The organism is Pedobacter sp. AW31-3R, from assembly GCF_052180285.1.
Lineage (GTDB): Bacteria > Bacteroidota > Bacteroidia > Sphingobacteriales > Sphingobacteriaceae > Pedobacter.
On record NZ_CP197475.1, the window covers coordinates 3,114,263 to 3,171,933 of the forward strand.

Sequence of the window (57,671 nt, forward strand, 5' to 3'; positions counted from 1 at the left end):
ATCAGGCCACATCAATCTCACCTGATCAACTTCCGAAAAATCTCTTCCTATGTAAAGACCGATGGCGGATACATCGTTATGGATGATGGTAGTCAGGCTCCAATATCCAGACAAAAAAGAGAAGAGATGTTACTCAGGATCTTGAAAGGTAAATTTTAATTTAACTTTACGACGGGGAAGCAACAACTTAACTTTGTTGATGTGCTAACCAATTGCAAAAAAACTTGAAACAACCTAATACTGAAAGTAGGCTCTATGGGATAAAAGGTTAAGCAGTCAAATGATGGCTGCTTTCTCACCTGATTTTTAAAAGATTAAATCAAGTTTATTCAAGACCAGTCTCAAATATCCATTTTCTAATTTTTTATCTTCATTCCCTTTTTTGAAAACCGTTGCATTAAATTCCGCTTCTAAAATGTAATTGCCTGATTTTAATTTTTTTAAACTTGTAATTTCAAATTTTGAATCTTTTTGAGCATCTGGACTTAATTGTGGTGGTGTGATAAGTGATTCCGAATCATAGGTTTTATAACCATCATACATACTTAAAGCAATGCCATTTTGTATTCTATCACGCTCATAATCTATAGGGTAATTTCTTAACCCGACTGCAAATAGCTCTTTGTAATCTATTGGTCTCAAAGTGAAAATTTGTAGCATTGAGTTTTTGTGGTATGTTTTAATAAATATTACGTCAACGCCAATCTGATCGTTATAATTTGATATACCATATTTCCTTGAATATAAAACAGAATCTTTAATGCCAGATATATAGTAGGTACTTTTTGTTATTGAATCTATTTTAGAATATGGCTGATAATTAACAGTGCTGTAAAAACTTGAATATTTAGAGGCGCTATAAGTAGTTCCATTGATTCTATAAGAAATGCTATCCATTGCGTATTCCAATGGATCTTCTTTTTCTAGAGTTGGAGGTTGTTCATCTATCAATTTCTCTTTTTTACAGGCACTAAAAAAAAGTAGAGCTATTGCCACGTGTAGTAAGAATTTCATTTTCATGTTAATTGTTTTTTTTACTGTTTGCATTTGTGTGTCTTCAAAAGTAAAAAAATCGTTTAAATAAATGACGGAGGGGGGAATTTCTTATATTTATCATTCATGTCACCAATGTCATGCCAATAAAATCCCAGGCTAAAAAAACCGAATTTTTCAAACCAGAAACCAATGTATGATTTTAACCACTAGTCATGATTTAGCCGGAAATCTAGATAGGAGTAATGTCGAAATGATTGACCCTCAATCCAATTTGACCCAAAGTATATAGAATAAATGGGTGTTCCTCTTTAAACAGCTTTACCCAGTTTGGATCATAACCAGATAGTACCATAGGAAATAAATGTGCTCTCTCATCTTTGGTAAGGTCATTTACTTTTCCTTCATGATGTGGTAACCTATTTATTTACAAAATTCAGAACTGACAAAATACAATTAATCCTTAAAAAATCTACCTAAGAAGATGTAGAAGAATGGCTCCAGGTAACAGGAATGATTAAAATTCCTGTCCCAGCATCCTGGCTATGCAATTCACCTCTTCCAAAAAATATTGGTAAATATCACAAGTAAAATAATTAGCTTCGAAGGATTTTCCTGCTGGATTCCAACACACAGAGAAAGACCAAATATACCTGATAGCAGGCGAAGAAGTAATGGCTGGATATAGATCTCTTACCGATAGTGAATTGACTGTGCTGCTCAGTTCAGGAGATGATATGGCCTATACGGAAATCTATAACCGATACCATGGGCCATTGTATATTCATGTATTCCATAAATTACACGATAGGGAAGAAAGTAAAGACCTGGTTCATGATTTCTTTATCAGCCTCTGGAAGAACCGAAATTCTCTGGAGATTAAAAGTTCACTCTCCGTCTATTTGTATACTGCTGTGCGATACCGGGTTTTTGATGCCATCTCCCGGAAAAAAGTAGCTTCAAAATACATCCTTTCTATCCAGCAATTTGCGGAAAGGGAAGAGGCCATTACAGATCACCGGCTGAGGGAAAATGAATTACTCCTTTCTATCAATAAAGAAATTGCTGCTCTTCCGGCTAAAATGCGTGCTGTTTTTGAACTCAGCCGAAAAGAAAACCTCAGCCACAGGCAGATCGCTGAAAAGCTGGACCTGTCAGAATCTACCGTGAAAAAACAGGTGAATAATGCCCTGAAAATCTTGCGGGTAAAACTCAGCACACTTTTTTTTATTTTTTTTTAAATAAATCTACGCCCTAAGCATACGTTGGCCGACTATACCTTTTAATACAGGCAGAATAAACCAGATATGCTCAAATGAATACTGAAGAAGTAGAAAAATTACTGAAAAAATATCTGGACAATACTTGTTCAGAGGAGGAAAGGGCTTTGCTGGAAACCTGGTACCTGAAGGAACAACTGCAACCTACAGGATTGCTCAGCAGGGAAGAATTACAGGCAGATTTATCCGCAATAAGTGAAGGACTGCCCTTAAATAGGTCCCTGCCGGAACGCCCTTCTTATCACCTGCGTCGTTTATATCCTGTTGCTGCTGCGGCAGCAGTACTTATTGTCTGTTCACTAGGATTGTATAACTATATGAAACCAAAACCTGTCGTTACCGCAACCACGACAGCTGCCATCAGGCCAGGGAGTAATAAGGCTTTCCTTACCCTGAGTGATGGAAGCAGGATTGCACTTACAGCCGCAAATAACGGAACGATTGCCAATCAGGCAGGAGTGAGTGTCACCAAAACTGCCAATGGACAGCTGGTTTATACGATTTCTGAAGCTGATCTTTCTACAGGTAGGGATATGTATAATACCATTGAAACGCCAAAAGGTGGCCAATTCCAGGTGAACCTGCCAGATGGTACGAAAGTATGGCTGAATGCTGCTTCCTCATTGCGTTATCCGGTGAGTTTTTCGGGTCAGCAAAGAAAAGTGGAGCTTACTGGGGAGGGCTATTTCGAAGTCGCAAAGAATAAATCAAAGCCTTTTACGGTCAGTGCAGAAAATCAGGAAGTGAAAGTCCTGGGTACCCATTTTAATATCAATGCCTATAAAGATGAAAAAGGAATAAGAACAACTTTACTGGAAGGTCGTGTGAGCGTGAATACAACTTCCGCACAGCGTATTTTGACACCAGGCCAGCAATCTCTTTTTGCCGGCAATAGTCTGAGCATCAAAAATGTAGATACAGATATCTCTGTGGCATGGAAAAACGGACAGTTTATGTTTAACTATGAGAACCTCCAGGGGATCATGCGACAGGTATCCAGGTGGTACAATGTGGAAATTGTGTACAAAAAAATGCCTTCCGAGACCAAATTATTCTGGGGCAGTATTTCAAGGTTTGAAAATGTTTCTGAAGTGCTCCATGTACTTGAGCTTACAAAAACCGTGAAGTTTAAAATTGAAGGAAGGAGGATTATCGTGATGTAGGCATATTTACCACAAAGCGGTATCCGATGAAGCCAGGAGTGTTACCAGCACCCCCGGCAAAATTTGGTCCCGTAAATTAATCGTTGAGACAAATTATAAACACTAACCAAATTAACCAAATGTATGAAATTTTATCGTGTATTTAAGCGCGCTCTATCTGCGGCTGCGCTTAAACAACTGTTGCTAATTATGAAATGTATTGTAATCATAATGACGACTTTTCTAATCCAGGTCAGCGCAAATTCTTTCGCCCAAAATATTACTTATCACAAGAAAGATGCGAGCCTTACCGACGTGTTTAAGGAAATCATTAGACAAACCGGGTATAATGTATTGTTTGAATCTGAAAATCCTGGCAACCTTAAGCCAATTCATGCCGCATTTAACCGACAGCCACTGGAATCTGTACTTAAACAGATTTTAACAGGTCAGAATCTGGAATATACGATCCAGAATCAGATCATTATTATCAGGACAAAAAATGCAGAAGTTCCTGTGGCCTCTCCATCGGTAGCCATTGCGGTGAAAGGCAGGGTGACCGATACCAAAGGAGAGCCGTTGCCGGGTGCCACCATACAGATTAAAGGAACCAGCAGGGTAAGCATTGCCGATGAAAATGGAAATTATACCATCAGCGTCCCTGACAATTCTGCAATTCTGGTTTTTTCTTATATTGGTTACCAGAGCCGGGAAATGAAAGTGGATGCCCAGACCGTGATCAACGTAAGTCTGACGGAAGAAATGAGTACCCTGGGTGAGCTTGTCGTGGTAGGTTATGGTACACAGTCGAAAGCTAAAATTACTTCTGCAGTGTCGCAGGTGAATACAGATTTACTTAAAAAAGCACCGGCACCCAGTATCAGCAATGCCCTGGAAGGACTCTCACCAGGTCTCTTTGTCCGACAGGAAAGTGGTGAACCCGGATTTAGCAATTCAAGTTTTGAGATCCGTAATTTTGGTTCGGCACTGGTGATTGTTGACGGTAGTCCGGGCAGTATTGATAAGCTGGAACCGAATGAAATTGAGAGTATTACCGTATTAAAGGATGCAGCAGCGGCCTCTGTTTACGGAGTAAGAGGAGGTAACGGAGTAGTTCTGGTGAAAACAAGGAGAGGCAAAGCGGGTAAACCGGTGTTGAATTACAGCAATCAGTTTACGTTTAATACACAAACGAATTATCCGGAATATTTTAATTCTACAGATTTTGCGGTGATGACCAACCAGATGCTGTTGAATGCCGGTCAGCAACCAAAATATACAGCAGATGAAATCCGGAAGTTCGGCGATGGATCTGATCCCTTAAAATATGCCAATACCAACTGGAGAGAACTTACGCTGAAAGACTGGAGCCCGCAACAACGCCATAACCTGAATGTTTCCGGAGGGAATGATGATGCCAAATATTTTGTTTCTGCCGGATTTATCAACCAGGGATCATTGTATAAAGCGGATGTCCTTAACTTTAACCAATACAATATCAGGGCGAATGTAGATGCCAGGATCCTTGACAATTTAAACCTCAATTTCAGTATTGCCGGAAGGAGGCAGGACAGGGAAGCACCAGGGTATTCAGCCTATGATATCTACCGTTCCCTGCACAGGAGTCTTCCGATAGACCTTGCCTATTATCCGGATGGTACACCAGCGAAACCAAGTAACAGCCCTATGCATCCTGTTGAAGGATTGAAGGACAATAATGCCGGTTATTACCTGGAGAAAAATAACAATGTGGATGCGAAGATTTCCCTGAAATGGGATATCAAACAAGTGAAAGGTTTAAGCATTACATCTTTTGCTTCGATTGTATATGATAACCTCTACCAGAAAAGATGGTCTAAAGCGTATACCATTTATACCCTGAACCCAAGGACCGGGAATTATGATCCTTATAGCGTTGTGCCTGAAGGATCAGCGAGTAAAACGATTTTGACGGAGACTTCTTCTACAAGGAATGATTATGTCTTGCAGCAATCATTGAACTATCAGAATAGTTTCGGCGATCATAACCTTACCGGATTACTCTTACTGGAGAAACAAAGTGTACAATACAATGATTTCTGGGGCCGTCGCCAGGATTTTCAATCGGATTTTATTGACCAGCTTTTTGCCGGATCCAACAAAAATAAAGATGCCTCAGGTACACAATGGAGAGATAGCCGCCTTGGACTTGTAGGGCGCGCAAGCTATGATTATAAAGCGAAGTATCTGGCAGAGTTTTCTTTCAGGAAAGATGGTTCTTCGAAGTTTGCACCAGGGCATAACTGGGGTTTCTTTCCTTCGGGATCATTGGGATGGCGGATTTCGGATGAGAAGTTTTTTGCTCCCCTGAAAAAATCTGTGCAGGACCTGAAAATCAGGGCATCAGTCGGTACCGCAGGAAATGACGGGGATGCTGCATACCAATGGTTGTCCGGATTCAGTTATAACGGATTTTTTGTTATTGGCGATGAAGCTATTCCTACGATTGATAATTCCAAATTGCCGAATATCAACTTGACCTGGTCTAATATTGTGACTTATGATGCCGGGCTTGATTTCGCACTGTTCAGGAAATCTACCACTTTCTCCTTCGATTATTTCCACCGTGTACAGTCAGATGTGCTGGCAGCCGGATCTTCAACTATACCCAGTACCTTAGGGGTGGAGCTGGCACCAAAGAACCTCTATAAATATTCCAATACAGGATTTGAATTCAGTGTGAACCACAGTAGTAAAATTAGTGAAAGCCTGAGTTTTAACCTGGGAGCCAGTTTCTCACAGTCGCGTGAAAAGGCCGTTTATATAGATGAAGCACTGATTCCGGATGAATTTATGCGGGCTAACCTGATGAGGACAGGGAATTTTGTCAACCGCCGTACCGGTTATGTAGCTGACGGGATTTTTCAGAATGTGGAAGAAATCGCAACCCACGCGATCCAGGATGGAAATGGCAATAGCTCTTTGCAGCCCGGAGATATCAGGTTTAAAGATTTAAACGGGGATAACATCATTGATGAAAAGGATACCAGGGTAACTGGACGCGGTGATAAGCCAGATATCAACTACTCCTTTAACCTGGGGATTAACTACAAAAATTTCTCTTTATCGGCCTTGCTCACCGGAGCTGCGGGATATACGGTATACCTGGATGGTGAGGCACAGTCGGCCTTGAAAAATGGATTCAATGGGTATAAATACCAAATGGATTTCTGGACACCGGAGAATACAGGTGCCGCCTATCCGCGACCATCATTGAGTGGCTCTAATGCGAATAACGACAGGACATCGGATTTCTGGCAAAGGAGCGGGACCCATCTTCGGGTGAAGAATATTACGCTGGGGTATGAACTTCCGAAAGCATTCCGGGAAAAGATCAGGTTTGGCGCCGCGAGGCTGTTTGTCACCGGACAGAACCTCTTTGTGCTATCAGGCATTAAGGAAGGTTTCGACCCGCAATATAAAGGTGGAAACGGATATTATTATCCGCAAACCAAGTCAATAACTTTTGGATTGGATATTACACTTTAATATAAAAAGTAGTAAAAAATGAAGTCATCATGGGTGCTTACAACGAGTAATGAATCGCTTCATGACCTTCAAAAACAAATAATTTACTGATGAAACGATTATACACCTACCGCTTACAAACAGCTAGGAATAGGTGCCTGATAGCTTCATCACCTTTAAAAACAGATAATTTACAGATGAAAAGACTAACTATATTTCTATTGGCCATCCTACTTTTCTCGTCTTGCAAAAAATTCCTTAATCAGCCTCCGTTAGACCGGATCACGGAAGATGCCGTATGGCAGGACAGGGCATTAATGGATACCTATATCTATAAAATTTATGACAATATGCCCTGGTCGCCCTTGTCAGATTTTAGTGGGGTAGGTGATGGTGCGTATCGCCACACCTTAAGCGATGAAGCCAGAAGTTCGTACGACTGGACCTCCGTGACCAATACCTTCAGACCGGGAAACTGGGGTACCAGTACCAACTGGTGGCCCATGGATTGGTGGGGATACTGGAACGTATATAAAGCAAATTACTCCTTACAAAAGATAGAGGCTGCAGGTTCAGCGGTGCTGACTGCCGAGGAAAAAAATAACCGCCTCGGTGAGTTATTCTTTATCAGGGCCTATACGTATTTTGAACTGGTTAAAAGATATGGCGGAGTGCCGATTATCCTTAGCCCACAGGATCCGGAAACCACACCCGCTGAAGAGTATTTTCCGGAAAGGAATACCGAAAAAGAAGTTTATGACCAGATTATTGCCGACGTACAAAAAGCCTATACTTTATTGCCGGCCAGCTGGACACTGAAGGGAAGGGCAACAAAATGGGCAGCAAAAGCGCTGGAGTCAAGAGCAGCATTGTATGCCGCAAGCATCGCCAAATATGGAACCGTAGAATTAAATGGGGTAGTAGGGATCCCTGCCGCTTCAGCCGCCGCGTATTATACGATCTCTTTAAATGCGTCTAAACTTATCATCAATACCGGCCCCTTTACCTTATTCAGGAAATATCCTGACGCCAGCCAGAATTATTACCAGCTGTTTGTCGATGAAACAATGGAGGAGACCATTTTTAAAAAGATTTATATTCCTTATGAAAAAGGCCATGAATGGGATATCAAAAATGTGCCGTTCAGCTACCGTGTGGACTGGGGCTCCAGTTTATCACCTACGAAACAAATGGTGGATAGTTATGAGGTCCTGAGTACCGGACTGCTTCCTTCCGAGCCGGATTCAGGTTTCGATCCTGCCAATCCCTATGTGGACCGCGATCCGCGACTTGCAGGAACGATCATTACCAATAATGCGCTTTTCCAGGGCTTACAGGTGGAGTCCTGGTATGCCACAGAAAGAAATGGCGTGATTGATACCAAATCGGGTACAGGAGTAGGTAAAGACGGGATGGGATTGAATCAGGATGTGACCAAGACCGGTTACTATATTCGTAAATATTTGTATGACAGTGGATCTCCGCTGTTTACCCAGAAGTATTATTCAGGTCAGGATGATATTATTTCCAGATTGGGAGAAATCTATTTGAATGCAGCAGAAGCGGCCGTGGAGACTGGAAATGATGCAGAAGCGAGGAGCTTTATTGAACCTGTAAGGACAAGGGCAGGACTATTGAAGAATCTTAACCTGGCGACTTATAGCGGAACCGCGTTGAGAGACAGGATCAGAAATGAAAGGAAGCTGGAACTTGCTTTTGAAGACCACAGGTACTGGGACCTAAGAAGATGGCGTGTGGCTACCACTGCTTTAAGTATCCAGGTACAGGGCGACCGTCCCTTGCGTCATATTGATGCCAATGGAAAGGTGACTTTCACTTATGAAACGATCAATGCAGAAACATTGAAAATGAATTTCTTTGCACGCCAGTATTACCTGCCAATAGGTCGCGATAGAAGAAGTAACAATAGCAAATTAGTTGAAAATCCGGGTTATTAGAAATCAATAGATGAAACAGATAAGTCAAATATTCATAAAAATATGCTGCCTGGGAATGATTTTTATCTTCGCCAGCTGCGACAAAGGAGAGGGGAAGCTGGCCGTAGCTCCTGCCGCATCGGATGCGATATTTAGTTATACTGCAGATGCAGCAAACCCCAATAGTGTTACTTTTACCTGCGACAGTAAGTTATCTCCATGGTATATCTACTGGGATTTGGGGAGCGGTAGTTTTGGGGATGGAAAAACCATTACAAAGTTTTTTCCGGAGAAAGGAAGCTATGTGGTGAGAATGAAAATTTTCACGGAAGGAGGGACTGCCGAATCTTCACAGACCATTACAGTGAATGAAGATTTCAAGGGACAGAACCTGCTGAAAGGTGGGGAGATGAAAACTGCAGATGCTTCAAACTGGACGGTGCTGAGTATCAGTAATGGGGTGAATTGGAATTTTGGTGCTACAGGGGCAACGGCAAGTGGAGGGAATGGTGGACACAAGGGTATTTACCAGGCAGTAACAGTGGAAGCAGGGAAGAAGTACAAGTTTGATGCACGTGTTTTTGGCAGTGGGGCTGCGGATACCTGGTTTGAGGTTTACATCAATGAAAAGGCACCTGTAGCTGGACAGGATTATTCCGGAGGTGCTTCTTTGACAGGCCTCAATACCTGGAATGGCTGCGGGAGTTCTCCCTTTGACGGGAAACTTTCTGCAATTTCCTGCGGAGGTGCAGGAAATGAAATACAATTTAATAAAAGTGGTACGGTCTACGTGGTGATCAAGACTGGTGGAAGTAATCTTGGCACTACAGGAATTACTTTAACAGATGTTGAGTTTTATGCGATAAACTAAGTTCCCTTAAAATATAAAAGGCACAAAAAGAGGATTTTCCTTTTTTTGTGCCTAATAACAGCGGACTAAAGCATATTCTTCCTTCCAAGTTAAAAAGATACTGTGTTTATGCTTCAACAGGAGTTCCCCTCAATTCGATCTCCTGAATTAAGGCCTTTTTAACTGTCGTGAATGCATAATCCCTGGCTTCAGCAAAGGAGATCCCGTATTTGCGCGGAATCTGCTGAATGTTTGCCGGGAACCTTGACAATAACTGGTCATAATAACCATCCAGCACATCCGGTGTTGGCATGGTAAAACCTATGCTCAGCTGGAAGCGGCGTAAAAGTGCGGGATCAATAAATGACTCATGGTTCGTTGCGCAAATAAGGAGTGCATCTTCCGGGTAATAGTCAATCAGCTGGATCATGGTATTCACCAATCTGCGCATTTCCCCAACATCCTTGTCATCAACACTTCTGGTCTTTCCGATCTGGTCGAACTCATCGAGGAAGAGTACCGCCTTTTCCTTCCTGGCTTTATCAAAAACCATTTTAATATTTTGGGAGGTTTCCCCAATACGGGAGCAGATGATATTACTCAGGTTCAGGATCATGATATTTTTACCCAGGGAAGTCGCTATCGCTTTAGCAGTAGTGGTTTTGCCACAGCCGGTGCTCCCATGCAGCATGATTTTATTATTGACTGGTAATCCATATTGATGGAGTTCCTCAATATAGCTGTGTTCCTTGATGAGCTGCACAAACTGCTGCTTGCTGGCTTCGTCCAGAAAAAGGTCGTTTAAGGATACCTGTTCTTTATCGTTTATGAGGAGATCAGAAATGTTCATCAGTATGTGTAATGGTTTCGCCTGAATTTACCCGCCAAAGATAGAAGAGAATAGACAATATTACATCTGATTCTTTTCTTTTATGTTCATGGGATGTCTGAAGAAGGACTAAGGGGATGCCCGAAACGGTTGCCCATCATCACCTGTCAATTCCTTTTTCTGCTGAAGCTGCTCTTTTTGTTCTAGTTTCCCTGTATTAACCGTGATGGAGCAATTCCAAAAGCCTTTTTGAAAGCGTAGGAAAAATGGGAGAGGTCTTCAAAACCGACTTCTAAATATACATGTGAAGGTTTCTGCCCTCTCTTTTGGATAAGGTAATAGGCTTCATCCAGTCTCTTTTGCAAGAGCCACCTTCCTGGTGCAGTCTTAAATATCTTTTGAAAATCCCGCTTAAATGTGGTCAGACTCCTGCCTGTCAGGTAACCAAAGCGCTTCAGGCTGATGTTGAACCGGAAGTTCTGCTGCATAAATGATTCCAGGTCAATTTTGCCGGGTTCGCTGAAGTCAAACAATACATTTTTCAATTCCGGATTGGTTTTTAACAGGATAAGTATAATTTCCTTGTGTTTTAAAGCGAGAAAGTGTTCGTTTTCAGGCTCATCAGTGTCGATATAAGGAGATAAGGAATGCAGATAGTCTTCAAGCAAAGAATTGGATTTCAAGTGCATGATCGCCTCATTCCCCGTTTTTCCATCTGCCTGGTAACCATATTCCTGACTCACACGTCTTAAAAAGTCCTGTTTGAACAGGATGGAAGTGGCTTTGAACTCCCCCTCCGCAGGCGACTTTTTCATGTATTTTGCGAGGTAGTTCCTTCTCGCAAAACAGTAATCCCCGGCCTTCAGGTGATATTCCTTGTTTCCGTCAAAAATAGTCATCGTCCCAGCAATAAGATAAACGAACAGGTGTTCAGGAATGAATTGCTCATGCGGAACGGATGCATTGATGTAACAGGGATAAGGATTGCCATTGTCACAACTGCTGTCTGTACGATGATTGCCAATTGACGTTATTGTCTCCATAAATTCATTTACGACAATTGCCTTGTCGGTTAAGGTTATTAGTGATTTGAGGTAAATATAATAGGTTCTACCGTTCCTGACTGACAAATTTCTGTAAAAATTTCAGGACTTTTTTTTCTGTGGAAGTCTACTGCTGATCGACAGAGAAGGCAAGCTTTTCATGAAAGAGATGTTCTGCCGTAAGGACGCTGAGTATACCCAAGGTGTAAGCCAGGATGTCCATCCAGGCAAAGTAATTCCCTAAAACCACAAGGGCAATTTTTGACTTGCTTAGTCCCAGGTATTCAACCAGATGGAAGTATTGTGCGGTTTCAATGAGGTAAGAAAACAACAGTACACCAAGGGCTGCCGGAAGGATGCGGATGTTTAGACAACCTTTCAATAAGGTATATAGAAATATAACAACCAGATAGTCACCCGCATAGGGGCGTATGAAGTCATCATGAGCAAAAAGTGCAATCAGGATTTCTGTGATGAACAGGACAAGGGCAATGCCTAAATAAGTTTTCTTAAATTGGAACATGTTTTTTGATGAGAATTTCAAAGTATGTGAGATAAGGGAGAATGAGTTAAATTCATGGATGCCTGGGATGTCCAGACATCCATGAAATGGCTGTTCCTGATACCGGTTATTAATTTATTTCCTCAGGTAAGGCTGCTTGTTTATTCCAGTCCATTTTTGCCGACAAATACATCATCGTTGCGACAATGACGAATAAGCCTACACTGCCAAATAACAAGGCAAGATCTTCCAGCTGAATAATCACATAAATAAAACTGTAAAAAACGCTAAGGATACAGCTGAAAACCGCTGCTGTTTTTTTATTATTTAACAACATGGCAATGAACGTTCCGACCAGGCCAACAGTGGCTATTGAAGCGATAAGGTAAGCGATATCAAACCCAAACTGTTCACTTAAGGAAAGGAGTAAGGTGTAATAAATACTCATGGCCACACCAATTAATACGTATTGTAGCAGGTGCACTTTCTTTTTGCCAATCATTTCGGTGAAGAAAAGTGATACAAAAGTCAATAGGATAATCAGTATCGCATATTTGGCTGAACGCGTGGTTTTCTGGTATTGATCTACCGGAAGGATAAACTTAACACCGAAGGCAGAATCTTTGCTCTCTGTATCTTTTATGGAGGTATTCGTGGCTATCCATTGTTGGGCAAAGGGACGGTTGAAATAGGGGAGTTTCCAGGAAGCATGAAATGATTTGTCTGTTATTTTACGCTCGTCGGGCAAATACCGGCCGGTAAACTTCGGGCTGTTCCAGTTTCCATCGATCTTCACTGTAGTTATTTTTCCGAGATGCATGAAGTTCAGTTCGCTGCTTCCCCTCAGATCAAGGTCAAAATTGAAATTCAGCGCTGTATTTTTGCCTGTACTTAAGTCGGGCATAATAATCAGGTTGTTTCTGAAAAGTGACAATGAACCAAAATCGGGCTCCACCGTATATGCGGTCTTTTCCAGATGAATCACCGGATTGTTTTTCAGTCCCTTTAAGTCACTGAGGCCAATATCTATTTTTGCTTTGTCCCATTGTACCATTGCCGGATCAATTCCTGATTTCTTAAGCTCAAGGGCAGAAAATTTTCCGTTTACACTCACCTTTGTGTTGTACACCACGACCTCAAATATTCCTCTTTTCAGTGTCATAGGTTCAGCCTGGCTATGAATGTTGAGTTCCTCTGGTAAAAGGTATATGTTGCTGTAGATCTCTCTTTGCACAGACTTGCCGGCACTGTTTTTTTCCAGTACCAGTGTTTTGTAGGGAATAACCATTACCGGCCCCTGAATCAGCTGGCTGCCTGACCAGTTATTTGATATTTCATTGTTTACCTCTTCCTGCCTGTTCTGCCTTTCCGAAATGAGATCCTGTATCCAGTTCGATGGAATAAGCAGGAGCAAGGTGAGAAATGCAATGAGGACTACCTTCACCAGGACTGACTCTGCAAACCAGCTCCTGATTCCTTCTTTGGTTGTTTGTAAATTTTCCATGTGTTTGTTTAATTTGAGGGTGACTGTTTTTTATGTATTGATAATAAGTTGTTTGTGCTTTCTTAAAGTACTTTGCTATTCAAAGTGTATGGTCAAAAAAAAAGTTAGCGTTTCTGCTGTTTAATTAAATTTTCAAGTGCTTCCAGGTGTTTGATAAAGGCAGACCTGCCCCTGTCAGATGCGGAATATTGGGTGTTCGGTTTACGTCCAATAAAACTTTTGTTCACAATAATATAATCTTCCTTCTCTAATGCTTTTAAATGCGAAGCCAGGTTCCCATCAGTAGCCTGCAGCAACTCTTTCAAAGAATTGAAATCGTATCGCTCATTTGCAACCAGTACGCTCATGATCTGTAAGCGAATCCGGTTTTCAAAGGCCTTATCGAATTGTTCTAATGAGATTTTCACTGGTTATATTTAAAATGCATAATTGTACCGTACAATAGGTGAAGTACCCCGAATCCCAATACCCAGAATATAAATCCATAGCCCGGAAATAAAGCGGCCAATAAACCTAAAACGATTTCAAAAACACCAAGCCATTTGACATCGGACAGGGTATAGTGACTGCCGGAAATGAGTGACAAACCATAAAATATCAGGCAGGAAGGAGCTATTACCGCATATTCGCCCCTGTACATCAGGATAAGGATAAAGATTCCCCCGCTGAGTAAGGGGATGGCCATATTGACCAGTAAACGTTTACTGATCGGATTCCATGGTTTTTCACCTTTTCTTTTCGCCTGGCGAATGGTGAGCCAGATTCCGGTGGAAAGTGACAGTACCAATACTGTTATGGCAATAAAAAACAATTGAGACAGAATTTCAGCTTCATTTATGTAATGCGCCCTGTAACTTAAGCCCCCACCCGTATAGACTAAACAATAGGCAGCAACAGCACCAAGAATGGCATAAAGACCAGCCATTACTCCAGATAGTCCGCTAAGGGAGATAAACTTGGTTGAACGTTCCATGAGGTTCCTGATGGAACTCAATTCTGAATAAATATCTTTTTCCTGCATTGCAAAAGAACTTTGAATTACAAAGTAAGATATATTATTTTTAGTAAGCAAGAATTATTTTGCTTTTTATGCGGGTATCTCAGGTATTTGTTTCAGATTTTTGGTAAGCAAGAATTATTCTGCTTTTCACTCCGGTATCCCTCGTGCTTGTTTCATAAAGATTGTAGGGGAGTGGGGAGGTAAAAATCAAAGCCCCTGAACCTTCGAGAGGATACAGGGGCTTTGAAAAACTATCCAGTTGGCCTGGATCGTATTGATCTATTTATTTTGAATGGTATTTTGCAGTTCTTGCATCGCTTATTTTACCTTTCCAGTTCAATCCAAATCCAAAATCATATACGTTTCCTTCGCTATCTGTATGGCATTCCATATCAAAAGGAACATCCTCATACTGCTTTTCTACAACAGACATGTTTTTGGGCATTTGCAGGGGCAATAAACCTGATGGTTCTGCTGCGCCAGAGATGATGTCCAGTGCCGCCTGTCCGGAAACCCCGAAGTGTAAAACAATTCCATCTACACTTTGCTCAAATTCATTAAAAATCATTGGTTTTGAAGCATTTACCACGACAATGACCGGTTTGTCTTTCATCTGGCCTTTTGTATCCTGGATTGTCCTTAAGTCCATCGTGTTGTTCGCAGTGACTGATTTATCTTTATAAGAACGGTTAGTGATGGTCGAATCAATAACCGGATCACCTGCCGCTATACTCTGGGCTCTTGCCTCAGTTGCTGTATAAGTGGAATATTGAAGTGTAATAGGTACATAACCATTTCCACCCGCTTTTCTGTCATTGATATCGTAACCGCCATCTGCGCTGTACGGACTGGATACAAAAACAATGGCAAAATCTGCTTTGGACGGATCTTCCGTTACGTTATAGTATTTTTTGATCACATTGATATCTACCGGATAATCGAACTTTGCGGCGGTATAGATTCCCCACCAGTCTTTAACAGCCGGAAAGTATACTTTAGGAACATATACAGTTTTTGTTTTGGCCATTGGCAAAACACCTGCTTTATTTTTAAGCATCACTACCGATTTCAGCTGGGCATTGTAACCGGCTTTCATGAATTCTGCATTGCCCACTACTTTTTTACTCTCCTGTGGATCCAGGTAGGCATTTTCGAATAAGCCGACACGGAAAATATTTTTTAATAACCTGACTGCTGAAGTTTCAAAACGTGCACGCATAAACTTTTCACCATGTTCTTTGACCCCCATTTCATAAGCTGCCAATACGGGTTTAACATCGTTATTCCCTCCAAACTGGTCAACTCCTGCCATAATGATTTTATAATGGCGCTCATTGATGGTCAGTGCCTCAGCTCCCCAGGGTTTGCCAGCAAAAATATTCGGTGTAGCTCCCTCTTCCCCGGTAATTAACCAGTCTGTGCAAACCACTCCATCATAGTTGTATTTTTTTCTCAACAGATCAGTAATCATGTACTTGCTATAACCATTTGCTACATTGTTTCCTGTCGGATCCTGTCCGTAAGTAATGGTATAATAAGGCATGACTGCAGCCGCTTCTTTAGTTTTTCCTTCCAGTTTAAAAGCCCCTTCGGTGAATGGGTACAAGTGTTGTTCCAGGTTTTTACCTGGATAAACAGCAAATTTACCATAAGCCCAGTGACCATCCCGGCCGCCTTCTTCAGCACCGCCACTCGGCCAGTGCTTCACCATGGCATTTACACTTTTGTATCCCCAGCCGTTTTTAATTTCATCTTTTCCATAGGAAGTCTGAAACCCATCGATATAGGCACGGGCCATATCTGCAGACATCAGGGGACTTTCACCAAAGGTCATGGAGATCCGGTACCATCGCGGTTCGGAACCCAGGTCTATCTGTGGTGACAAGGCCGTTGCAATACCTAGTGCCCGGTATTCTTTCGCTGCTATATTTCCAAATTGTTTGACCAGTGCGGGTTCAAATGTAGCAGCCATCCCTAGTCCGTCAGGCCACATCGATATGGTACCGCCTGCACCAGCATTAAATTCACTGTTGGAAGTTGCCGTATGGCGTGGATCTGTACTTGTATTTCCTGGAATCCCTAGACCAATACCTTCCACAAAGGCCTGCATGTTGTTATTCCAATTCGCTGCTACCTCCGGACTCTCCACTTTAGTGATCAGGATATGACGTAGATTGTCTTCTTTAAGGAATTTTTTTTGCATATCGTTTAACACGAAAGGCTTGGCATTACTTTTACTGTAAGGCTGTCCGTTATAGGTACCCGCGCCGAAACCTGCGTCTGCAGAGGGGATGGCCTGGTGCTGACTGTATAACATGAGGCCGGAAATCTGTGCCACAGACATTTTTTTCGCGAGATCTTTGGCACGTTCCTCCGCAGGAAGTCTCCAGTCTTCATATTTATCCAGTTTCCCATTCTGGTTAAGGTCCTTGAACTTGAATTTGCCAACGGTTAAAATTTGAACACCGGAAGCAGGCGAGTAACCGAGCGTAGCTCCACCAGGGTTCATAACGGTTTTAAAATTCCCGGTTTCCTGGGCATTTGCTGCTATAAACGAAGAAATCGCCCATGCAGTTAAAACTACCTTTTTCATATTGTTTTCTATTTGGTGAAAAAACCATTTTTAAATGGCGTAATTGTATTATTTATTTAACGCTTCATTAGGAAGCAATGGTAGAGTTTATTTTCTGTTTTTCCAAATTTCCTGTGTAATACGGCATCATGTAACGACATATTTATCTTTTGATCTATAATGGGACATAGCACCCAATAAAGGCCATATTTGCAGGAAGGTAAAATACAAGAATATGACAACAAATTATTGCTTTTATGTTTGCGGTTTCTTAATATTGCTCATCCTTATCCTAAATAAGGACGTAGATAAATATACAGCATATCAAACAAAGGATAAGGATATGCTGACTGAATTCAAAGGGCCTTATGTAATAATTGGAGACGTTATTTCAATAAGCAGGTATTTTTGTTAATGATCATGAAGATTCGAAATGAAGGAAAATAACTTCTGTCTTGATTACGACGGAAATAATATTTATATCACAGTGGGCAGTAATATTGCCTTAAGTTCGCGGTGTTTTTTAATCATCTGCAATTTTATTGTAGTTTGCGGTATTGTATTTTCTCTGCTGCAGGGGATGTATGTCTTCACTACAGGCGCATTCGTTTTCCTGTCCTTTTTAATGAGATATACCATATGGAACCTGTTTGGCAAAGAAATCATTACGATCAATGCCAAAGCGATCACTTACCGTAAGACGTATCTTTTTTTTTCCTCTCCCTTATTAACCAGGGGCGTAGGAAATAAGCTGACCGTGGTATCCTATGATATCCATGTCTACAGGCAAAGCCAGCAGGTTAAGGTTATCCTTGAAACCTGTTACAACGGATCTTCGCCGGAAAACCTTTATGAATTTTCATTTCCATTGACTACCGATCAGGCCGAGATGGTTAATTATGTGGTGAGCCTGCTTTACCTCAATAAAATAACTTTCAATTTTCAACAGGCCAAATATAGCCTCAACTAAAGACATTTGGTTCAGTTTAACGGTCGCCCGCATGCCCTCCAAAAACTTTTTAAGGTGCTGATTGTTTTTCTATTATCTGATTATCAATTAATACCTAATTAAACCGGAGATGATGAAGTTGAACCGTTTTTTTTTAGCGATGGCTACTGCAGGAATTGCAATGGCTTCGTGCAGTAATAATAAAAGTACTTCCGGAACCGATTCTTCTGGTAATGACGGTGCTGTTATGGATACAACGCTGACCGACACGACGACTGTGGGACAAGCGGACAGCACCCACTCTTTTAGGAATGACAGGGGAACAGATAGTGTCAGTGCAGGAAAAAGTATTCCTGCAAAACCCTGATCAACCGGCAATCCCACTACACAAAGCCTTTCAAACGTTTTCAAATGCTTTTAAACGAGTGATGCAAAGTGTTTGAAAGGCTTTGTGTTGGAACACAATTGAACATACACCTGGCTTTTCAGCGGGATTGTTTATCCTTTTTGTTTGAAACATTCACCCCACTGCGTTGTTATATGTCATATTTACTGCAATAAAAACGGCAGCTTCATCCATACCACATGCGAAAACTTCATCTTATTCTCTCTCTCTTATTTCCTTTCCCGCTGCTGGCGCAGAATTCCAACAATGTTATACCTCAGAATAATACAGTTAAAGATACCGCCCGGCAAACCGACCTGATCGATATAGGAAAAGCTCTTTTCCGTATCAGTCCGCAGAAGATGAGGGCAGAACGCGACAAGAAAATTTATTTTTCCATACTCCCCGTGAGCAGCAGTGCGCCGGGAGGAAGTGGTAACGTGCTGATCACAAGTACCACCGCAGGTGTATACCTGGGGCCTAAGCGCACCACGAACCTTTCCAGCGTTACCTTTGCCCCTTACTGGAATTTTAAGAGCCGGTTCGGATTGCCTTTGCGTTCCAATATATGGCTGAAGGACAATACCTGGAATATTCAGGGAGATACGCGGTTTTTATATTATCCACAATATACCTGGGGATTAGGAAGTAACCGGAAGTATGACGAAAGGACACTGGTGAACTATAAGTATATCAGGTTTTACCAGAGTGCATTGAAAAGGATAGAACCCTATTTATTTGCCGGGATGGGATATAACCTTGATTATCATTTCAATATCAACAATGACAATCCTGAAGTCAGCCTGAAAGATTATACCGGATATAATTATGGAACCGGAAAGAATTCATTTTCTTCCGGAATCAGCTTTAACCTGCTGTATGATACCCGTAACAATTCTATAAATCCTCTGCCAGGGGTCTATGCCAACCTGGTCTACCGGATCAATCCCGGTTTCCTTGGAAGTAATGACAGCTGGAGCTCTATCTATACAGATGTCCGGAAATACATCAACCTAAACCCGGTAGACCGCAACCAGCAGAATACCCTTGCCATCTGGTCTTATTTCTGGACAACACTGAACAGCAAAACTCCTTATCTTGATTTGCCCAGCACAGGATGGGATCCCTATAACCGCTCGGCACGGGGAATGGAACAAAACCGTTACCGGGGAAGAACCTTGTTTTACTTGGAGACCGAGTACAGGCGTGACATCACCAGAAATGGTTTATTGGGCTTTGTCGTTTTCACCAATGTGAATAGTGTAAGCGGTTCTGGCTCTTTATTTACTTCCTGGCACCCCGCAGCAGGAACAGGTTTACGCGTGAAGTTTAATAAGGGTTCCAATACCAATATTGGAATTGACTATGCGGCAAGTAAAGGATACAGTACTGTGGTGTTTAATCTTGGAGAGGCTTTTTAGAACTGAGTTGGGTCATATTTTTTTTCTTTTTCGTTGTCCCTGGTCAAAATAGGAGCTAAGTACCTCAATGTAACAGGTTTGTTTCTTAATTTGTTAAAGAAAATCTATTTGCTGACAATGGGAATTTTCAATTCTTCCCACCTGTATCGGCGTTTTTAGTAGAAAAAATGTATTTTGGAACAAATATTGTGTATTCCAATGAAACCATTATGAGCATGCTGCTTAAAAGGAGCAGTAAACTGCTTATGTGATGGCTTTATTACTTTAAAACCGTCACAGGCAGCTTGAAGACAATTAAAAAACAATAAGAACAACTGAAAACTCAATTATATTTTGATGAGACCATCATAAGCCTACCACTTACAAATAGCAATGAATTGGCATATGATAGCTTCATCACCTTTAAAAAACAATTATAATCCTTATGAAAAAAATCCATTTATTAAGTTCTCTCCTTCTTCTTTTCGCCGTAACCCTATTTTTTCCATCCTGCAAGTCGGAAGACGGCGACTACCAGATCAGCAATCAGGACTTTTTGAATGAAGCGGCTACTTTCAATGCTTTTCAGATCTCTGCCGGAGATCTTGCACAATCCAAAGGCTCCACTGAGTCCGTAAAACAATATGGTGCTAAAATGGTAACTGAATTTACTTCGTATAAAAATGAACTGGCAGTGCTCGTAGCTTCAAAAGGATGGACAACCCCAACAACTGTAACTGCAGCACAGGAGGCCGATCTAATTGTACTGCGTGCCCTCTCCGGAACGGCCTTTGACAGTAAATACAAAGAGATAATGGTGTCTGCTGGTCAGAACATCCTGGATTCTTATCAGACATCGTCAGGTAAAAATGGTGTTTTTGATGCGGACCTCAGAAATTATGCGAAGAACAAAATCGTTTATCTCGAATCACATTTAGCCACTGCCAAAACATTGTAGGGATAAAATCAAAGACCTATACCTCACAAAGCGGCAGCTGTACTGCCGCTTTTATTTTTTACTATGATTTTAAAATACCTGACCGACCACCACTTTAAAATTCTCTATTATAAAAAGGGGACGGTTATTTATGAACCGGAACAAAAACCCAGGTATGTCTACTTCGTGAAAAGCGGAGAGGTGAGGATGGTGACAGTTAATGAGCTTGGGAAGGAGTTTATCCAGGGAATCTACAAACCAAAACAATATTTCGGAGAACCCGCCCTGTTGCTCGACCGGCCTTACCTGGCTTATACCATCGCCTCCAAAGACACAGAACTCATCCTGATAGATAAAAACTCCTTCTTAAAAATGCTGGAGGAAAACAGGGATTTCAGTATGGATCTCATTTATGCCCTGAGCAACAGATTGTTCTATAAATCGATGATGCTGGAAGAACTGGGGAATGAACAGGCAGAGCATAGACTACTCACCTTAATCAGGTACCTCAGCAAGGATCTGCAATCAGGCGAGGTACTGGATATTACACGGCAGGGGTTAGCTGACAGAAGTGGACTGAGGGTGGAGACTGTTATCCGCACCATTAAAAAATTAAGCGATACCGGGGAAATTAAATTATTAAACGGAAAGATTATAAACTGTTAGAATTTACGGATGATATGACATAGGTCATAAGAATAAAGGATATACAATACGTATCTTTGTTGCACAATACATCAGTTTATGAACTATCTCAGGCATACAGCTCTTAATGACAATGGATATGCTGATGATAACTCATACGCATAAAAATTATATTCAGATGAAACCGATCTCAAAATTCGAAGCTGTTGTTCAATGTAAATGTCCCCGTTGCAGGGAGGGGAATATTTTCTCCGGGAGAATGTACTCCTTTTCTTTCAAAGGACAAATTACCAATGAATATTGCCCTGCCTGTGGTTTAAGATTTGAAAGGGAACCAGGATTTTTCTATGTATCCATGTTTATCAGCTATGCGATGAACGTAGCGGAAATGATTACCGCCAGCGTTGCCACCTATGTCCTGGGAATGCCTTTGGAATACGATAATTTATGGTATTATGTAGGAATTCTATTGCTTACTGTGCTGATCTGTTCCCCGTTCAATTACCGTTATTCACGTGTTTTCCTGTTGCACTGGCTCACCCCAGGCCTTGGATATATTCCGGGCAGTGCAGATAAAAAGGTTGACCTGACCCGATAAAGCTGACCAACAGCATTTACCATATATAAAAAAAGCCAAACTTAACAGTTGGCTTTTTTTATTTGTCACGCAAATAGCATAGATGAGCTATAGTCTATATAAATACTAGAATTTAACTATTATTCCTATTTTTGCAGCTATATTAATAGCGCTTTAAATTTTCATGATCGAACTAAAAAAAATTACAAAGCAGTTTCATCACAAAAGCCGTGAGATTACTGCCTTGTCCAAGGTGTCATTAACTGTTCCCAAAGGAAAGATTTTTGGCGTTATCGGGGCCTCAGGTGCCGGTAAAAGTACCCTGATCCGTTGTGTGAATTTGCTGGAAAGGCCTACTTCCGGTGAAGTTATCGTGGATGGGGTTGACCTCCTGAAATTGACGCCTGCACAGCTGGCAAAGGAAAGAAGACAGATTGGAATGATTTTTCAGCACTTTAACCTGCTGTCGTCCAGGACTGTGTTCGATAATATTGCTTTTCCTTTGGAGCTGGAAGGCCTGCCCAAAGAAGAAATCAGGCAAAGGGTGACGGCATTGTTATCGCTCGTGGGACTGGAGGAAAAACAGCACGATTATCCGGTGAGCTTATCTGGCGGACAAAAACAAAGGGTGGCCATTGCCCGTACCCTTGCGAGTAATCCCAAAGTTTTGTTATGTGATGAAGCCACGAGTGCCCTTGACCCGGCAACGACCAAATCTATCCTGGTCTTGTTAAAAGATATCAATAAACGGCTGGACATCACCATTCTGCTGATTACCCATGAAATGGATGTGGTCAAGAATATCTGTGATGAAGTGGCAGTGATCAGCGCCGGTCAGCTGATCGAACAGGGAACTGTAAGCGAGATTTTTGCCCATCCCAAGGAAGCGCTTACCGCTGAGTTTGTTGCCTCTTCATTAAAAGTAGACCTGCCTGCTGAATATACGGACCGTCTGGTAAAGGTAAAGAACGATAAGAATAAACCACTGCTGAAACTTGATTTCACCGGTTTATCTGCCGGAGACGCCGTAATTTCTGAAGTAAGCCGCTTATTCCAGCTGGATAACAATATCATTTATGCCCAGATAGAGAATGCCGGTGGTGTTCAATTCGGTACCATGGTGGTGGAAGTCTCCGGGACTGAGGAAAATAATCAAAAGGCAATTGCCCATTATCAAACCAAACAGATTAAAGTGGAGGTACTCGGATATGTCTGATTCAATGATTTTATTGTTACTTAAAGGAGCACTGGAAACGATCATCATGACCTTTACCGCTGGATTTTTCGGATTTGTGATCGGTCTTCCCACAGGGGTGATGTTGTACCTGACGCGTAAGGGGCAGGTACTGGAGAACAGGGTCCTCAACCTTACTGTTTCTGTTATCGTCAATATCTTCCGCTCTATTCCATTTATTATCCTCATTGTCTGGATGATTCCTTTTACGCGGATGCTGGTAGGCACATCTATCGGAGTGGAAGCTGCCCTGGTGCCTTTAAGCATTGGAGCCGCCCCATTTATTGCCAGAATGGTAGAGAACAGTCTCATTGAAGTACCTGCCGGTTTGGTTGAAGCGGCAAGGGCTATGGGCGCCACACCTTTTCAGATTGTCTATAAAGTATTGCTGCCGGAGGCCCTGCCATCCCTTATCAATACGGCATCAATTACGCTGATTACCCTTGTCGGTTACTCGGCCATGGGTGGTGCTGTTGGTGCCGGGGGACTGGGACAGATCGGTTACCAGTATGGTTATGTAGGCTACGATGTGGTGGTCATGAATACGGTATTGCTGGCATTGGTCGCGCTGGTCTTCTGTATACAGCTGGCAGGTGATTTTATCTCCAGACGTGTAGACCACAGGAAATAACTAATTTTATCAAAATAATATTTTTTACATGAGAATGAAGAATCAATTACTGGCCATCACGAGCCTGCTTATACTTACTTTTTTGATCAGCTGCGGAGGGGGAACGAAAAAGGACAATCCGAATGCAATTAAAGTGGGGGTGGAAGCTGGCCCGGAATACAATGTCGCCCTGGCTGCGCAAAAGGTAGCGAAGGAAAAGTTTGGGCTGGATGTTGAGCTGGTACAGTTCAACGATTATGTGATGCCAAATGAAGCCCTGCACCAGGGGGATATCGACCTGAATGTTTTCCAGAACAAACCTTACTTGGATGTACAGGCCAAACAGCGTGGGTATAAATTCGTTATTCAGGGCAATACCTTTGTGTATCCCCTGGCAGGTTATTCTAAAAAGATCAAGAAGACGGAAGAGCTGAAAGATGGCAGTACAATTATTATCCCTAATGATCCTACCAACGAAGGCCGGTCGCTATTGCTGTTGCAAAAAGCAGGATTGCTGAAATTAAAAGATAATGTAGGCCTGTTGCCTACACTCAATGATATTGTTGCCAATCCTAAAAACCTTAAAATCGTGGAATTGGAAGCACCACAGTTACCAAGGGCATTGGATGACCAAAATGTAGTCATTGCGGTAATCAATAATACTTTTGCCACTCCGGTTGGACTGATTGCGAATCGCGACGGACTATTTGTAGAAGATAAGGAGTCGCCTTATGTAAATATCATTGTATCCAGGGAGGACAACAAGGACGCTGAAAAAGTGAAAAAGTTTGTGCAGGCCTTTCAGTCACCTGAGGTCGCCAAAGCTGCAGAAACAGAATTTAAGGGCGGAGCTGTGAAAGGCTGGTAAAAATATCCCGAACAATTCATCCAAAAAAATACAAAAAAAGGGGCTTCCATATAAAAGCCCCTTTTTTAATACCTATTGAAATAGGTACTGATGTTCTGCCTAAAGCTTATTCCACTACGGCTTCCACCATATGGTAGCACTGGTTGGCAATTTCAAATTCCTCATTTGTTGGGATCACCAGGATCTTCACTTTAGATTCCGGAGTACTGATGTCCAGCGTTTTGCCTGCATACTGTGCATTTTTCTTCTCATCCATGATGATATTCAGGTAATCCATATCTTTACATACCGCTGCACGTGTGGCATTGTCATTTTCTCCTACACCTGCAGTAAACAGGATGGCATCCACACCATTCAGGATAGCTGAATAGGCACCTATAAACTTCTTGATCCTGTAAGCATATATATTTAAGGCCAGTTCTGCGGCATGACTGCCCTGGCTCAGCATTTTCCTGATATCACGCATATCACTCGAACCGCCTACACCCAATAAACCAGATTGTTTATTCAACAAGGCTTTCACCTGTTCGGTGGTATACCCTGAACTTTCCATCAAATGGAAGAGCACGGAAGGATCAATATCTCCTGAACGGGTACCCATCATCAGTCCGCTTAAAGGACCGAAGCCCATGCTCGTGTCGATAGATTTACCGTCTTTAATGGCGGTCATGCTGCATCCATTTCCAAGGTGGATACTGATCACCTTGGCATTCGGTTTATTCAACCAGGCTGTTGCCTGCTCACTCACGTACTTGTGGCTGGTACCATGGAAGCCATATACCCGTACTGCATGCTCTTTGTAGTAATACTCAGGAATCGCAAAGCGGTAAGCTTCTTCCGGTATCGTCTGGTGAAAAGCAGTATCAAATACGGCAATCTGTTTGGCATGAGGGAATGTCAGTTCCGCCACTTCAATACATTTATAGGATACCGGATTGTGTAACGGTGCCAGTGAAGACAGATCTTTGATCTTCTTCTTCACTTCTTTGGTAATTAGGGTAGCACTGGAGAAAAATTCACCTCCATGTACCACACGGTGGCCAACAGCAGTGATATCATCTACACTGCTGATTACTGCATGTTCACCTTCAGACATCATTTCGAACACATGTTTCAGTCCGTCGCCATGGTTTGCAATGAACGTATCTTTTTCCTTGGTGATTTTACCACCATCTGCTGCGAACAGCGTATGTTTAATGAAAGAGCCTTCAATACCAATTCTTTCCACCAATCCGGTACAAACAGGATGGTGGGCAGGCATTTTAAAAAGCTGATATTTTAGGGAACTGCTCCCTGAATTGATGACTAGAATATTCATATTAAAGTATATCGTCTAAATTTATGTATGCTTTTTTACTAAGGGATTAATTGTCCTGGCACTGGATGGCGGTAATCACTACCGTATTGAAAATATCATCCACAGTACATCCACGGCTTAAATCGTTGATCGGTTTGTTCAGTCCCTGAAGCATTGGCCCGATAGCCAGTGCACCGGTTTCACGTTGTACCGCTTTATAGGTATTGTTACCGGTATTTAAGTCAGGGAAGATCAACACGCTCGCCCGGCCTGCAACTTCAGACCCCGGCATTTTTTGTTTTCCTACCAGTGGATCAACTGCAGCATCGTATTGAATAGGGCCTTCAATTTTTAAATCCGGACGTCTTTCCTTAACAATCGCTGTGGCCTCACGTACACGTTCCACATCTTCACCTTCACCTGAACTTCCTGAGGAATAAGATAACATGGCAATACGTGGTTCAATACCAAAACGGGCACTGCTTTCGGCAGAAGAGATGGCAATTTCAGCCAGCTGCTGCGCAGTAGGGTTAGGGTTAACAGCACAGTCTCCAAAAATGGCTACACGTTCCGGCAGGCACATAAAGAAGATAGAGGAAACCACGGAAACTCCTTTTTTGGTTTTTACAAACTGAAGTGCCGGTCTGATTGTATGCTGGGTAGTATGTACTGCACCGGAAACCATTCCGTCTGCATGACCTTTGTACACCATCATGGTGCCATAATAAGATACATCCGTCATCATATCCCTTGCCATTTCCATGTTCACATTTTTGGTCTTGCGCAACTCGTATAAGGTCTCTACGTAATCATCATAATGATCGGAATCTGCAGGATTGTGGATGTGGATGGCATTGATGTCCAGCGTTAGGCCCAGTCTTTTAATGGTCGTGCCGATTTCCAGCGGATCGCCCAGTAAAGTGATCTCTACAATCTCCTGGCTAATCAGTTTCTCTACGGCCTTTAATACGCGCTCGTCATTTCCTTCCGGTAACACGATGTGTTTTTTCTGGCTTTTTGCCCATTTCATCAATTGATACTGGAACATATGCGGTGTGATCCCTTCGTATTTAAAGGTAATGATCTTATCATCCAGCACCTGTACATCTACGTATTTCTCGAATACATCAATCGCAAGTTCTATTTTCTTCCTGTTGTCAATGGTGATTTTGGAATGGATGGCACCAATGGCTTTAGTGGTTTCAAATGTTCCCATCTCTACAGAAATAATAGGGATAACCGTCTGAAGACCTTCAATTAGCCTGAGCATCGGCTCATCCGGTAAAGTTCCTGCGGACAGGACAATCCCAGCTACTTTAGGATAGTTTGCCGAAAGGTTGGCCTGCAGGGAACCTATAATAATATCACCACGGTCACCAGGCGTTACAATCAGCACATTTTCTTTGATGTGTCTCAGGAAATTAGGAAGCATCATCGCACCGGTAATGAAATGATCGACCTGATTGACCATCAGTTCTTCCCCGAATAATACTTTGGCATTTAAAGCATGGGTAATTTCTTTCATGGTCGGACTCTGCAATCCGCTCTCCAAAGGAATAATGGTAATCATCGTTCCTGCCGGAAGCTGTTTGCTCAGTGCCTCGCGGATTTTTTCTGTATCGTCCAGCGCTACCATGTTGGCAACCACACCCAATACCTGTACATCGCGCATCAGGAAATTCCGGTAAATCGTCGTTGCTGTATTCACCAGCTGTGAAGCTGTTTTATCCTTTCCGGAAACTACCATGATCACCGGGGCACCCAGGTTTTTGGCAATCTGCGCATTGGATTCAAATTCGAAGGCAATGCCTTCACCCAGGAAATCACTGCCTTCAATAACGGTAAAGTCGTAGTTTTCCTCCAGTTTTTTGTACTTGCTGATGATGGTATTGATCATCTCGCCGGTATTCTCCGCTTCAGACTGATGAAGAACCTGCTGCCGAGTGAAAGCATAGGTATCGGCGTAATTGATGGGAAGGGAAAAATAATCCAGGATAGCCTCAATATGCTGCTCCTTTTTTGCAGGGTCTTCCTGCGCGATAATGGGTTTAAAATAGCCCACTTTCTGGGTTTTGGCGAGTAACATATTCACCATTCCGAAAGCGATGACTGATTTGCCTGTGTAAGGTTCTGCAGAGGCTATAAAAATATTTTTAGTCATGGGAAATTAATTATATATACACTAATAACGAATCCTCAGCAAGGTAGGACGAAAAAAATTAATTACGGAACGTTGGGAATGAAAAGCTGCGAATAGGTGACGAAGATCAAATAAAAAGTCTAAATAGTGATCCTGGACACTAATTCCGGGTGGTTATTTGGCAGCTTATTCAGCACGGTAGAATTGACTGCAGGGGACACCCGAAAGCTCTCCATCAGCTCATCAGGATAGGCATCACAGAGGCCAAGCAGGTCCGGTACAGAAAGGTCTTTGCTGAGCCATAAACTTTCTTCCTTTTTGTCCAGGATCACCGGCATCCTGAATTTCGGATCATGTACTTTTCCGACAGTTTCGTTGGCAGTGGTGGTCATGATGGCAAAGGAGCGATACAGTTCTCCTGAAAAGGGATTTTTCCACTGGCTCCATAAGCCTGCAAAGGCGAATAATTCCCGGTCTTTGAGCACAAACCTGTAGGGGAGGGCAATCCCGCTTTTCTTGTCCCATTCATAAAAGCCATCAGCCAGAACCAGGCAGGTTTTATGGTGCTTCAGCAATGGTGAGTAGGTCTTTTTCAGATTGGCCTCTTCACTTCTTGCATTGAGGGTGGAAAAATCCAGTTTGGTGCTCTGTGCCCAATAAGGAACAAGTCCGAAATGCATTTCCTGTGCCTCCCCAGGCGCATCAGCGGTGATCACCAATCCCTTCTGTGTCGGTGCCAGGTTATAATTTGGAATAAACCCCGGCGGCAGCTTTACCTCATACGCTTTTTTTAATTCTTTCTGCTGTTTGGTCAGCGTATATCTCGTGCACATGCAGCGAAAATACATTTTTAAATCCTGTCCGGTAGTTTAACGCAGAAAAAATATCAATGCTTCTGACTCAGTGAATCCGGATTGGCATTGGAAAGGTCATCCCCATTGCCGGCATTGCTGATGTTGAGGTCCTTCCCGATTTTGGTGATCATTTTGCTGTGCTGCTGGATAACCGGCAGGGTATTCAGAATGAAATTTTTCAGGTTTTCATCTTTATAGGAAGTAGCATGCCCGAACAGCTCTTCCGCTGCCTGGTGATCAGTCACCATCATGTTGATATAATGGATATCAAAAGATCTTCCGGTGAGTTCCTGCATTTGTTTGATGTGTTTCAGCTGTGTTTCACTCAGGGTAGATGGGATAGTGATCCCTTTGCCTTTAGCCAGTTTGGCCAGGTCGGTATTCGCTTTTGTATGGTCTTTGACCATCATGCTGGCAAATTCCTTAATTTTTGCATTGGCAGTTTTGATCACAGCAATTTTTGCGGTTTCAATTTCTGTCATTCCTGTAGCATAGGCCTGGATGATAAATGCTTTTTCATCTCCTTTTAAATCTACATCCGCAGTATATACCTGTGCCCTGGAAGTGGTGTCACTAATGGTGTCTGTATTTGTTGTTGCAGCTTCATCACGGTTATTCCGGTCTGCATTTTGACAAGCACTTATGCCCAGTGCTGCTGCGATAAGAAAGGTTAAATGGTAGTTTTTCATAATGATATTTTTTGATACCTGTGAAATGAAATTATTTACAGGCTTAACAAATTTAAATGCCATTGGTTTGTGCTGGTTTCAAAATAGGTCTTGATGGAAAGGTAGTAGTCCATTACAACCATGTAGAAATGGGGATGAGGCGGCAACTGTTCGCGACGTGTTCGGGCAGCCTGCTGGTATATACTCATTTTATTGCCAGCTAACTCCTGATCACCACATAGGAAAAACAAGATTTGACTGCTTATGGACTGGGTATATACTGGGTGTTTTCCAAAGCAATGACCAACAACGCGCTGAATCATCAAAATATGGTTTTGTTGTCGATAGTCAAAGAAGCTCAGGCTATCTCTAAATATTTCAATTTTCATCGATTAAAATCTGACATATTCCAGGTATTCCAGTTCTGCCAGGTCTTTGATTAACCGTATTCTTCCGTCAACCAGTAAATAAAGATCATCCTGAACCGCAATAATTTCACGATACAGGTGATCCGTAACCAATATCCCTTTGTGCTGCTTTTCTGTTGTGAGAAGTTTCTGTATACTTTCAATCCATACAGGACTTAAATTGGAAAAGGGTTCATCCAGCAAAACAAACTGGGTGTCTGACTTTAAAATGGTATAGATTTCTATCAATCTGCGTTGTCCTCCGGACAAGGAGGAGAGCGGCGAAAGGTATTTGTTGTTAAATTCAGGAAAGAGCACTTCGAAGGGAGCATAATCAACATTGAAATCTGAAAATGCCCTTTTCAGACTGATGTTTTTAGGGATAAAATGGAACTGGGGCAAATACCGCAGCAGTTCGGGACGCAGATAAGGGGTGTTTATCATTTTGCCATCAAACCGAACTGACTTATGGCTGGCATTCAGATTCCCGTAAATGATATTCATCAGCGATGTTTTTCCATTTCCGTTTCTGCCCAGCAGGCCGGTGATTTTTCCTGTTTCACATTGTATATAGATGTCTGAAAGGATTTTCCTTGTTCCAAATTCCAGCTGTATGCTGTCGGCTTCCATTTTGTGGATCATCGGTACGTTTCGGTAACCAAAAGTGCGACAAAACAGATCAGGAAATCAAACGCCAGTGTGCTGCTCCATAGATGTAGCTTTGACAGGCCAAAATTCATATAATAATAAAAATCACTTTTTTTATAGTTGCTGATATAATAAATGATAGTGCCTGTGGTCAAGAGCTTGAACCAGAAAATAATGGTGTAAGAGGGTGGGCCGTAAAGAAAAAGGGTATAGGCAGATAACAGCGTAAAAATGCCGGAGAGGAAAATATAACTTTTATAAAAGCTGATCAGCAGATGCCAGGATTTCATTTTTATCATTCTTTTGGACAATATACCATTTAATTGCCTTTACTTCTTCTGGAATCTTTTGAGCTCAATGCTCCAGTCATTACCACTCTGAATACGATGAACCGCAGAAAAACTTCCCTGGTTGAGTGCAAGGGAAACCTGCATTAAACTATTGAGATAAATCAGGGGCGATGCCTTGGGGACACCCGCAAATGTTTCATGATAAGGGATATTCCCTTCGTACTTTGTTTTTCCCTGGTGGGTAATGGTAACATGCAGCTTATCGCCAATACCGATCCCCAGTTTTTTTAATAAATCATCCCCGATATTCGTCCATATGTTCCCATACTGAATATCCAGGACGGTGATGTTTCCTTTCAGGGTTGTTCCCTCCATGACTGCTTTTTGATAGGGGATATGCACAACTTCAGGAGCCAATAGTTTTCCAACCCCGCTAAAGCTGATCTTTCCGGAAGCAAGTCTCGCCGCAGTATAGGCATACACATCCCTGCCGTGAAAAGTATAGGATTGCTGCGAACCCTGTCTTCTGTTGACAGTCTCATCTATTTCCCTCAATTCAGCAATTCCCGCTTCATCAGCCAATAGGGCCAGTGTGCCGTTGTCCGGACTGACTATGTATTGTCCCCCAGAAGTTTTTAAGACGACAGATTTTCTGTCCGTGCCTACTCCCGGATCAACAACAGAGACAAAAACAGTCCCTGACGGATAATAGGGTACGGTTTGGAGTAACCTGTAGGAAGCCTCCCAAATATTGTATGCTGGAATTTCATGCGTCAGGTCGTACAGTTTGAGATTTGCCGAAACTCCCAGTGCCACACCTTTCATGGCAGCTACAGCCCCATCTTTTAATCCAAAATCCGACTGGAAGACAATAATGTTGTTTTGTGCCAGGCTGATGCTGCTCATCAACAGCAAAGCAGACAGCAAAAAAGAAAGGAATTTTATCTTCATCGTTTAAATAGTTTTTTCATGCCACCGTTGAATCCTGATTCCCGGCAGCTGCGCATTTCATCTTCAATTCTTTCCTCAGGTAGAGCAGAGCTGCAGGATGGTGTCAACAATATAACATTTGTTGTAATTTAATGAATAATTGTGGGCTTAATTTTAATAAATTAGTCATGAAAAATTATTAACTGTATCATTGGAACCATAATTGTGTATGTTTACCCGTATACAGAGTTGAATTAGCTAGATGAGTAAAGTATTTACGATTACTGAAGGCCTGGAAAATATGGGTGCACTGCGTACCGGTGGCCAGGGTTCAGTGTATAAAGGAAGACGTTTTGGCCCCATTATTTCTGCAGTAAAATTACTGCCAACACCGGTCCATACAGAAAGTGCAGATGATAAAAATTTCAAAAGCTTTCTGAATGAGGTGGATAAACTGAAAAAGGTAAATGAAGAGCCCAATCCGAATGTGGTTAAAATCCTGAATTCAGGAATTACCGAAAGCGGATCTTTTCCATTTATTGAAATGGAGTTTATTGACGGACCCGACCTGGAGGAGTTACTGAAAGAACCACATGATCAGATTTTCAGCATCAAGGAGGTGATCCGGGTTGCAGATCACCTGGCCAACGCTTTAGCCCATTGCCATAAAGTTGCTGTGAAACACGGGGATATCAAAAGTAACAATGTAAAATATAATGTGCATACCGGAAATTATGTCCTGCTCGATTTCGGACTCTCGGCCATGTCTGATGAGCAGCGGAGAACCAGTATCAGGCATGCCGGAGCTATCGAATTTATGGCGCCTGAGCAAAGCGAAGGACAGCTGTTGTTTGAAACGGATGTGTACAGTTATGGGGTGATCTTATATGAATTGCTGGCGGGACAGGTGCCTTTCCCGCTGACCGATAACGGCCAGAAATCACGAAATGAAGTATTGATCGGCCACCTGGAACTGGAAATCCCAGATGTATTGTCTGTCAGGGAGCAGCATATTCCGGGCGACTGGTCGGATGATAAAAAATGGCTGGAGATGCAGGTGCCGCAATGGTTGCTGAATGTGATCAACCGCTGCCTGGAAAAGGATCCCGAAAAACGCTATGCCGACGGAATGATCCTGCAGGAAGCAATTGTGAAAAGCAGCATTGCCGATACGGGAACAACAGCAGTGGCCGTCGCCGGTACTTCCCTGTTGCAAATGGAAAACGAACGCTTGCAGAACCTGATTTTGCATTATCAGGAACAACAGAGCCCGGTAGTGCAGGAAAGGGATACGAGTGTGGTGGTGATCGGTAAACCTGTTTTTTATGTCCTGGTGCTGAGTGTGGTGCTGATGGTTGCTCTCCTAAGTTATTTCCTTATTTTCAGGGAACCGCAGGAGCCGGTAAGAAGGGCAGTGGTACCAGAGGAAAAAAGTTCCGTTAGCCCGGCAGATACGACCAGTGATAAAGGCTACAGCTGGGATAAGGAAAGGGATACCCTGGTGGATACGGTAGTGCGGGAGGAAGCAAAGCCCGTACAGCTTAAACCTGTACCCGTTCCGGACAGCAGTGTGATGGATGTAGATACCCTACTGAATTTTTAGTGCATATTATTTGTATGTATAATGGATAACTGTGTTGGCGTACAGACACGTTTGATGATAAAATAGAATTTCATGGCAGAAAAGCCCACATTTTGGAAAAGGACCGGTCTGCAGGACTGGTTTCTCCCGGCAGAAAAACAACAGGCGAAACAAGTCGCCAAAAGTTTAACCCCCGATGAGGTATATAAATATATTATTGAAAAATTTAAGGAGTCGATAGGACAGCTCTCTTTTGCCAACAGGATCGTATTTTATCACGAATACATCATTTGCTTTAATGAAGAGGACTATAAGGAATTCTTGTCCCAGAAGCAGGGGCTGTTTGGCATTATTGTCCACGAATCGGTGAACCAGTTTTATCAGATTCTCGCTGCCTACAAAAAGGAAGGAAAAACTGTTGAGCCTTCAGGCTCTAAATGGGTGTTCCGACTGGCTTCCCATCCGGAGTATGAGAGAGGTGATAAAGGATTTATTGGTAAACTGTTGCCAGAGGCAACGCAGAAGGAGGAAAACCTGCGGGTGACTTTCATTCCGAGGCAGACGGGAATCGCAGAAACGCTGGATGTCAACCAGGAAATTCTCGGTGGATTTACCTATTATAGTGAAGGATATTATGAACTCCCTTACCAAAACGACCTGACGGAAGCGCTCAGCGCAGCAGGAGATACAAAACCGGCAGCCCAGCGTGCTGACAAGATTTATGCGCGGCTGGAAACCATTATGCCGGATCAGAATTTCAGGGGTAAAAAGCTGGAATACCTGATGAAAAATGAAGAAATTGTTGTTTCGGGAAATGAAGAACAGCGGAAGGAACCCCATGTGTTCACTATTCCATCCGATTGGGTGAATACCCCGCACCTGAGTATTCGTTACAATACCTCAGACAGTAAGTTCTACCTCGCTTCATATGGGGAAAAGACCATTGTAAATGAAAAGGAAGTGACAAGGAGTGAAATCAATGCACCACAATGGGTGGAATTGCCTTTTAATTCCAGGATTCTGCTGAACGGAATTATAGGGGTTAATATTTTTAAAGCTTAAGTTTATGTCTCAATATTTATCCATTGGATTACTGGTTATTGCAGTTGTATTGCTGCTATGGCATTTTTCCGATATCAAAAATGCGCAACACTAATGACTGAATACTTATTTGGAATATCGGATACCGGCAAGGTGAGGGACAACAATGAAGACGTGTTCATCACCCAGAGCGTCATGAATGGTAAATACCTGATTGCCGGTGTGATTGATGGTGTCGGGGGATATAACGGAGGGGAAATTGCCGCTGCACTGACCAGGGATATTGTTCTTGATGAGCTTTCCATGATAGGAAATAATATCGTGGCACAGCTGGAAATTGCATTTAACCTCGCAAATGAAGAGATTCTGGCTAAAAAATTAATCAGCAGTGATTTTGCAAAGATGGCCTGTGTGGCTACAGTGGTGGTGGTCGACAGAATGAATAATGAGCTGCATTATATCCATGTAGGCGATACCAGGCTGTACCTGTTCCGCGATAAATCACTTGTTAAATTGTCGCACGACCAGTCTTTTGTAGGTTTTCTGGAGGATTCAGGACGGATTACGGAAGAAGCGGCAATGAATCATCCGAAACGCAACCAGATTAACCAGGCACTCGGACTTGCCAGTATCATGGGGGCAGCAGAACCCTATTTTGAAACAGGTTCTTCACCTTTCCTGCCTTCAGACCTGATTCTGCTTTGCAGTGATGGCCTGACTGACCTGGTGGATAAAACAGGGATTACCACTATCCTGAACCAGCACAGTACGCTGCAGGAGAAAGCTGAGAAATTAGTAGAACTGGCCAACCAGGCCGGAGGCAAGGATAATGTAACCGTGGTATTGGCTGAAAATGACAGTAAACCTGTTTCCCATGAAGTGAAACGACCAGTTACAGAAGCCAGGAACAGTTTCCGCAGTACAGCTACCCCTGTTGCTCCGGCAAGCCCGATATCATATCAAGTCAATTATGAAGTAGATGTGGTCAAGCCAAAGAAAAACACCCGTTTAGTGTATGTTTTGTCGGCGCTGTGTGTGCTTTTTGCCGTGATTTCATTGCTGCTGTACCTGCAGCGTTCCCCTGAACCGGTCAAACCAGAAACTCCTGTACTGAAAGTACAGGCTGCGGAAAGTCTGGAAGAGAAAATATTAAATAATCTGCTGAGCAGCATTAAACAGGATACTTTGTTGCTGTCAGATTCAATTTTTAAAAAGGTTATTGTACTGAGCAAACCTTTGCAGATCGGTAGGGATACCCTGATCATTAAAACCAAAGGAACGATTGTATTGCGGGCAGATACGGCTTTTACAGGCCCTGCCATACAACTTTCCCCAGGTTCAAAGTATATTTCGCTGAACCATCTCACCCTGGAAAACTTTAAAACAGGCATCATTTCCCATAACAATGTGTTGGAAATGAATAGGGTTCAGTTTATCAATTGTGCGCAGCCTGTGCAGAATCAGTTTTTATTTCCTGACAGTTCCTATGTGAGCGGGAGATTAAACAGACGAGCCTATCAGGCGGATACCATTGCAAAAAAATAATATGGATAAAGGGAATGCGCCGCGGGGCAGCAGAAAACAGGAGCGTATATTTCTGGCTTTGATAGCCATTTTACTGGTTACTTTGTTCGTCAGGTTGTTTGCCGTATTGCAGGACCGGATGAAGGAAACGGACCAGCGCCTGAAAGCAGGGACAATGGTCAATATGAATGGCCCTGAACCGGTTAAGTCTATCAAAGCCCTTTTACTGAAAGGTACTTACCTGGAGGATCCGCGGGATGTCAGTTTTATTGCAGCAGCAATTACTGCAAAACACGGGCCCGATGAGGCATTCAGTAATATTGGTGACCTCAATAAACGCAAGTTTTATGTGTCCGCAGATGAGGCTGCCTTACAGGGAGGGATGTCTTTCAAAAAAAGGGTAGCCATATCACGTGCTTTGTTGGGATTTACAGGGGATGACAGCCTTCGTTTTATACAGGAATTGACACGGCCTTTGCCTTATCCTTCTACGCAGGACCTGAAAACCGGAAGTTCAGAGATTTCGGGAAAAATAACAGCTAAAGGAGCGGCTGTTGCTGCAGTGCTGGTGCGCTTGAGTACGGTTATCCCGGCAGACAGTCTTGATGGAAAGTCTTTTACGTCCTATGCCCGTACAGATCAGGACGGAAGGTATGAGTTTATGAACCTGCCCGACAGGCAATCGTATGAAGTGATCCCCATGAAACCCGGATTTGAATTTGGTCAGGTTAAAGGTGCAGTAGAATTGGATGGCTCTAAGTCTTTAAATTTTAATCAGTTGCCACACAGTATCAGGCTGCTTTCTGCGCGTGATTTTACACACCTTAAGAATGATGGAGCCCTGATTGTCCGCACACTTGAACAGTTTAACCGTTGGTTTTATACCATTACCGGTGTTTTCTTTGCCATTTTTATCGTTATCCACAGTTTGTTGTCACTGAAATTCCCGCATATGGACCAGCTGTTACTGCCCGTTTTGATGCTGCTGACCGGACTTTCCCTGCTGACTTTGCTGAGCCTGCAGGATCCGCTGCGGGACCGTTTCCTGGCTATGGATAGCCTGCTGTACCTGCTGATTGCTGCACTGGTGTTTTGTTCAGTCCTGTTTTTTAACCTGAAGCGCTTTACGGCAGATTCTGCGGTGTACAGACTGTTTGTGTTCAAAGCAGATTCCGCGGCCAATGGTTGGCCATGGATTGCAGTGGCAATGCTCGTGTTGCTGTCCACGCTGGTCTTTGGGGCTGGTCCTGAAGGCAGTGGGGTTAAGGTTAATTTATTGGGGATTCAGCCTAGTGAGCTGGTTAAATATATCGTTATTTTGTTCCTTGCCGGGTTTTTTGCCCTGAATGAACAGTTTATTTCTGCCTACTCGAACTGGAAAAAACGCTGGTCGTTTTTCTCTTTCGCGCTGGGTGCAATTCTGTTGACCTTATTGTTGTTTTTAATGCTGGGCGACCTGGGGCCTGCAATTGTCATTTGTTTTACCTTCATTGTGCTGTTTTCTTTTTCCAGGGGGGATTTTATGGATATGGCTGCATTTGTGGTCCTGTATGTCCTGGTATCCTGGCTGGTGGAGAATGTATGGCTGGATGCCTTGATTACTTTTGCAGTGCTGGCCATTTTCACCTTGTTGAAACGGAAATCTGTCAGTGAATCGGCCGTGATGGCACTGCTGGTGATTACAGCTTTTCTGACGATTGACCAGATTCCTTATCTCGACAAAATCGTACCGGGACCGGTTCAGCGGCTGTCAGACCGGAAGGCAATCTGGCAGGATGCCTGGAACAATGAGGTTTACGGCGGTGACCAGGTGGCTAATGGCCTATGGGCCATAGCCAGTGGCGGCATTAAGGGTCAGGGAACAGGAGAGGGCTTTGCAAAGACGATTCCTGAAGCCCATACAGACATGATTCTACCTGCCCTGGGAGAGGAGTTTGGCTGGGCAGGGATGGCCTGTATCTTTATCCTTTTCCTCCTTTATCTCCACCGTTCTCTGATTATCGGAAGGCAAACGGGTACACCCTTTTTGTTTTATCTCTGTGGAGGGATCGGTATTTGTACCTTTATCCAGTTTATCCTCATTGCCGGAGGTTCTATCGGCGCCTTGCCTTTGTCGGGCGTCTCCCTGCCTTTCGAAAGTTACGGCGGATCTTCCCTGGTGATTAATTTTACGGCTGCCGGATTTTTAATGTCGGTGTCCGCATTAAGGGGGTCGCCAGTGCAGATGAAATATATGACCAGCCAGCAGGATAAAAATCTGGTGCCTGCACTGATTGCTGCCTGTTCGGCAATTTTCCTTTTACTGGTGAATGTATCCGGCTATAGCTTTAACAGTAGCAAATGGGTGGTTAAACCGGCTTTGGTGGCCGACAGGAGCGGAAGCCGGATGTTTAGCTATAACCCAAGGATTGGTATCTTAATGAAGAAACTGGAGTCAGGAACGATTTATGACCGGTCGGGATTGATCCTGGCGACGAGCAACCCTTCGCTGCTGAAAAAACAATTGCCAAAACTGCGCCTTGCCGGAGTACCGGGATATGACCTGGATTCAGCCATGCACAGGAATGTTTCGAGATATTACCCTTTTGAGGAACAGCTGTTCTTCTGGACCGGTGATGCCAATACAGGGGTGTTTAGCGGTGGAATTAATGGCTATTTTGCAGAGTATGAACATGCTGCGGAATTGCGCGGCTTTCAGTTGCCGGTGTCCAGTTATACCCTTATGGCCTCAAGATACCGGGAAGACCGGTTTTTACCGGCAGGCCCCCGAGAGATGACCGTCCTCAAAAAGGATTATGCGGCATTGGTGCCATTATTGATCTCAGGATTAGATAGCAACCAGATCAATACCTTTAAAAAACGGAACCGGGATGTGAAGCTTGCAGTGGATGCCGGCCTGCAAACCCGGCTTCAGCACGCCCTCGCATCAGACCCGCTGTTGCGTAAAAACAGGGTTTCTGTGGTGGTGATGTCTTCCAAAACGGGTGATGTACTGGCTTCGGCCGCCTACCCCTTGCCGGCAGTAAAAAACTGGGAGCAGTTAACCATGAGTATGGCTGACCAGAATAAGCTTTTCCAATGGATCACCAATGCCGATCCGGGTTTTACCCTGGCTACCCAGCCGGGCTCTACGGCGAAACTGCTGACGGCCATGGCTGGTTTCAATAAGCTGGGTATGGCCGCAGCAGGGCAGACTTACCTGGTGAGACCAGAGGAGCGGATTCGTGCCAGTGGACCGGAACCGGATGAAACCGGAAATATTGATATGGAACGTGCTATTGTGAAGTCGAATAATGTTTATTTTATCAAACTGGCGAATGAACAGCATTTACAGGAGCAAATGGCTGAATTGTACCTGAAAACAGGGATGTTCCTGCACGGTGTCGGCGGATATTATTATGGCAGGAAAAATGTGAATGAAGAGCAGGATGAACGCTGGCTTAAGCTGTGGCGTAAAACAGAATTCAACAGTGCTTATCATCCCGGGAATATTTATAAAAACAGGGCCAGCGGAATTTCCGGGATGGCCTGGGGGCAGGGAGAGCTGGTGGCTACACCTGCTGCGGTTGCACGTCTCGCCGCTGGTATTGCGAACCATGGTGTCCTGGTGCCTAACCGTTATGTCCTGAAAATGAATGATACCCCTGTTGCGCCAAAGGAAGGGGTAGGCCTGGCGGACAAGTCTGCTTATGCAGACCTGCTGAAGAAATACATGATTGCCCAGAGTGCCGGTAAAGCCGGTGTGTTTGGCATTGCTGTTGCAGGGAAAACAGGAACTCCGGAAAGAATGCTGAAGAAGAAAAAGGTGAATGATGGCTGGTATGTGTTTTTTGCACCTGATGGTCAGCCTGGTGGATATACCGTGGTCTGCATCCGTATCGAATCTACCAAAGGGTCTTCTGAAGCGGTAAGAGTTGCCGGAGCGGATGTTATTCCTATCCTGGTACAGAAAGGATATATGAACAGCATCAACTGAATTGATTGATTACCATTAATGGATAAATGATGTTTGACTTTTTTAAAAATAAATATAACAGGGATACTACAGGGCAGAACCTGGATGTGAAAGAAATCCGGGAGGCGATCCTGAAGCTGATTAAAGAGCGTCTTCAGGAGTTGGATGGCGGCGAAGGCCGGCAGATCGGGGAGCTTTCCCTTTTTGTGAATCCCCCCCAGGAGGAATTGTTTAAATATGAAGCGGCAGTATATACCAGTAATCCGGATCAGTTTAAGGAAGAAGTGCAGCGAATTGCAGATAATTTTGCGATAGATCTGCCTGAAGAATGGCTGATGCAGGTGCTGGTTACCACAGCGCCCCCTGCCGGTGCAGTTCCGGCAAAAAATGTACATGCTGCCCTTTTGATCAAAAATAAAGCGGTTATTCAGGCTGCCATAGCCAATACCGCTGGTTTGGGTTTGATCACTGTCCTCTATGGGAAAGCAGACGATGAAAATTACCGCCTGGAACCCGGAAGTAAAAGGCTGAATATCGGACGCGAAAGAAATGTGCAATCGGCAGATGGTGGCATCAGGATCAATACCATTGCTTTCGCCGGTGATGCCCATGAAAGTAATAAGTATATCAGCAGGCAGCATGCCCATATCGAATGGGATAAGCAGGCAGCTTGTTTTATGCTGTATGCAGATGAAGGTGGTGTACCCCCAGCCAACAAAACTAAAATCAGGTCGGCCCAGGATGAAACATTGCATAAGCTGAATTCTATCCAGGTGGGTTACCGCTTAAAAGACGGAGACCAGGTGATTTTGGGAGAATCTGCAGTCCTGGAATTTAAATTGCTTAACGAGATAACTGAATTAAATTAACACCGCATGTTATTTTTTTTGTTAGTTTAGCGGCTTTCACCCCCGTATAAATGATTTTTAAAGCCAGTTGCCTTTTTTTCCTGATTACTTTTACAACGTTCTTCAGCCTGAGTGCCCAGAATAAGCATACGATTAGTGGATATATCAGCGACTCTGCCTCAGGAGAACAGCTCATTGGTGCAACCATCCGTATGGAAGGAAGCCTGAGCGTAAGTACCACCGCCAATGAATATGGATTTTTTTCTATCACCGTACCGGCAGGTAGTTATAAAATACTGGCCGGTTCCGTTGGGTATACAACCTATAACAAAGCCGTTACACTTTCCAGGAACCTGAAGCTTAATATTGCGTTAACTTCCCAGAATAATGAACTCTCCGAAGTTGTTGTTTCTGCCACGCGGAAGGATGAAAATGTGAAATCTGCAAAAATGGGCGTTCAGAAGCTGAGTATGCAGGAGATTGACCGGGTTCCCGTACTTTTTGGCGAACGAGACCTGATCAAAGTCGTGCAGTTGCTCCCCGGCGTGAAATCGGCCGGCGAAGGGAACAGCGGATTTTTTGTGAGAGGTGGTGCGGCAGACCAGAACCTGATCCTGCTGGATGAGGCCGTGGTCTATAATCCTTCGCATCTACTGGGCTTTTTCTCGACGTTTAACTCTGATGCGATTAAGGACGTGACTTTGTATAAGGGAAATACCCCTGCACAATACGGTGGCAGACTTTCTTCTGTGATGGATGTGAAAATGAATGAAGGAAATAACCAGCGCTTTAATGTGAATGGTGGTATTGGAATCATTGCTTCCCGTTTAACGGTTTCCGGTCCGATTGTGAAGAATAAGGGATCTTTCCTGATCAGTGCGAGACGTACCTATGCCGACTTGTTTCTCAAATTAAGTAAAGATACGATCGTCAACAAAAGTGCCCTGTATTTCTATGACCTTAACCTGAAGGCCAATTACCAGTTCGGGGAAAATGACAGGGTGTACCTGTCGGGTTACCTGGGGAAAGATAAACTGGGCCTCGGTGATCTTTTTGCACTCGACTGGGGCAATAAGTCTGCTACTTTGCGCTGGAACCACCAGTTCAGCCCAAGGTTGTTCTCGAATACCTCCCTGATTTACAGCGATTACCAATACAATATCGATCTGAATACAACTTCTTCCTTCCAGGGAGGAATCAGTTCGCAGATCAAGGACTGGAACCTGAAAGAGGAATTCAGCTTTTATCCGAATACAAACAATACCTGGCGCTTTGGCGTAAATTCCATTTACCATACCATAAGGCCAGGAGAATTTACAGGAGACCTTACCCTGGTGAGTCAACCCTATACCCATAGCTGGTCGAATGCCTTTTATGTCAACAATGAATGGAAAGCTTCGGAAAAACTTAAAATGGAGTATGGTGCACGTATAAGTGCATTCTCTGTTCTTGGTGGAGACAATAATTTTTATACCCTGAGTGAGACAGGAACGATTATCGATACCCTGAATTATAGCAAAGGCAAGATTGTGAAGACCTATTTGAACCTGGAGCCAAGGGTTTCGATGTCCTACCAGCTGAATTCCCTGTCTTCCATCAAAGCGGCTTATGCGAGGAATACCCAATCGTTGCACCAGTTGTCGAGCTCCGCAACAAGCACGCCGACAGATAAATGGGTGGCGACAAACAATATTATTAAACCGGAGATCGCGAACCAGTTTTCGGTCGGATATTTCCGGAACCTGAACAATGACAACTATGAATTTAGTGCAGAAGCATATTATAAATCACTCGAAAACCAGGTGGATTACCGGGATGGGGCGAATATAAGGAGTAATGAAGCGATTGAACCCCAACTCTTATTTGGTAAAGGAAGGGCATACGGGATGGAATTGTTGCTCCGCAAAAAAACGGGCCGTTTAACGGGATGGTTCGGCTACACCTTATCCCGTACAGAAAAACAAATCAATGGAGTCAATGATAGTGAATGGTATGCTGCTAGACAGGACCGTACCCACGATATCTCCATTGTCGGAATGTATGACCTGAATAAAAAATGGTCACTTTCTGCCACCTTTGTGTATTATACCGGGAATGCCGTTTCCTTTCCGCAGGGTAAATATTATATCGATGACCAGGTGGTCTTTCTGTATACCAAAAGGAATGGATACAGGATGCCTGATTATCACCGCCTGGATCTGAGTGCAACCAAGAAATTAAAAGAGGGCAAAAACTTCTCATCAGAATTGGTGCTGGGTTTGTACAATGCCTATGGACGTGCCAATGCCTATGCCATTACTTTCCAGGAAAATCCGGACGACCGTTCCCAAACTCAGGCCGTACAAACCTCTTTGTTTAGATTTGTACCCTCTATTACCTATAACTTCAAATTCTAATCGCATGAATAGAAATAACATTAACATGAATAGGAAGGATATTATTTTTTTATGTATGCTGCTGATCAGCTTCCTCTGCAGCTCGTGTGAAAAAGTGATTGATATTAAATTGAATGACTCAACACCTAGGATTGTGATTGAAGGGGAAGTGACCACCGCAAGCGGACCATATACAGTAACTATTACAGAATCAAAGAACGTAGATCAGAACAATACCTTTACGGGTAGGGCTGATGCTGTAGTGACAATTAAGGATATCACTGCCGGGATTTCAGAGATCCTGAATAATGCGGGTTTTGGAAATTATGTGACTTCATTTATCCGTGGTACAGCGGGACATACCTATGAGCTGACGGTGGTATTGGGCGATCAGACCTATACTTCCAGCTCCACTATCCCTTCTACGGATGTGAAACTGGAGGCTTTATATGTGGAAACATCCTCTTTCGATGATAAAGATATTTTTATGGTTCCTGTATTTACAGATCCTGCAGGAAAAGGAAATTATTACCGCCTGAGACAATGGGTAAACGGAGTGCTGATCAAAGGATCATATGTGAGAAGTGACGAAGCTACGGATGGTAGAAGATATACTTCCCAATTGTTTTATGATACAGACAGTAAGGAGGGGAATCCACTGATTAATGTGGGTGATTCCATTTCAGTAGAACTGCAGTGTATCGATAGGAAAGTCTATGATTTTTACAGGACACTGAACGCTACTATTGAACAGGACGCAGCTGCACCTTCCAACCCGCTGAGCAATATTAGTGGAGGAGCTTTAGGCGTTTTCAATGCCTGCAGGTCGAATAAATTATCCGCTATTGTTAATTTTTAACGCAGCATGTTTTATAACAAGACTGCTGCGTGGCAGGATGGAGAATGAACCGGAGACATGCAGGATAATTTGCACCTATGATTCCATGTCTGTTACCTCAAAAGTATGGTGTTAAATGATTCGAGTATAACAATTTAAATATAAAATGAATAAATCTGAAGTTGAACAGGTGTTGATTACAGTGAAGTCAGGGACTGAAGAAGCACTTGTTTTGAAAATATATAAGAATGGTATCCTTGCCCGAAAAGGATGCGGAGGATTACCGGGAGTTAAAATTTCGGGAATGAGCTTCACAGGGAACTCTACTTATTTTGACCAGGTGATGCAGAGTGTCTCCCAGCAGATTCTTGACCAGGAGATCAATCACGAGGAAAAGATCATTACCGGTTCTTTGGAGTACATGGTTGCTTTTTATGGGGTAACTGCAAATGGAGACCATGGGGAAAGGGCGGAATGGACGAAGTCGGCCATGCTCCGTTTTTATATGGATGAAGGAACCAGCTTCAGGCACAATTTACTGGGTTTTGTCGACGGATTTTCTATTGAAGCAATGAAGATTACGGATTCCTGGTACTTTGATATTGTCATGATGGCCCTGGAGAACAGAAAGTCATCGGCATTGCCGGAACAGACGCTTGCCCATGCTGCACGAACGGAGGAAGAACTGGAGAAGGATTTTCAGCATTATTTTCAGCAGACGAATAAAAAAGACCTTCCCACTTTTGTCGCCGGTAAAACTTATGCCGATACCAGTGGCGATTTATCCAGCCTGGTTTTCCGGATTGATGAAACATCACTGACTTATACCTTTAGCCCCCTGGCTTAAAAGCCAGGTTTAGCTAAAGAGGTCAAGCAGGTCTTTTTTGGTAAGGGATTTCATTAATGAGTTGTCCGTATGGATAAGGTCGCCCGCCAGCTCCTTTTTCGTCGCCTGTAATTTCATGATTTTTTCTTCAATGGTATCCGGACAGATGAGGCGTACCGCGACCACATTTTTCTGCTGACCAATGCGGTACGACCTGTCGATGGCCTGGTTTTCTACTGCCGGGTTCCACCAGGGATCTACCAGATATACATAGTCTGCCTCGGTGAGGTTGAGTCCCGTGCCCCCGGCTTTCAGACTGATCAGGAAGATTCGTACATTTTCATCTTCCTGGAAGCGCTGTACTGCTTTTTTCCTATTGGTGGTTTTTCCTGTGAGGTATTCAAAAGGAATATCCCTGGCCTGCAGCTCCGCTTTGATCAGGTCGAGCATGGAAACGAACTGCGAAAAAATCAGGATCTTGTGCTGTGGTGAATGGTTTTCAATTTCTTCCATCAATACCCTGATCTTGGCCGAGCCCGCACCATGGAGCAGGTCGTCTTTAAGCAGTGATGGAGAATTGCAGATCTGCCTTAATAAGGTGAGTCCTTTCAGCATATGAAGGGTGTGCTTAGGGAGTTCATCATCTTTTTTGCCCATCAGAAAATCTTTGTATTCATCTTTGCAGGCATCGTATACCGTCTTTTGCTCGGTTTCCATTTCACAATAGATCACCATTTCTGTTTTTTCCGGCAGCTCTCGTGCAACTTCATTTTTTGTTCTCCTTAAAATAAAGGGTTTTACTTTTTTCCTGAGGGCTATGGCGGTCCTGTTGTCCTTGAACTTATCAATAGGTGAAGAATAATTCTCCCTGAAAAATTGTTTGCTCCCCAGAAGACCGGGGCAGGCAAATGACAGTTGACCGTAGAGGTCAAAGGTATTATTTTCTACAGGCGTACCTGTAATCGCGATTTTATTCCTTGACTGCAGCAGGCGAACCGCATGGTACCTTAAAGATTCCGGGTTTTTGATCGTTTGTGATTCATCAAGAAAGATATAATTGAAATTATACTTCTTTAACCAGCCTATATCATATAATAAGGTTCCGTAAGAAGTGAGGATGATTTCATATTTATGGAACTCATGTGTGATTTTTGCCCTTTCAGCACCATAGATGGTATATACTTTAAGATCGGGTGCAAATTTTGCAATTTCTGCCTGCCAGTTGAAAATTAAGGTGGCCGGCACAACAATCAGGTTGGTATTCTGCGGTCTCTTTTCCCTCTGGGAAAGGATAAATGCAATAATCATCAGGGTTTTCCCAAGCCCCATGTCATCGGCAAGACAGCCGCCAAAGCCAAACTCATCGAGGAAATTCAGCCAGTTCAGGCCTTCTTTCTGATAATCGCGAAGGGTAGCGTTGAGCGAGAGTGGAATAGAGGTTTGTGCGATGTCCCTGAAATTGTCAATTTTCTTTTTATAGGACGATAATTCCATTCTAACCTCTGCAGAGAGAGATTCCTGTTCGTAGAGGTCTATGATGGAAGAAAAATTCACTTTGGGTGTCCGTAGCGTATCTTCAGTGATTTCGGCAGCACTGAAGTATTTGGTCAGTTTCTCGATCCATTCCTCCGGCAGAATACCCATCGTGCCATCGCCAAGTTTGATGAATTTGCTTTTATTGCTTACCGAACGGTGCAGTTGTTTCAGCGATACTTTTTGTTTGCCGAAAGAAATATCAAATTCGGAGTCAAACCAGTTCAGGCCACTGATGACTGCAATAGAAATTTTTACCTTATTTGGATTGAGGTTATTGCCGTAGATTTCGTTGAATCCCATGAGGGTAATCCCCGCATTTCCCCAGGCTTCAAAAGCATTGAGAAACCAGCTTTCTTCCAAAAAGCGCTTTTTATGCAGATAAAAATGGAGTGAATCCAGCTGTTCCTGAAAATAGGGATGCTGGCGCGTGACCGCAGATACCAGGTTAAGCTCTTCTTCGTCGTTCCTGGTGATGGTAAAGGTTTTTCCCGATTTATCCGTAGCATAGATTTGTTTCCTGGATAAGACCGGGACTTCAATGCTTCCATAGCGCATGACAGGGTTGATCAGAACATAGTCTTCTGAATAGGACAGGTAAATGATTTTTTCGAGGGACTGGTCGAAGTGTGTTTCCTTTAACTGTTTTTTTGTGGCAGGTTTGACATAGGAATAATTGAGCCTGACTTTGTTTTCCAGGCTGGTCAGGATATCTGTTTGAAAGGAAGCGAATTTCGATTCATGGATAATCAGGTGGTTGTTGTTTTGCCGCATAAAGGTAATTACCCGCAAACATGCCGGATCATCAACCAGGTATAAGTGCTGGTCATGCGCAATGAAATACTGGAATTTTATACTCAGCATCTTCACATCATGGATTTTTCCGGCGAGTAGCAATTCACTTTGTATGGTATAAAATCCATCTTTTAAGTCAATGGATAAGATCAGCTCCATCCTGCTGCTGGTCAGGCTTACCGGCAGGACTGAACTGGTGGTAATGTTGGGGGAGATGGTTGGATCATGACAAAATACCTTAAGGAGGAGTGGGTTTTTGGTCAGTGCCTTTAGTCCTTCCAGATCGGCCGTGGTTTTTTCCGATTCATAATTGTTCTGAAACCTCGATACCGCCGTATAGAATTTGATCTCCTCTGGCTGGTCGGTTGTCCATATATAGTCTGCTGCATTCAGGGATTTCAGGGGGTTCTTAATTTTTCCATTGCCGGTCATGGTCGATTCCATCAGTTCTACCTGGAAATGGGAATAATAGCGGTGCTGTTTGAGGACCAGGAACATTTTTGTATTCAGGTCTTCATCAGCCCTTTTCCGCAATACTGCTGCCTCCTCCGCTAGCAATAATTCTTTCAGCTCCTTGTTTTTTTCCTGGGTTACAGGAAGGAGGTCTTTGATGACCGGGCTAATTATTGCCTTTCTCTTGTCATAGCTAAGGCTGAAAAAATCATCCGGTTGTTGTTCATGCTCCAGTCCGTAAGCTGCAGCAAAACTCCTGATTTTCACGTGACGGAGCTGTTCATCAAAAAACAGGCGCAGTTCATTTCTGTCCTTGATGTTAAAAAGTACGCGCGACTGATGTTCACAGAGTCTGTTGGAAGAGGAGAGACAGTCACAGGTGAAGATCAGCGTGCCCTGATGCCACAATACGTCCACTTTCGGAAATTTTACGGGACTTCTGGCATCACTGAAGGAAGCAAAATTCAGGCTGATCTGTTGCGGCTCGAGATCAAAATAACCTTTCATGTCTGTATCCAGCGGACCAGCACTGTGTTTTAAAATAAATACAGTGCTGAGGGTATTGAAATCAAAGTCTTTCAAAAGATACATTCCCCGATGATCTTCCGGCTTTTGATAGGAGGTAGGTAAATCAGTCATTCATTGCAATGTATAAAAAAGATTCAAAAGGTTGAAGAATTACTAGAGTTGGAGGAGCTGCTGAAAAGTATGGCCCTGAGCATCAAGGAGATTATCCAGGAGCTAAAAAATAAATTAAAATAAATACTACTATTTCAGTAGACATTATTATATTTGCTCCTGTTGGGTAATTGTCCAGGCAAAAATCCTTCAACTATAGTCATGTGGCCGAGTGGTTAGGTGTGGGTCTGCAAAACCCTTTACGGCGGTTCGAATCCGCCCTTGACGTCGATTAAAGTATTAGATTTTTGGTTAGATCTAAGTTTTGTTTTGTTGGAAACTCCAGGTTGGATGGCCTGGAGTTTTTTATTTAAACATAAATCCAACTGGTTAAAAACACTGTTTTATGAGTTAAACACCTTACAAAACAAAGTTTTGGTGTACGGAAACGGGGTGTTGGTGTAAAAAAGTTGAGTACATGAACGCAGTTACCTACTTTTATACTGAAGCTAATCACTACAGTATCCTAATGTTGTCAGTGTATTAATCCTTCGATTGGTGTGTTTGATATACTGTAGGGGCAGCAATTCCCCTACAGATATATGTTTAAACCTTTATATCTCCAGATTCCTTCTTCATTTTTTTTATACTAATGCGATTTGAAGTATATTGCATGGTGTAACTTATAAAATGATATGAACACTATCTTGAAATGTGTCATTATTGATGACGAACAACATGCCATAGAATTGTTAACGGATTATATTTCGGAGCTCCCTTCGTTACGTATTTATAAAACTTTCAGTAATCCGATCCTTGCCCTGGACACGATCCGTAAGGAAGATGACATCGATATCATTTGGCTGGACATTGATATGCCTGGGTTATCCGGACTGGAACTCGCAAAATCACTCCGCCATAAAACAAAGAAACTCGTCTTTACCACTGCACATACACAATATGCAGTGGATGCATTTGAAGTCAGGGCAGACAATTACCTGCTGAAACCCATAAAACTCAGTAAGTTCCTGGCTGTTGTCAATGAATTGACCGAATCTTTCGAAACCATACAGGTTAACCCCTCCAAATTTTTCTATATCAAAGGGGATGAGAAAGGTAAATTCATTCGCGTAGCACTGGAAGATATCATCCTGGTAGAAGGATTGAAAAACTATATCGTGATCTATACCAAGGAAGATAAGTTTACGACCTATTTAACGATGATAGAAGTGGAGAATGCTTTGGTGGTAGATGGCCGGTTTATGCGTATCCACAAGTCTTTTATTATCAATATTGATGAAATCCAAAAAATTACGGGCAATACGGTACACATGAGCAATGAGGTGGAAATCACGCTTGGGATATCCTATAAGGATAAGTTTAGTGAGTATCTGAATGAAAATACCTTAAAATCCGGGCGAAGATAACGCCCGGATTCTATGTCCTGGAGCTTACAATATAGGAACTGTACTTGTTCCCGTAGTTTTAACAGAAGTGGTAGTTGGATCGCTCATTTTTGATCCTTTTGGCATTTCATTCGCCTTAAAAACGAAAACTGTTTTTTTTGTGAGTTTCAGTGATTGATTTTTCATAATTTTTTGGTTTTATGAAAAGTACCGTGACAGATGCCCAGTGAAAAAAATAGTACACCAACAGAGATAATATTTACACCAACATACGCTCAGCCTACACCAATTTGGAACGCTTATCATTTAAATCCTCAGCCCTGTTCATTAGAGATAAAAAGATCCATTTTATTATCTGGACGATTTATATCTTCTATGAGACGATCCTTATTGGTCTGTTGTTCGGTGAATTCGGTTCTTTGGGGAATTATACCGTCCACTATACCTATAATATCCTGCTTTTCTATATCACCGCACTGTATGTCTTGCCTGTGGTAATGAAAAATCCGAATCAGGTCGTCTGGAAATTGCCCTTGATGGTCGTTATGGAGACCCTCTTGTTCGCATCGGTTGCCTTTGGACTCGATTACCTGCTTTTGAGGTATACCGATGTCATTACCTTTAAGATGGATATCATGTTCTTCGGGAGATTGTGCTATCGGGGTGTATTTTTCATCGGACTTTCCACTGGCTATTATTATCTCCTCACTTACCTGAAGGAAAAAGAGCTGAATGTTGAACTGGAAAAACAAAGACTGGTAGGCATTATCAAGCAAAAGGAAACTGAAAATGAATTGAACGTGACGGTCAATGCCTATTTGAAGGCACAGATCAATCCCCACTTTCTTTTTAATACCTTGAATTTTATTTACAACAATGCCAGGAAAACTGCACCTGAAGCAGCAGATGCCATTATGACCCTGTCGGAAATGATGAGGTATGCCATCAAGTCGGAGCAGGCTGGGGAATCTATTTATTTGTATGCAGAGATTGAGCAGGTAGAAAACCTGATTCACCTGCACCAATTGAGGCAGAACAATAAATTGCACATCCAGCTGGACTATTCCGGTATTACAAAAGACATCAGGTTTATTCCCCTGGTACTCGTTACCCTGCTGGAGAATATTTTCAAACATGGGAACCTCAGTAAACCTTCAAAACCGGCACTGGTTCATATTTATGTGGCAGATGACGAACTCCATATCTACACCGAAAACCTGGTCAATGAGTTCAAGAATAATTCAGGGGAGGGGATCGGACTGGAGAATGTGCGGAAAAGGATTTCACGTAACTATCCAGGGCGTTCAAACTTTAATTATTACACTGAACAGGACCATATTTTTAAGGTCAGCATCGTGATTTCACTGTCTTGATCGTAGGTATTTGTATACATGAAATTCCTGTAATGCTTTCGATGGTCTGTATTTAAGTAATATTATGGTGATAATCTCACGATATATATAGTATTACAACGAATAAGTATATAAGTAACATGTTTTGGTATATTTTTTGTTAATATTTTTTCATCTAACTTGAAAAAAATATAAACATGAGTATGAACGATTTCAATTGCCAGCTTTACAGTTATAAAGATTCCCTGCATGCATTTGCATTGTCTTTTACAAAAGACAGGGAGGATGCGAATGACCTTGTACAGGATACCATGTTGAAGGCCATCAATTATGCCGCTCATTTTAAGGAAGGTACCAATTTTAAGGCCTGGTTATATACCATTATGAAGAATACCTTCATTAACAATTACCGCCGGAGTACCAGGACACATGCTATCCTGACCGTGACAGATGAAATTTCATCTGATAAGCTTCATTATAGTGCAAGTGTGAATGACAGCGACAGTAAGTTTCTGATGGAAGATATCTATAAAGCGCTAGGGAAACTTCAACCGGATTATTATGTGCCTTTTCTAAAGTACTTTGAAGGATTTAAGTACCATGAAATTGCCGAACAGCTGGATATCCCCATTGGTACGGTAAAGACCAGGATCCATGTCGCAAGACAATTACTGAAGAAAAGTCTTAAAATGCACCACTTTCAGCTCCTGTCCCATAAAGTGGCCTGATCCAGTCCGGGATGTTTTAAACTGCTCGGCACAGCTGTGCATTTCTATTTTTTTTTAGTAAAAACCATTTATAGCAGCACCTGTTAACTCCTAAAGGAATCCTTATTCAAAGGAATAGGTTTAACAGAAATTCACTGCATATGGAAACTAAAGAGTTGTCAAAAAATCCCCACGAGAAGTATCCTAAACCCCCATTCCCGAAACAAGACCAGGAAGCCCCCGGCAATGAGAAGTCCATGGAGCCGAAGGCCGACCATGGGGAAGATTCTTACCGGGGTTCAGGAAAACTTAAAGGAAAAAAAGCGATCATCACCGGTGGTGATTCAGGGATCGGAAGGGCAGTCGCGATTGCCTTTGCAAGGGAAGGTGCAGATGTATTGATCAGTTATCTGGATGAAACCGAAGATGACGATGCGTGTATCACTGCCGGACTGGTTACGGCGGCAGGGCAAAAAGCCGTACTGGTGAAGGGAGATATCACCAATGAGGCGCATTGTCTGGCCATTGTTGATAAAGCGGTCGCTGAATTCGGTACGATTGATATCCTGGTGAATAATGCCGCTTTTCAGATGGGAAGACAAACCCTGCAGGATATTCCTTCTGAAGAATGGGAAAAAACATTTTCTACCAATATCACGGCCATGTTTTTCCTGTGTAAAGCTGCAGAACCCTATATGGAACCCGGAAGCAGTATCATCAATACCACCTCAGTCAATGCCTATTCGCCCAGTCTACAGCTGCTTCCCTATGCCGCGACAAAAGGGGCTATTCAGAACTTTACAGCAAATCTGAGCCAGATTCTCCTGAATGATAAAAAAGGAATCCGGGTAAATGCAGTGGCACCCGGCCCTATCTGGACACCACTGATCCCCTCTACCATGCCTGAGCCGGAGGAATTTGGTGCCGATACCCCAATGGGGCGACCGGGACAACCTGTTGAAGTTGCTCCTGCCTATGTTTTTCTGGCGAGCGATGAAGCCAGCTATATTGCTGGGGCTACCATTCCCGTAACTGGTGGACGCATTACCATTTAAGAAGCAGAAGGTTTTTAATTTTTATAGGTTTTACTGTTAGTTAATTTTTTTAGATGTAAATAATAAAGCTGAAATCCGGTAATTCTTCCTCAAATAAGGAGTAAAAAATTAATGCTATGCCGTTTTTCCGGTTGTTTTAAAACTGCCTTCTTATCCTCTTTATTACGGGTTTGTTCACCCCAGATCTTACGAGAGGTGAAGAAAGGGTGAACAATAGGTGAATATTTACCGAAAATACCTGCAAGGAAGGTGTGTGTGTTAATTGTAAGTCAAACTAGAGGACAGCCCATTGATTTAATTTTGCTCTGCTGCAGGAAAAGGCTTCTTCAAAAAGAGGAAGGTGATGGTTCCCAGGGAGAAAAGTACGAAAATTCCGGCCGCAGTGAAGGACAGGATAAAGGGCATCACCTTTTCCATAAGCAGGGTGAAATGGAGATCGGGTTGGTTTACCTGCAGATAGCCTTTGATGAGTCCGCCTACAATGAGCGATAACCAGAAAATACCCAGGCTGATATTGGTGGCACGGATACTGGTCGCAATGATTTTCTTCAGTTTTTCACTGAGCGTGTCGATTTTTAAGATGTATCCAATGACGGCAAGAAGAATCATGCTGTTGATACCTATGGTGGTCCCCATGGCATGGGCCACAGTAATATGTGTTCCATGGGTATACCGGTTGATGGCAGGAATAGACATCAGCAGGGCAAGAAAGAGGTTGGCGAAGACCCACAATTCAGCTGCTGCAATGAACCGGTAGGGAAGGTAATTCCTGAGTTTTTTGCCTTCTGTAAGGGTTTTCCTGAAACTTCTGATGATCATGATCAGGATGACCCACTCGGTCATACTCACCCCATAGGCTACTGCCCTCATCCAATTGGCATTGGGGAGGTTATACACATGGTGTCCCCAGTTGAACATCAGGTTGAACAAGCCTAAAAAGAACAGGAAATAGGTCTTCCGCGAGTTGGCCAGCCGGGTGTCGCCACTGATCCTGACCAGCAGGAATATGGATAATCCATTGATCATCTGGTTCCATGCACCGACCATGGAGCCGTTTGCTTTCCATTGTACGGTGACTTCACGGATGTAGGATTCCCTGAACCAGGCCAAATGCCATAGGTTTTGTTCTGTAAAGGTGATCAGGAAAAAGATGATGCCGGTAAACCACATCCATTCATAGGCTGCTGAATTCCGGTTAAATCCCCTGATGATGCTGAAAGTTAAGAAGAGCCATGCAGCGAGCAGGGGGATATTGAGGTAGGGGGGGAATTCCCAATATTCACGACCCCCATAGTGATTAAGGCTGTAATGGATAAAAACGGCCAGTATGGTCAGCATCCAGGTGACCATAAAAATGGAAGAAGCCCGCTGGAAGATCCCGTCATTCGGCTGCAGTTGATTTTTAAAATAACAAATACATCCGGCGGCACCACTAATGATCCAGAACAGGGCAAAGGAAGTGTGCATTGGCCGTAGTTTATGGAAAGGAAACCAGCTGTTGAACGACTGGGGGTAAAGAAAGGCAATGGAGGCGATGACACCAATGATCAATGCGCCAAATAGAAGGGAAAGGGAGAATTTTATGAAAAACTGATTAATAGTAGTCATGTTTATTGAATAATATAGGTTCCGGTCCAGTGTACAGATTCAGCTTTTACCCTGTTTTGACCACTTTGGTCAACCCATTTTAGAAAAGCCAGCACCTGGTTGACTTCCGTATCGTTTAAATGGAAATCAGGCATTTTGTTCGTTCCGTATTTAATGAACACGCGCATATATTTAGGGCCTTTATGGGGGTCAGATGACATATTGGTCAGGTCAGGCCCCATGTATCCGCCAAGACCATACAATTGGTGGCAGGTCTGGCAGTTGTTCTTTTGCCAGACTTCCCATCCGGCATTAACTTCCTCAGGTACCTTTTGGAATGAAGTGTCTTTCTTGCTATAGATATATACCATAGTGCTGTAAAACAGAAAGAGAATGAAAAGCAAAGACCAGGTTTTAGAAATCATCTATTCAATAAGTAGGGTTTTTCAATGGCCAAATATATAGCCATTACTCAACGTAATTAATGATACAAATCACCCTTTTGAAGAATCCGGTTAGGGTTTTAGCCGGAAGAATGTTCTCGGGTTTTCAAATGAATTGATTTCCTGCTGAATGTCGCTGAAAGACAGGTGCGCATGAAAATCTGGGATTCCCGTTTGATTTGTTGATTTTTTCTGTGTATCATTGGTTATTAGCACAACAGCAACAACATGGAAAGTACAGGGCACAAAATACTATTTTTCGACATTGGCGGGGTTTTACTGACCAATGGATGGGGGAACGACTCCCGCAAACTGGCAGCAAAAAAGTTTGATCTGAATTATGATGAAGTCAACACACTTCACAATTATATCTTTAACGTTTTTGAGATCGGGAATATCACGCTGGATCAATACCTGGATGTGGTGATCTTTAACCATACCCGCGAATTTACCAGGGAAGATTTTAAAGAATTTATGTTCTCCTGCTCTAAGGAGCTGACAGGACTGCTGCAGTTTCTTAAGGAATGGAAAAAGACCCATAATTTCAGAATTATCTCTATTAATAACGAAGGCAAGGAACTGAATGATTACAGGATCAAGAAATTCAAACTTCATGATTGCTTTGATGCCTTTGTTTCTTCCTGTGACGTGAAAATGCGCAAGCCTGACCCGGGAATTTTTCACCTGGCTTTAGGGATTGCCCAGGCACACCCCTCACAATGTTACTATTTTGATGACCGTATTTTTCAGGTAGAAACCGCTAAGAAAATTGGAATGAATGCCTTCCACCATACCAGTTATGAGGAAACAAGGGCAGTATTGGAAAAAGTTCAGGCAGATTAATCTGCCTGGATATACAGGTCTGCCTACAGCAAGACCCTCATTTATTTAATTACCCAATATCCCAGTGCCAGCCAAAGCAGGCCCTTCGCTAAAAAGAAAACAAATCCCCATATTCCTACACGTTTGAACCATTTTAAGAAAATATCTTTTTTTGACTTGTGCTCCTGACTCTCCATAACCAGATGTCTTATTTATAATGGGTATAAAATTAAACATTCTGAAGGTAAAACAGCAAATTGATTGCGTTTTTATAGTGAAAAATTAAATCTGAAAATAATTTATAAATAATTACAGATTTGAAAACTTATTTGATTTGCTGGTGTTATTCTTATAAACCGTCGTGAGACCCCCTGGTAACACGCACGTTTCTTGACCTTTAAAAGATACATTACCTATGAAAATCGAGAACAAGCCCCAAATCGTTAGCAACGAATTACAGCAGGACATGATGCTGAATGCTGATCAGTCACAACACATCGAAAACCTATTATCCTCAGCTTTCAAAACGGCGAGCGGTGATAAAAAGGTATTGTCCGCCGGCATGCAGAAAAAAAGTAATCCACGTCTTTTTATCCTGTAAAAGCCAGCAGTATCCTCCAAAAATTAATTCCTGTATAGGTATGAAAAAAGAAGCTTCCTGACGATGCTTCTTTTTTTTTGCACAATTCACTCACAGGAAGAGTATTGTAAAAATTTCTCCTTACCTGTTATACTCATAATATTTGATTCTTCCGTAAATTATCAGTCATAATTTTGGTGCCTCTTTTCCACCGGTGTTGATAACATGTGGAATCATTCTAAGGAATAATTTCCCACCTTCGTACTCCGCTAAAAATCATGTTTTGCGGTACAATCATCAAAATCCTACAAAATGAAAAGAATTATAAAATTTGAGAAAGACGACTGCAGCCCATGCAATATGGTTTCTGAATACCTGGATAGAAAAGGCATTGTATATGAAACCATCAACCCTTTCAATGAGCCGGAACTGGCTATGCAATTCAGGGTCAGATCAGTACCTACCGTAATTTTACTGGAAAAAGAAGAAGAGGTTTCCCGTGTGATCGGCTTTAAACCTGAAGAATTACTGGCTTTATCAGCGGCTGTTTAAGACTATTTAAATAGATAAGGATGACTTGGATTTATTACGATAGTAAAACAGGCAATGTGGAGCGTTTCGTGAATAGGCTGAAAGAACACCGTAACTGGAATGTTCAGAAAGTTGATGATACCCTCCGCTTAACTCATCCCGGTCATCTGATTACTTATACTACCGGAATCGGGGAGATTCCAGCTTCCACCTTACGTTTCCTGGAAGCCAACAGTCGTTTTATTGAAACGGTGACTTCCAGCGGCAATAAAAACTGGGGCGCCAATTTTGCTTTGGCAGCCACCAAGATTTCCGAACAATTCCAGCTGCCGGTTTTGATGCAGTTTGAACTGTCCGGGACGTTAACAGACTTACAGAGATTTATTGATAATATAGAGGGCAATATATATGGTAACTAAAAAGTGGATCTTATTGAATAATGAGATCATGGTAAAGAAAGATGATGAGTTTAGCCTTCATAAAGACAAGGATGCTGTTCGCTCTTACTTTCTTGATTATGTAAATAAAAACACGGTTTTCTTTTATACCTTAAAAGAGAAGATCGATTATTTAATAGAGCAGGAATATTATATCGATTTCTATCAATGGTATAATTTTGAGCAGATGAAAGAGGTGTACGACCTGGTATATGCCAAGAAGTTCAGGTTCCAGTCTTTCATGAGTGCCTTCAAATTCTTCCAGAGTTATGCGCTGAGAGACGACAGTGGGGAGAAATTTTTAGAACGCTATGAAGACCGTGTGGTGGCAGTGGCACTTTTCCTGGCCAGGGGTGATGTGGCCC

General features: G+C 42.8%; 53 protein-coding genes and 1 tRNA gene (2 of these 54 running past the window's edge). 33 read left to right on the forward strand and 21 right to left on the reverse strand.

Annotation, left to right across the window (positions count from 1 at the left end; translation table 11 throughout):
* On the forward strand, positions 1–159 hold the final stretch of the coding sequence (locus ACSBL2_RS12680; RefSeq protein WP_442592068.1) for a LytR/AlgR family response regulator transcription factor. Its footprint begins 603 nt before the window's first position; only the last 159 of its 762 coding nucleotides appear in the window; its start codon lies off the left edge, out of view; the stop codon is at positions 157–159.
* Between the two features lie 147 nt (positions 160–306).
* Here ACSBL2_RS12680 and ACSBL2_RS12685 read toward each other — a convergent pair whose 3' ends face one another.
* Positions 307–1,020, reverse strand: a complete 714-nt coding sequence (locus ACSBL2_RS12685) for a hypothetical protein (RefSeq protein WP_442592069.1) — start codon at positions 1,018–1,020, stop codon at positions 307–309.
* Positions 1,021–1,667: 647 nt separating this feature from the next.
* Between ACSBL2_RS12685 and ACSBL2_RS12690 the strand changes: the two genes are divergently transcribed.
* From ACSBL2_RS12690 to ACSBL2_RS12710, 5 genes are all read left to right on the forward strand, one after another.
* The gene (locus ACSBL2_RS12690) at positions 1,668–2,234 is read left to right on the forward strand and encodes an RNA polymerase sigma factor (RefSeq protein WP_442592070.1); all 567 of its coding nucleotides are present in this window, start codon (positions 1,668–1,670) and stop codon (positions 2,232–2,234) included.
* A gap of 74 nt (positions 2,235–2,308) precedes the next feature.
* The gene (locus ACSBL2_RS12695) at positions 2,309–3,436 is read left to right on the forward strand and encodes a FecR family protein (RefSeq protein ID WP_442592071.1); all 1,128 of its coding nucleotides are present in this window, start codon (positions 2,309–2,311) and stop codon (positions 3,434–3,436) included.
* Between the two features lie 189 nt (positions 3,437–3,625).
* On the forward strand, positions 3,626–6,943 hold the full coding sequence (locus ACSBL2_RS12700; protein WP_442592072.1) for a TonB-dependent receptor: 3,318 nt from the start codon (positions 3,626–3,628) through the stop codon (positions 6,941–6,943).
* 176 nt (positions 6,944–7,119) lie between these two features.
* On the forward strand, positions 7,120–8,880 hold the full coding sequence (locus ACSBL2_RS12705) for a RagB/SusD family nutrient uptake outer membrane protein (RefSeq protein WP_442592073.1): 1,761 nt from the start codon (positions 7,120–7,122) through the stop codon (positions 8,878–8,880).
* Positions 8,881–8,935: 55 nt separating this feature from the next.
* The gene (locus tag ACSBL2_RS12710; RefSeq protein ID WP_442592074.1) at positions 8,936–9,730 is read left to right on the forward strand and encodes a PKD domain-containing protein; all 795 of its coding nucleotides are present in this window, start codon (positions 8,936–8,938) and stop codon (positions 9,728–9,730) included.
* Positions 9,731–9,836: 106 nt separating this feature from the next.
* On the opposite strand, the gene ACSBL2_RS12715 is transcribed toward ACSBL2_RS12710, so the two are convergent.
* The 7 genes from ACSBL2_RS12715 to ACSBL2_RS12745 all read right to left on the reverse strand — a co-directional run bounded on the left by ACSBL2_RS12715 (position 9,837) and on the right by ACSBL2_RS12745 (position 17,180).
* Entirely contained in the window at positions 9,837–10,559 is a 723-nt protein-coding gene (locus tag ACSBL2_RS12715) for an AAA family ATPase (RefSeq protein WP_442592075.1), read from the reverse strand.
* 182 nt (positions 10,560–10,741) lie between these two features.
* Positions 10,742–11,581, reverse strand: coding sequence for a helix-turn-helix domain-containing protein (locus ACSBL2_RS12720; protein WP_442592076.1), 840 nt, complete (start codon positions 11,579–11,581; stop codon positions 10,742–10,744).
* A gap of 127 nt (positions 11,582–11,708) precedes the next feature.
* Positions 11,709–12,104, reverse strand: coding sequence for a DUF2809 domain-containing protein (locus ACSBL2_RS12725; RefSeq protein ID WP_442592077.1), 396 nt, complete (start codon positions 12,102–12,104; stop codon positions 11,709–11,711).
* 109 nt (positions 12,105–12,213) lie between these two features.
* Positions 12,214–13,587 (reverse strand): cell envelope integrity protein CreD, encoded by a 1,374-nt coding sequence (gene creD / locus ACSBL2_RS12730; RefSeq protein ID WP_442592078.1) that lies wholly within the window; start codon positions 13,585–13,587, stop codon positions 12,214–12,216.
* 104 nt (positions 13,588–13,691) lie between these two features.
* Positions 13,692–13,994 (reverse strand): winged helix-turn-helix domain-containing protein, encoded by a 303-nt coding sequence (locus tag ACSBL2_RS12735; protein ID WP_442592079.1) that lies wholly within the window; start codon positions 13,992–13,994, stop codon positions 13,692–13,694.
* Entirely contained in the window at positions 13,991–14,608 is a 618-nt protein-coding gene (locus ACSBL2_RS12740; RefSeq protein WP_442592080.1) for a hypothetical protein, read from the reverse strand. The genes ACSBL2_RS12735 and ACSBL2_RS12740 overlap by 4 nt, the downstream gene beginning before the upstream one ends.
* Positions 14,609–14,870: 262 nt before the next feature.
* The gene (locus ACSBL2_RS12745) at positions 14,871–17,180 is read right to left on the reverse strand and encodes a glycoside hydrolase family 3 protein (protein WP_442592081.1); all 2,310 of its coding nucleotides are present in this window, start codon (positions 17,178–17,180) and stop codon (positions 14,871–14,873) included.
* A 412-nt stretch (positions 17,181–17,592) separates the two neighbouring features.
* Here ACSBL2_RS12745 and ACSBL2_RS12750 point away from each other — a divergent pair, with 412 nt between their 5' ends.
* From ACSBL2_RS12750 to metQ, 9 genes are all read left to right on the forward strand, one after another.
* Positions 17,593–18,129 (forward strand): hypothetical protein, encoded by a 537-nt coding sequence (locus ACSBL2_RS12750; RefSeq protein ID WP_442592082.1) that lies wholly within the window; start codon positions 17,593–17,595, stop codon positions 18,127–18,129.
* Between the two features lie 109 nt (positions 18,130–18,238).
* Entirely contained in the window at positions 18,239–18,475 is a 237-nt protein-coding gene (locus tag ACSBL2_RS12755) for a hypothetical protein (protein ID WP_442592083.1), read from the forward strand.
* A 218-nt stretch (positions 18,476–18,693) separates the two neighbouring features.
* Positions 18,694–19,914: a BamA/TamA family outer membrane protein gene (locus ACSBL2_RS12760; RefSeq protein ID WP_442592084.1), complete on the forward strand. Its 1,221-nt coding sequence runs from the start codon at positions 18,694–18,696 to the stop codon at positions 19,912–19,914.
* Between the two features lie 424 nt (positions 19,915–20,338).
* The gene (locus tag ACSBL2_RS12765) at positions 20,339–20,851 is read left to right on the forward strand and encodes a DUF4142 domain-containing protein (RefSeq protein WP_442592085.1); all 513 of its coding nucleotides are present in this window, start codon (positions 20,339–20,341) and stop codon (positions 20,849–20,851) included.
* Positions 20,852–20,914: 63 nt separating this feature from the next.
* Positions 20,915–21,496 (forward strand): Crp/Fnr family transcriptional regulator, encoded by a 582-nt coding sequence (locus tag ACSBL2_RS12770; protein ID WP_442592086.1) that lies wholly within the window; start codon positions 20,915–20,917, stop codon positions 21,494–21,496.
* Positions 21,497–21,653: 157 nt separating this feature from the next.
* Entirely contained in the window at positions 21,654–22,073 is a 420-nt protein-coding gene (locus tag ACSBL2_RS12775; RefSeq protein WP_442592087.1) for a DUF983 domain-containing protein, read from the forward strand.
* A gap of 163 nt (positions 22,074–22,236) precedes the next feature.
* Positions 22,237–23,268, forward strand: a complete 1,032-nt coding sequence (gene metN / locus ACSBL2_RS12780; RefSeq protein WP_442592088.1) for a methionine ABC transporter ATP-binding protein MetN — start codon at positions 22,237–22,239, stop codon at positions 23,266–23,268.
* Positions 23,261–23,917, forward strand: a complete 657-nt coding sequence (metI, locus tag ACSBL2_RS12785; RefSeq protein WP_442592089.1) for a methionine ABC transporter permease MetI — start codon at positions 23,261–23,263, stop codon at positions 23,915–23,917. The genes metN and metI overlap by 8 nt, the downstream gene beginning before the upstream one ends.
* A 34-nt stretch (positions 23,918–23,951) precedes the next feature.
* Positions 23,952–24,764, forward strand: a complete 813-nt coding sequence (gene metQ / locus ACSBL2_RS12790) for a methionine ABC transporter substrate-binding lipoprotein MetQ (RefSeq protein ID WP_442592090.1) — start codon at positions 23,952–23,954, stop codon at positions 24,762–24,764.
* 106 nt (positions 24,765–24,870) lie between these two features.
* Here metQ and ACSBL2_RS12795 read toward each other — a convergent pair whose 3' ends face one another.
* From ACSBL2_RS12795 to ACSBL2_RS12830, 8 genes are all read right to left on the reverse strand, one after another.
* A complete protein-coding gene (locus tag ACSBL2_RS12795; RefSeq protein ID WP_442592091.1) occupies positions 24,871–26,082 on the reverse strand; it encodes an acetate/propionate family kinase in 1,212 nt (403 codons plus the stop codon).
* Between the two features lie 46 nt (positions 26,083–26,128).
* Positions 26,129–28,222, reverse strand: coding sequence for a phosphate acetyltransferase (pta, locus tag ACSBL2_RS12800; protein ID WP_442592092.1), 2,094 nt, complete (start codon positions 28,220–28,222; stop codon positions 26,129–26,131).
* A 119-nt stretch (positions 28,223–28,341) separates the two neighbouring features.
* On the reverse strand, positions 28,342–29,034 hold the full coding sequence (locus ACSBL2_RS12805; RefSeq protein ID WP_442592093.1) for an SOS response-associated peptidase: 693 nt from the start codon (positions 29,032–29,034) through the stop codon (positions 28,342–28,344).
* A gap of 53 nt (positions 29,035–29,087) precedes the next feature.
* Positions 29,088–29,744, reverse strand: coding sequence for a DUF4142 domain-containing protein (locus ACSBL2_RS12810; protein ID WP_442592094.1), 657 nt, complete (start codon positions 29,742–29,744; stop codon positions 29,088–29,090).
* A gap of 35 nt (positions 29,745–29,779) precedes the next feature.
* Positions 29,780–30,112, reverse strand: coding sequence for a hypothetical protein (locus ACSBL2_RS12815; protein WP_442592095.1), 333 nt, complete (start codon positions 30,110–30,112; stop codon positions 29,780–29,782).
* A 3-nt stretch (positions 30,113–30,115) separates the two neighbouring features.
* Positions 30,116–30,772, reverse strand: a complete 657-nt coding sequence (locus tag ACSBL2_RS12820) for an ATP-binding cassette domain-containing protein (protein WP_442592096.1) — start codon at positions 30,770–30,772, stop codon at positions 30,116–30,118.
* Positions 30,769–31,068, reverse strand: a complete 300-nt coding sequence (locus ACSBL2_RS12825; protein WP_442592097.1) for a hypothetical protein — start codon at positions 31,066–31,068, stop codon at positions 30,769–30,771. The genes ACSBL2_RS12820 and ACSBL2_RS12825 overlap by 4 nt, the downstream gene beginning before the upstream one ends.
* A gap of 39 nt (positions 31,069–31,107) precedes the next feature.
* Positions 31,108–32,019, reverse strand: coding sequence for an SAM hydrolase/SAM-dependent halogenase family protein (locus tag ACSBL2_RS12830; protein WP_442592098.1), 912 nt, complete (start codon positions 32,017–32,019; stop codon positions 31,108–31,110).
* A 241-nt stretch (positions 32,020–32,260) separates the two neighbouring features.
* Here ACSBL2_RS12830 and ACSBL2_RS12835 point away from each other — a divergent pair, with 241 nt between their 5' ends.
* From ACSBL2_RS12835 to ACSBL2_RS12870, 8 genes are all read left to right on the forward strand, one after another.
* Positions 32,261–33,601 (forward strand): serine/threonine protein kinase, encoded by a 1,341-nt coding sequence (locus ACSBL2_RS12835; protein WP_442592099.1) that lies wholly within the window; start codon positions 32,261–32,263, stop codon positions 33,599–33,601.
* Positions 33,602–33,673: 72 nt separating this feature from the next.
* The gene (locus tag ACSBL2_RS12840; protein WP_442592100.1) at positions 33,674–34,642 is read left to right on the forward strand and encodes a hypothetical protein; all 969 of its coding nucleotides are present in this window, start codon (positions 33,674–33,676) and stop codon (positions 34,640–34,642) included.
* 93 nt (positions 34,643–34,735) lie between these two features.
* Positions 34,736–36,166: a PP2C family protein-serine/threonine phosphatase gene (locus tag ACSBL2_RS12845; RefSeq protein ID WP_442592101.1), complete on the forward strand. Its 1,431-nt coding sequence runs from the start codon at positions 34,736–34,738 to the stop codon at positions 36,164–36,166.
* Between the two features lies 1 nt (position 36,167).
* Positions 36,168–40,121, forward strand: coding sequence for an FtsW/RodA/SpoVE family cell cycle protein (locus ACSBL2_RS12850; RefSeq protein ID WP_442592102.1), 3,954 nt, complete (start codon positions 36,168–36,170; stop codon positions 40,119–40,121).
* 26 nt (positions 40,122–40,147) lie between these two features.
* The gene (locus tag ACSBL2_RS12855) at positions 40,148–40,969 is read left to right on the forward strand and encodes an FHA domain-containing protein (protein ID WP_442592103.1); all 822 of its coding nucleotides are present in this window, start codon (positions 40,148–40,150) and stop codon (positions 40,967–40,969) included.
* A 50-nt stretch (positions 40,970–41,019) separates the two neighbouring features.
* On the forward strand, positions 41,020–43,344 hold the full coding sequence (locus tag ACSBL2_RS12860) for a TonB-dependent receptor (RefSeq protein ID WP_442592104.1): 2,325 nt from the start codon (positions 41,020–41,022) through the stop codon (positions 43,342–43,344).
* A 4-nt stretch (positions 43,345–43,348) separates the two neighbouring features.
* Positions 43,349–44,182 carry a DUF4249 domain-containing protein gene (locus tag ACSBL2_RS12865; protein WP_442592105.1) on the forward strand — a complete coding sequence of 278 codons (834 nt, stop codon included), beginning with the start codon at positions 43,349–43,351 and terminating at the stop codon, positions 44,180–44,182.
* Positions 44,183–44,327: 145 nt separating this feature from the next.
* The gene (locus ACSBL2_RS12870; protein WP_442592106.1) at positions 44,328–45,008 is read left to right on the forward strand and encodes a hypothetical protein; all 681 of its coding nucleotides are present in this window, start codon (positions 44,328–44,330) and stop codon (positions 45,006–45,008) included.
* A gap of 9 nt (positions 45,009–45,017) precedes the next feature.
* On the opposite strand, the gene ACSBL2_RS12875 is transcribed toward ACSBL2_RS12870, so the two are convergent.
* Positions 45,018–48,407 carry an SNF2-related protein gene (locus ACSBL2_RS12875; RefSeq protein WP_442592107.1) on the reverse strand — a complete coding sequence of 1,130 codons (3,390 nt, stop codon included), beginning with the start codon at positions 48,405–48,407 and terminating at the stop codon, positions 45,018–45,020.
* Positions 48,408–48,604: 197 nt separating this feature from the next.
* On the opposite strand from ACSBL2_RS12875, the gene ACSBL2_RS12880 reads away from it, so the two are divergent.
* Positions 48,605–48,675, forward strand: a tRNA-Cys gene (locus tag ACSBL2_RS12880).
* Between the two features lie 406 nt (positions 48,676–49,081).
* Positions 49,082–49,813: a LytR/AlgR family response regulator transcription factor gene (locus ACSBL2_RS12885; RefSeq protein ID WP_442592108.1), complete on the forward strand. Its 732-nt coding sequence runs from the start codon at positions 49,082–49,084 to the stop codon at positions 49,811–49,813.
* Between the two features lie 24 nt (positions 49,814–49,837).
* Here the strand turns inward: ACSBL2_RS12885 and ACSBL2_RS12890 are convergent, their stop codons facing one another.
* The gene (locus ACSBL2_RS12890) at positions 49,838–49,978 is read right to left on the reverse strand and encodes a hypothetical protein (RefSeq protein ID WP_442592109.1); all 141 of its coding nucleotides are present in this window, start codon (positions 49,976–49,978) and stop codon (positions 49,838–49,840) included.
* A gap of 104 nt (positions 49,979–50,082) precedes the next feature.
* Here ACSBL2_RS12890 and ACSBL2_RS12895 point away from each other — a divergent pair, with 104 nt between their 5' ends.
* The 3 genes from ACSBL2_RS12895 to ACSBL2_RS12905 all read left to right on the forward strand — a co-directional run bounded on the left by ACSBL2_RS12895 (position 50,083) and on the right by ACSBL2_RS12905 (position 52,906).
* Positions 50,083–51,165 (forward strand): sensor histidine kinase, encoded by a 1,083-nt coding sequence (locus ACSBL2_RS12895; RefSeq protein WP_442592110.1) that lies wholly within the window; start codon positions 50,083–50,085, stop codon positions 51,163–51,165.
* 176 nt (positions 51,166–51,341) lie between these two features.
* Positions 51,342–51,872 (forward strand): RNA polymerase sigma factor, encoded by a 531-nt coding sequence (locus tag ACSBL2_RS12900; protein WP_442592111.1) that lies wholly within the window; start codon positions 51,342–51,344, stop codon positions 51,870–51,872.
* A 140-nt stretch (positions 51,873–52,012) separates the two neighbouring features.
* A complete protein-coding gene (locus ACSBL2_RS12905; protein ID WP_442592112.1) occupies positions 52,013–52,906 on the forward strand; it encodes an SDR family oxidoreductase in 894 nt (297 codons plus the stop codon).
* A 294-nt stretch (positions 52,907–53,200) separates the two neighbouring features.
* Here the strand turns inward: ACSBL2_RS12905 and ACSBL2_RS12910 are convergent, their stop codons facing one another.
* Positions 53,201–54,514 (reverse strand): cbb3-type cytochrome c oxidase subunit I, encoded by a 1,314-nt coding sequence (locus ACSBL2_RS12910; RefSeq protein ID WP_442592113.1) that lies wholly within the window; start codon positions 54,512–54,514, stop codon positions 53,201–53,203.
* 2 nt (positions 54,515–54,516) lie between these two features.
* On the reverse strand, positions 54,517–54,864 hold the full coding sequence (locus ACSBL2_RS12915) for a c-type cytochrome (protein WP_442592114.1): 348 nt from the start codon (positions 54,862–54,864) through the stop codon (positions 54,517–54,519).
* A gap of 300 nt (positions 54,865–55,164) precedes the next feature.
* On the opposite strand from ACSBL2_RS12915, the gene ACSBL2_RS12920 reads away from it, so the two are divergent.
* Positions 55,165–55,779 carry an HAD family hydrolase gene (locus ACSBL2_RS12920; RefSeq protein ID WP_442592115.1) on the forward strand — a complete coding sequence of 205 codons (615 nt, stop codon included), beginning with the start codon at positions 55,165–55,167 and terminating at the stop codon, positions 55,777–55,779.
* Positions 55,780–55,820: 41 nt separating this feature from the next.
* Here ACSBL2_RS12920 and ACSBL2_RS12925 read toward each other — a convergent pair whose 3' ends face one another.
* A complete protein-coding gene (locus tag ACSBL2_RS12925; RefSeq protein WP_442592116.1) occupies positions 55,821–55,955 on the reverse strand; it encodes an alanyl-tRNA synthetase in 135 nt (44 codons plus the stop codon).
* A gap of 218 nt (positions 55,956–56,173) precedes the next feature.
* Here ACSBL2_RS12925 and ACSBL2_RS12930 point away from each other — a divergent pair, with 218 nt between their 5' ends.
* The 4 genes from ACSBL2_RS12930 to nrdE form a co-directional block, all read left to right on the forward strand.
* On the forward strand, positions 56,174–56,359 hold the full coding sequence (locus ACSBL2_RS12930; protein ID WP_442592117.1) for a hypothetical protein: 186 nt from the start codon (positions 56,174–56,176) through the stop codon (positions 56,357–56,359).
* Between the two features lie 291 nt (positions 56,360–56,650).
* Positions 56,651–56,890 carry a thioredoxin family protein gene (locus ACSBL2_RS12935; RefSeq protein ID WP_442592118.1) on the forward strand — a complete coding sequence of 80 codons (240 nt, stop codon included), beginning with the start codon at positions 56,651–56,653 and terminating at the stop codon, positions 56,888–56,890.
* Positions 56,891–56,910: 20 nt separating this feature from the next.
* Positions 56,911–57,288, forward strand: coding sequence for a class Ib ribonucleoside-diphosphate reductase assembly flavoprotein NrdI (gene nrdI / locus ACSBL2_RS12940; protein ID WP_442592119.1), 378 nt, complete (start codon positions 56,911–56,913; stop codon positions 57,286–57,288).
* On the forward strand, positions 57,278–57,671 hold the start of the coding sequence (gene nrdE / locus ACSBL2_RS12945) for a class 1b ribonucleoside-diphosphate reductase subunit alpha (RefSeq protein WP_442592120.1). 1,697 nt of this gene lie beyond the right edge of the window; 394 of the gene's 2,091 nt are visible here — the first part of the coding sequence; it begins with the start codon at positions 57,278–57,280; the stop codon falls past the right edge of the window. The genes nrdI and nrdE overlap by 11 nt, the downstream gene beginning before the upstream one ends.

Coding starts and splice junctions, on each gene's coding strand:
- ACSBL2_RS12755 (WP_442592083.1), top strand. CDS start 18,239: ATGATGAAGTTGAACCGTTTTTTTTTAGCGATGGCTACTGCAGGAATT.
- ACSBL2_RS12885 (WP_442592108.1), top strand. CDS start 49,082: ATGAACACTATCTTGAAATGTGTCATTATTGATGACGAACAACATGCC.
- ACSBL2_RS12935 (WP_442592118.1), top strand. CDS start 56,651: ATGAAAAGAATTATAAAATTTGAGAAAGACGACTGCAGCCCATGCAAT.
- ACSBL2_RS12805 (WP_442592093.1), bottom strand. CDS start 29,034: ATGTGCACGAGATATACGCTGACCAAACAGCAGAAAGAATTAAAAAAA.
- ACSBL2_RS12855 (WP_442592103.1), top strand. CDS start 40,148: ATGATGTTTGACTTTTTTAAAAATAAATATAACAGGGATACTACAGGG.
- ACSBL2_RS12765 (WP_442592085.1), top strand. CDS start 20,339: ATGAAAAAAATCCATTTATTAAGTTCTCTCCTTCTTCTTTTCGCCGTA.
- ACSBL2_RS12775 (WP_442592087.1), top strand. CDS start 21,654: ATGAAACCGATCTCAAAATTCGAAGCTGTTGTTCAATGTAAATGTCCC.
- ACSBL2_RS12760 (WP_442592084.1), top strand. CDS start 18,694: ATGCGAAAACTTCATCTTATTCTCTCTCTCTTATTTCCTTTCCCGCTG.
- ACSBL2_RS12685 (WP_442592069.1), bottom strand. CDS start 1,020: ATGAAAATGAAATTCTTACTACACGTGGCAATAGCTCTACTTTTTTTT.
- ACSBL2_RS12930 (WP_442592117.1), top strand. CDS start 56,174: ATGAAAATCGAGAACAAGCCCCAAATCGTTAGCAACGAATTACAGCAG.
- ACSBL2_RS12840 (WP_442592100.1), top strand. CDS start 33,674: ATGGCAGAAAAGCCCACATTTTGGAAAAGGACCGGTCTGCAGGACTGG.
- ACSBL2_RS12815 (WP_442592095.1), bottom strand. CDS start 30,112: ATGAAAATTGAAATATTTAGAGATAGCCTGAGCTTCTTTGACTATCGA.
- ACSBL2_RS12860 (WP_442592104.1), top strand. CDS start 41,020: ATGATTTTTAAAGCCAGTTGCCTTTTTTTCCTGATTACTTTTACAACG.
- ACSBL2_RS12710 (WP_442592074.1), top strand. CDS start 8,936: ATGATTTTTATCTTCGCCAGCTGCGACAAAGGAGAGGGGAAGCTGGCC.
- creD (WP_442592078.1), bottom strand. CDS start 13,587: ATGGAAAATTTACAAACAACCAAAGAAGGAATCAGGAGCTGGTTTGCA.
- ACSBL2_RS12695 (WP_442592071.1), top strand. CDS start 2,309: ATGAATACTGAAGAAGTAGAAAAATTACTGAAAAAATATCTGGACAAT.
- ACSBL2_RS12845 (WP_442592101.1), top strand. CDS start 34,736: ATGACTGAATACTTATTTGGAATATCGGATACCGGCAAGGTGAGGGAC.
- ACSBL2_RS12925 (WP_442592116.1), bottom strand. CDS start 55,955: ATGGAGAGTCAGGAGCACAAGTCAAAAAAAGATATTTTCTTAAAATGG.
- ACSBL2_RS12770 (WP_442592086.1), top strand. CDS start 20,915: ATGATTTTAAAATACCTGACCGACCACCACTTTAAAATTCTCTATTAT.
- ACSBL2_RS12875 (WP_442592107.1), bottom strand. CDS start 48,407: ATGACTGATTTACCTACCTCCTATCAAAAGCCGGAAGATCATCGGGGA.
- metN (WP_442592088.1), top strand. CDS start 22,237: ATGATCGAACTAAAAAAAATTACAAAGCAGTTTCATCACAAAAGCCGT.
- ACSBL2_RS12750 (WP_442592082.1), top strand. CDS start 17,593: ATGAAGGAAAATAACTTCTGTCTTGATTACGACGGAAATAATATTTAT.
- ACSBL2_RS12905 (WP_442592112.1), top strand. CDS start 52,013: ATGGAAACTAAAGAGTTGTCAAAAAATCCCCACGAGAAGTATCCTAAA.
- metI (WP_442592089.1), top strand. CDS start 23,261: ATGTCTGATTCAATGATTTTATTGTTACTTAAAGGAGCACTGGAAACG.
- ACSBL2_RS12825 (WP_442592097.1), bottom strand. CDS start 31,068: ATGAAATCCTGGCATCTGCTGATCAGCTTTTATAAAAGTTATATTTTC.
- ACSBL2_RS12705 (WP_442592073.1), top strand. CDS start 7,120: ATGAAAAGACTAACTATATTTCTATTGGCCATCCTACTTTTCTCGTCT.
- ACSBL2_RS12915 (WP_442592114.1), bottom strand. CDS start 54,864: ATGGTATATATCTATAGCAAGAAAGACACTTCATTCCAAAAGGTACCT.
- ACSBL2_RS12700 (WP_442592072.1), top strand. CDS start 3,626: ATGAAATGTATTGTAATCATAATGACGACTTTTCTAATCCAGGTCAGC.
- ACSBL2_RS12720 (WP_442592076.1), bottom strand. CDS start 11,581: ATGGAGACAATAACGTCAATTGGCAATCATCGTACAGACAGCAGTTGT.
- ACSBL2_RS12835 (WP_442592099.1), top strand. CDS start 32,261: ATGAGTAAAGTATTTACGATTACTGAAGGCCTGGAAAATATGGGTGCA.
- ACSBL2_RS12870 (WP_442592106.1), top strand. CDS start 44,328: ATGAATAAATCTGAAGTTGAACAGGTGTTGATTACAGTGAAGTCAGGG.
- ACSBL2_RS12745 (WP_442592081.1), bottom strand. CDS start 17,180: ATGAAAAAGGTAGTTTTAACTGCATGGGCGATTTCTTCGTTTATAGCA.
- pta (WP_442592092.1), bottom strand. CDS start 28,222: ATGACTAAAAATATTTTTATAGCCTCTGCAGAACCTTACACAGGCAAA.
- ACSBL2_RS12715 (WP_442592075.1), bottom strand. CDS start 10,559: ATGAACATTTCTGATCTCCTCATAAACGATAAAGAACAGGTATCCTTA.
- metQ (WP_442592090.1), top strand. CDS start 23,952: ATGAAGAATCAATTACTGGCCATCACGAGCCTGCTTATACTTACTTTT.
- ACSBL2_RS12690 (WP_442592070.1), top strand. CDS start 1,668: ATGGCTGGATATAGATCTCTTACCGATAGTGAATTGACTGTGCTGCTC.
- ACSBL2_RS12900 (WP_442592111.1), top strand. CDS start 51,342: ATGAGTATGAACGATTTCAATTGCCAGCTTTACAGTTATAAAGATTCC.
- ACSBL2_RS12740 (WP_442592080.1), bottom strand. CDS start 14,608: ATGCAGGAAAAAGATATTTATTCAGAATTGAGTTCCATCAGGAACCTC.
- ACSBL2_RS12850 (WP_442592102.1), top strand. CDS start 36,168: ATGGATAAAGGGAATGCGCCGCGGGGCAGCAGAAAACAGGAGCGTATA.
- ACSBL2_RS12890 (WP_442592109.1), bottom strand. CDS start 49,978: ATGAAAAATCAATCACTGAAACTCACAAAAAAAACAGTTTTCGTTTTT.
- ACSBL2_RS12910 (WP_442592113.1), bottom strand. CDS start 54,514: ATGACTACTATTAATCAGTTTTTCATAAAATTCTCCCTTTCCCTTCTA.
- nrdI (WP_442592119.1), top strand. CDS start 56,911: ATGACTTGGATTTATTACGATAGTAAAACAGGCAATGTGGAGCGTTTC.
- ACSBL2_RS12795 (WP_442592091.1), bottom strand. CDS start 26,082: ATGAATATTCTAGTCATCAATTCAGGGAGCAGTTCCCTAAAATATCAG.
- ACSBL2_RS12865 (WP_442592105.1), top strand. CDS start 43,349: ATGAATAGAAATAACATTAACATGAATAGGAAGGATATTATTTTTTTA.
- ACSBL2_RS12810 (WP_442592094.1), bottom strand. CDS start 29,744: ATGAAAAACTACCATTTAACCTTTCTTATCGCAGCAGCACTGGGCATA.
- ACSBL2_RS12725 (WP_442592077.1), bottom strand. CDS start 12,104: ATGTTCCAATTTAAGAAAACTTATTTAGGCATTGCCCTTGTCCTGTTC.
- ACSBL2_RS12920 (WP_442592115.1), top strand. CDS start 55,165: ATGGAAAGTACAGGGCACAAAATACTATTTTTCGACATTGGCGGGGTT.
- ACSBL2_RS12820 (WP_442592096.1), bottom strand. CDS start 30,772: ATGATCCACAAAATGGAAGCCGACAGCATACAGCTGGAATTTGGAACA.
- ACSBL2_RS12830 (WP_442592098.1), bottom strand. CDS start 32,019: ATGAAGATAAAATTCCTTTCTTTTTTGCTGTCTGCTTTGCTGTTGATG.